Raw genomic sequence first — 55,087 nt, 5'->3', positions numbered from 1 at the left:
GATGAAGCGATCCCTGCGAACTTTCCTGGCCAGCCCGCCCGTTCTCATCGCCGCGGGCGCGGCGGTGGCCTTGCTCATTGCGGGCTGCGCGGTCTCGCCGCCCACGATCCCGCCGGTCAAGCAGGTCGATCTGCAGCGCTTCATGGGCGACTGGTACGTGATCGGCAACATCCCGACGCGGCCGGAGCGCAATGCCTTCAATGCGGTGGAGTCGTACACGCTGCAGCCGGACGGGCGCATCGACACGCGTTTTCGCTACCGCGAAGGCGCGTTCGACGGCCCGCTGAAGACGATGAACCCGGTCGGCAGCGTGGTGCCGGGCACCGGCAACGCGGTGTGGGGCATGCAGTTCATCTGGCCGGTGAAGGCCGAGTACGTGATCGTCGATGTCGACAGGGACTACCAGCTCACGATCATCGGCAGGAGTGATCGCGACTACGCCTGGATCATGGCGCGCACGCCGACCATTCCCGAGCCGGTGTACGAGGCGGCGGTCTCGCGGCTGAAGACGCTGGGCTATTCGACGGACAACCTGCGCCGGGTGCCGCAGCGCTGGCCCGAAGACGCCGCGGCAGCTGCGAAGTAGCCGCGCACGGGCGTTCAGCCGGGGGCTTGCGCGTTCAGCGCCGCGAAGCCGCGCGCCAGGTCGGCCGTGAGGTCGGCCGGCGACTCCAGCCCGATGTGCAGCCGCACGACCGCGCCGCGCCCGCTCCAGTCGGTCACGCTGCGTGCCGCGCGCATGTTGGTCCATGCCACCAGGCTTTCATAGCCGCCCCATGAAGAGCCGCGCCCGAAGAGCGTGAGCGCGTCGACGAAGCGCTCGACCGCCGCGTTGCCGATGCCCGGCTGCAGTTCGATCGACAGCAGCCCGTTGGTGCCCTTGCAGTCGCGCTTCCAGAGGTGGTGCCCCGGGTGCTGCGGCAGCGCGGGGCAGAACACCGTCGCCACCTCGGGCCTGGCCTCGAGCCAGTGCGCCACTTCGAGCGCATGGCGCTCGTGCACCTGCAGCCGCGCCAACAGGGTGCGCATGCCGCGCAGCACCAGCCATGCGTCGTCGGGGCTCACGGTCATGCCGAAGGCGTCGCAGCGCTCGTTGAGCGGGCGCCATGCGGCCTCGGTGGTCGCGACCGTGCCCATCATCACGTCGGAGTGGCCGCCGAGGTACTTGGTCGCGGCCATCGTCGAGATGTCCGCGCCCAGCGCGAGCGGGCGGTACTGCAGGCCCGACCCCCAGGTGTTGTCCGCCGCCAGCAGCGCGCCGCGCGCATGGGCCAGCGCCGCGAGCCGGGGCAGGTCGCACATCTCGTAGACCAGCGAGCCGGGGCATTCGGCGTACACCAGCCGGGTATCGGCTTCGAACAGTTCCTCGATGCCGCTGCCGTCCGCCGCGAAGAAGCTGCTGCGGATGCCGTAGGGCGCGAGGAACGAAGTCACGAGGTTGCGCGTGGGCTCGTACACGCTGTCCGACATGAGCACGTGGTCGCCCGGCTTCAGGTACGACAGCAGCACCATGCCGATGGCGGCAAGGCCCGTGGGAAAGAGCCGCGTGCGGTAGGCGCCTTCGAGTTCGCTCACCGCGTCTTCGAGGGCGAAGGTGGTGGGGGTGCCGCGCGCGCCGTAGCTGAAGACGCGTTCCTCGTCGCGCCGCGCGCGGGCGTCGCGCATCGCGCCCACGCTGTCGAACAGCACGGTGCTGGCGCGCACCAGCGGCGTGTTGACGGGGGCGCCCCCGGCATACGAAGGCGTCTTGCCGGTGCGCGTGAGCCGGGTGTCGAGGGACTGGCCGGCGGGGTCGTCGTGGTGCGAAGCGGACATGGTTCGATGAAGGGCGAAAGTGGGCGGCAGGCCGCTATGTTGCGTCAATCCGCCTTGGCACCGGAAAGCTTGACGATGCGCGACCAGCGTTCGATGTCCTGGCGCAGCTGCGCCGCGAAGGCTTCGGGCGTGCTGGCCACCACCTCGCTGCCGCCGTCGGTGACGAGCTTGGCCACTTCGGGCAGGTGCAGGGTGCGCACGATGGCTTCGTTCAGGTAGGCCACGCGTTCGGGCGGTGTGCCGGCCGGGGCGAAGAAGCCGTACCAGTCCTCGAAGCGCGCGCCGGCGTAGCCCAGTTCTTCCAGCGTCGGCGCCTTGGCGAACACGCCGATGCGGCGCGGGCTGGTGACGGCCAGCACGCGCAGCTTGCCGTTCTGCACCATCCCCGCCACCGACGAGGTGGAGGTGACCAGGATGTCGACCTGTCCGCCGAGCAGGTCGGTCAGGGCCGGGCCGGCGCCCTTGTAGGGCACGTGGGTCATGGCGATGCCGTTGTCCTTCGACAGCACCACGCCGACGAGGTGCGACAGGGTGCCGTTGCCGGGCGTGGCGTAGGTCACCTTGCCGGGGCTGGCCTTGGCCTTGGCGGCGAGGTCGGCAAAGCTCTTGAGCGGCGAGTTGGCGTCCACCACGAGCGCGAGCGGCGCGGCGTTGATCTGCGTGATCGGGATGAAATTCTTGATCGGGTCGAAACCGGGCGATGCGTAGAGCGAGGGGTTCACCGCCATGATCGACACCTGCGAGGTGAGCACGGTGTAGCCGTCGAGCCTGGCCTCGGCGACGGCCTTGGCGCCGATGTTGCCGCCCGCGCCGCCGCGGTTGTCGACCACCGCGGCCTGGCCCATGACTTCCGGCAGGCGCGTGGTCACCAGGCGCGCCGTCGCGTCGTTGCCGCCGCCGGGCGGGAACGGCGAGACGAAGCGGATCGTCTGCGACGGAAACCCGTTGCGCGGCGCCAGCGTTTCGGCTGCAGCGGCAGCGGGCTGCAGGGCGGATGCCGCGAGCCAGGCGGCAAGCGCCGTGATACCGGCGAGACGGACAAGATGCGGGATGCGGCTGGCGAACGACATGACAGGACTCCTGGAATAGGAACGGACAAGGACGAACAGAAAGGGCGGCGGGGAAAGGCGGGCGTCAGCCCTGGGCGTGCGGCGCGGCGGCGGGTGGCAGCCGGAAGGCGGCGCGCTCCTGCGCATCGAGCTGCGCGACGAGGCCGGTCTCCCATGCGAGGTAGCGGCGCGCGGCTTCCTTGTTGCCGTCGTGGCGGTCGTGCACGAAGAACAGGTAGTCGATGCAGTCCGCGTCTGCGGGCAGCGCGGGCGTGGCCTCGACCGGCAGGCCGGCGGCGCGCCATGCGGCCATGCCGCCTGCGAGCAGCAGCGGCGCGGGAGCGCGGCCCGCGAGTTCGGATGCGGCGGCCCAGGCCGCGAGCGATGCGTCGTCGGCCACCAGCACGATCTGGCGCGGCTCGTGCTGGAGGTCGCGGGCCAGGCGCGGGCGGATCGACCAGCGCGCCTGCGGGATGTGGCCGGCGCGAAACTGCATGCTGCCGCGCAGGTCGACCAGCGCGACGTCGTCTTGCTCGAGCCGCGCGGCGAGCGTCCGCGCGTCGATGGCGGCCAGCACAGGCGCGGCCGGCGCGTCGGCGGGTGCCAGCGACAGTCCGCTTGCCAGCCCGCCTTCGAGCACGCTCGCGTCATGCCCCATCTGGCGCAGCCAGCTCGCGACGGTCGGCGCGCGCACGCCGTCGTCGTCGAACAGCACGAGGCGCGCGTTGCGCACGCCGAAATATTGGTCGCCGGCCTGCATCAGCTGGCCGCCGGGCGTGTGCTGCGCGCCGGGCAGGCTGCCGGCCGCGAATTCCTCGGGCGTGCGCACGTCGCACAGGAACAGGCTGCGCTGCGCATCGCCGGCCCACTCGCGCACGGTCTGCGCATTCACGCTGGGCACGCCGAAGCGGGCGGCCAGCGCCTGGGCCGCGGGGCGCAGGTCGGTGTTGCCGCTGTCGTCGGCATAGCGGCGCGTGCCGCCGTGCTCCAGCACATGGTCGCCGAGGTACCAGCCCTGCGTGCCGTTCTCCAGCGCGTAGACCGGGTTCGGCAGGCCCAGGTTGATGAGCGTCTGCGCGCCGATGATGCTGCGGGTGCGGCCCGCGCAGTTGATGACGATGGGCGTGGTGGTGTCGGGCACCAGCTGGCGCACGCGGTAGGCCAGCTCGCCGTTGGGGCAGCAGGTGGCGCCGGGGATGTTCATCTTGTGGAACTCGCTGACGGGGCGGCCGTCGAGCACCACCACCTTGTCCTTGCGCGCCAGCATCTCGGCGAGCTGGCCGGCGCTGACGCGGGGCGTGTGATATGCCTCTTCGGCCAGTTCGCCGAAGGTCTTGGAGGGCAGGTTGACGCCCGCGAAGAGCACATGGCCAGCGGCCTTCCAGGCACGGGCGCCACCCTGCAGCACATGCACGGCGCCGTAGCCCAGCGCGGCCAGTCGCGCGGCGGCGCGCTCGGCCACGTCGGTGTCGCCTTCGTCGTAGACCACCACGCGGACGCCGCGGCGCGGCACCAGGCGCGGCGCGTCGAGTTCCAGCCGGCTGAAGGGCAGGGGAATGCCGTAGAACAGGTGCGCCTCGCCGTACTGGCCGTGCTCGCGCACGTCGAGCAGCGCGATCTCGCGGCCGTCGTGCAGCCAGGTCTTGAGGGTCTTCGGGTCGATGAAGGAGGTCATGGGGGCAAGTCGTTGGGACGAACGAGGTCCTGCGAGGCCGCTGTGCGCGGCCCGCATGAAGAAAAAAGAAGGTTGGAGGGGGCGCCTCAGCGCCGCGTCTGCACGCCGATGCCCATGGTCTGGTACGTGCCCGCCGCCAGGTCGTAGGCGGTGCGGCTGTTCAGCGTTTCCAGTGCGCGGCCGTACATGTGCAGGTGGCGGATCACCTGCTCGCCCTGGATCTCCACCGAATGGATGTCCTCGGGCATCAGTGCGATGCCCTGACCCGGCGCCACCACCACGAGCGCGGTTTCCTCGAGCTTGCCCACGCCGGGCACGCTGCCGTCGTCGGTGCGCGCGTACACGCGGTTGTGCTCGGTGCCTTCCACGGCCGCGATGCAGGCCCAGGTCGTGTGGTTGTGCGGCACGATCTTCTTGCCGGGGCGCATGACGTTCAGGTAGAGCGCATAGCTCTGGTCCGGGTCCTCGGCAATGAGGTAGCGCGCCTGGTGCTCGCCGGCCTCGGGCGCCGGAAAGTCGGCGGCGCCCCAGTACTCGGCGTGCGCGGCCAGGTCCTGCAGGGAGGCGAGCACCGTGTCGAGCGTTTCCCGGGTCGCTTCAGCGCCGCCGATGGCTTTCTTCATGGTGGCGATGGACGCGGCGACGGCCTGCTTGCGTTGCTCGGACGGGGTGCTCATTCGGTTTCTCCAGTGGGGTTGCCTGTTTGGTGTGCATTCACTGTAGTGACGGCGGCGTGACGCAACAATCCAGGCGGCGCAAGAAACACATTAATAAAATTGATGCATGCCCACGCTTGACCTTGAACTCCTGCGCTCCTTCGCCGCCGTGGTCAGCCACCACAGCTTCGCGGCGGCGGCCGTCCACCTGGAGCGCACGCAGTCGGCCGTGACGCAGCAGATGCAGCGGCTGGAAGAGCAGATCGGCCATCCGCTGTTCGTGAAGCAGGGGCGCCAGAAGCGGCTGACGGGGCACGGCGAGCGGCTGCTCACCTACGCGCACCACATGCTGGCGCTGAACGACGAAGCGCTGCGCAGCCTGCGCCAGGGCCAGCTGGAAGGCAACCTGCGCATCGGCGCGCCGCACGACGTGGCCGAGACCATGCTGCCGCTGCTGCTGACCGAGGTGGCGCGCACCTCGCCGCTGCTGCAGCTGGACATCCACATCGGCCGCAGCCCCTACCTGATGACCTCGCTCAAGAGCGGCGAGGTCGACATGATCATCTCCAACCGCGCGGACGAGCAGTCGCAGTTCGAAGGCGTGGTGCTGCGCAACTCGCCCACCGTGTGGCTGTGCGCCGCGAGCTATGTGCACGACCCGGCCAAGCCGGTGCCGCTCATCATGGCCGACGGACCGAGCATCTTCCGGCGCATCGGCCACGAGGCGCTCGACGCGGCGGGCGTGGCCTGGACGCCGCGCTACACCTCGTCGAGCCTGATCGGCATCAAGGCCGCGCTGCGCGCGGGGCTGGGGGTGACGGCACGCGGCGTGGAGCAGCTCGACGCGGGCCTGCGCGTGCTGGGCGCGGGCGACGGCATGCCGCGCCTGCCCGACCTCGCCTACCACCTCTACGTGCGCAGCCACGTCGTGAACCCGGTCACGCGGCAGGTGTTCGAGACGCTGAAGAAACACCTGCGGCTGCCGCCCGCCGACGAATCCAGCAAGGGTTTCGCCGCGTAACCGATGTGCTTGCGTGCAACAACATCGGTCGGAGACAAGGGCATTCATGAACTTCTCATCTCGCGCGTCTTCGCGCCTCCCGAGGCCCTGGCTTCTCGGCGCGCTGTTCGGCAGCGCGGCGGCCTGCGCGCAGCAGAGCCATCTGCCGGAGATCCAGATCGTCGGCCCGCGCGATGCGGCCATCGGCACGGCCGACAGCGCGAGCGAGGGCGCGGTGGAGCGCGAGTCGTTCCAGTCCAGGCCCAAGCTGCGGCCCGGCGACATCGTCGAGGCGGTGCCCGGCGTGGTCGCCACGCAGCATTCGGGTGACGGCAAGGCCAACCAGTACTTCCTGCGCGGCTTCAACCTCGACCACGGCACCGACTTCGCCGTGACGGTCGACGGCATGCCGGTCAACATGCCCACGCACGGCCATGGCCAGGGGTATGCCGACCTGAACTTCCTGATTCCCGAGCTGGTGTCGGGCGTGCGCTACCGCAAGGGACCCTACTTCGCGCAGAGCGGCGACTTCTCGCTCGCGGGCAGCGCGTCGCTCGACTATTTCAGCGCGCTCGAATCGCCCTTTGCCGAAGTGACCGTGGGCTCGCACGACTTTCGCCGCCTGCTGGCCGCGGGCTCGCGTACCGTGCAGGACCAGACCTGGCTCGGCGCCATCGAACTCGAAGGCAACAACGGCCCCTGGAACGTGCCCGAGAACCTCAGGAAGACCAACGCCGTGCTGCGCTATTCGCAGGGCTCGCAGACGCGCGGCTTCAGCGTTACCGCCATGGCCTACAAGAGCCGGTGGACCTCGACCGACCAGGTGCCCGAGCGGCTGATCGACAGCGGCGAGCTGCCGCGCTTCGGCAGCCTGAACCCGACCGACGGCGGCAAGACCCAGCGCATCAGCCTGTCGGGCAGGTGGTTCGACAAGGGCCCGGGCGGCGACACCGAGTTCAGCGCCTACGCCATCGACTACCGCTTCGACCTGTTCTCCGATTTCACCTACTTCCTCAACAACCCGGTCAACGGCGACCAGTTCGAGCAGACCGACCGCCGCCGCATCTTCGGCGCGCAGGGCTCGCACGCGATGGCCAACAAGATCACCGGGCTCGACGGACTGCTGAGCTTCGGCGCGCAGTGGCGCGGCGACCGCATCGGCGAGGTCGGGCTCTACGACACCGAGGCGCGCCAGCGCCTGGGCACCTTGCGCGACGACAAGGTCTCGCAGGACCTGTTCTCCGTGTATGGGCAGCAGCTCGTCAACTTCAGCGACCGGTGGCGCGGCTACGTGGGCCTGCGCGGCGACGCGCTGCACTACAACGTGCAGGGCCGAGAGCCGGTCTATGGCCCGCTCAACAGCGGCAAGGGCCACGATTCGCAGCTGAGCCCCAAGTTCGGCCTGGCCTTCTCGCCCACGCCGGCGCACGAGTTCTATCTGAACGCGGGTGTGGGCTTCCACAGCAACGACGTGCGCGGTGCCGTCATCGCCGCCGACCCGCGCAGCGGCCTGCCGGCCGACCGCGTGCCCGCGCTGGTGAAGGGCCGCGGCGCGGAGATCGGCTGGCGCTTCCAGCCCGACGAAGACCTCACCGCCACGGTGGCGCTGTGGAAGCTCGGCCTGGCTTCGGAGCTGGTCTATGTCGGCGACGCGGGCACCACCGAGCCGGGGCGCGCGAGCACGCGGCGCGGGCTCGAGGCCACGCTGCGCTGGAAGTTCGACCGCGCCTGGCGCCTGGAGGTGGACGCCGCCGTGTCGCGCGCCCGCTTCAAGGGCGCGGCGCCCGAAGGCGAGGGCAACTACATCGACAACGCCGTCGAGCGCGTGCTGGCGGCCGGCATCACCTACGCCGAAGGCCCCTGGACCGCATCGCTGCGGCTGCGCCACATGGGGCCGCGCGCGCTCGACACGCTGAACAGCGTGCGCTCGCGCGCGGCCACGCTGCTGAACTTCGGCGCGCGCTATGCGGTCGACAAGCGCCTGACGCTGGGGCTCGACGTGTTCAACCTGGCGGGCCGCAAGGGCAACGACATCGAGTACTACTACGCCTCGTGCACCGCGGGCGAGGTGGCGGGCGGCACCTGCGGCGGCGGCGTCAACGACCGGCACATCCACCCGATGGAGCCGCGCAGCGTGCGGGTCAGCGCGCGCTACACGTTCTGAGCGGCCGCGACACAGTGGCCGCGCCCGTTCTGCTTGGCCCGGTACATCGCCTTGTCGGCGGTGGACAGCAGGTCCTGCGGGGTTTCACCGCCGCTGCCCAGGGCGATGCCGACCGACGCGCCGATCACGATCGGTGACCGCGCCAACTGCAGCGGCCGGGCGATCGCCTCGACGCATCGCCGCGCCAGCGCCAGGGCGTTCTGGTCCGCGGGCCCTTCGATGTCGGCGGCCAGCAGCACGAATTCGTCGCCGCCGATGCGCGCCACCGTGTCGGTCTGGCGCACCAGCGCCTGCAGCCGGCGCGCGATTTCCCGGAGGGCCTGGTCGCCCGCCTCGTGGCCGAGGGTGTCGTTGAGCATCTTGAAGCCGTCGAGATCGAGATAGAGCACGGCCACCCGGTGCGAATGCCGCCTGGCGCGCGCCAGCGCCTGCAGGAGCCGGTCGTCCAGCAGCTTGCGGTTGGGCAGGCCGGTCAGCGTGTCGTGATGGGCCAGGCGGGCCAGCGCCTCCTGGTTGTCCTGCAGCTTGGCCAGCAGCCGGTTGAATGCCTGGGTCAGGTGGCCGATCTCGTCGTTGCGCACCACCCGCAGCGGTGCGAGCGCGAGTTCGCCGCGCGTCATCCGGTCGGCCTGGTCGGCGGCGCGCAGCAGCGGGCGCAGCAGCCAGGCCATGATCAGGCCGATCACGACCAGCACCGCCGCCACCGCGGGCGCGCGCTGCTGCAGGATGAAGGTCTGCATGCGCCCCACCGGCGCCAATGCCTGCGCCACCGGCAGCCGCGCCACCACGAACCAGCCGCTGGTCGGCACCGACGCGATGGCGGAGATTTCCTCGATGCCCCTGGCGTTGCGGGTCGTTCCGCTGCCGCGGTAGCCGGCCATGGCCCGGTCGTGCAGGGGATTCACGCCCTCGGGCGGGGTGGGCGTGAGCGACATGCCGACGTCCGTGGAGGCCACGAAGATCCGGTCGCGCGGCGACACCACCAGGATGCCCCCGTCCTGGCCCACGCGCCCGCGCTGCAGGTGGTCGAGCAGGCCGTCGGCCGAGAGGTCCGCGGTGCCCAGCAGCACGGCGCTCACCCGGCCGGCGGCGTCACGCAGCGGCACGGCCATGGGCAGCACCGAGTGCCCGGAGGCGGCTGCCCGGGCCCGGCCCAGCGCCGGCTGCCCGTGGCGCGCGGCCTCGAATTCCGGATCGTCCGTTGTGAGTTGGCCCGCGCCATCGAGACGCCTGCCGGTGGCGTCGGCAACCTTCAGGCCGATCGGGAAGAGGGCGCTGAGGGTGCTGCGTTCTTCCAGCCAGGCCCGCAGCCGCTCGGGCCGGGCCAGGAGCTCGGGCGGCAGCGTGGCCGCCAGGCGCTCGAGGAACGAGAGGCGCTCGCCCAGGTAGTTGTCGACATCGCGTGCCACGTAATCGGCTAGGGCCGTCTGCTGCACCGCCACCGACCGGGTGAGGTCTTCCCGCAGGAAGCGGGTGAGCTGGGTGTAACTGGCGGCGGTCCCCAGCATGGCCATCAGCAGACCCATCACGAGCAGGCGAACAACCAGACTGTTGGCAGATTTTCTGAGGTTCACTCGGGCGGTGGCGTCGTGGAGCGGATGTTGCGGACTGTAAACGAATTACTTCATCTTTTACCCGAACCTTCTGCGCCGCCGCGACCGATCGGCCCGGGCTCCTGCCCGGCGAGGCGTGTCACTCCATGCGCACACCGTTGCGCAAGACGCCGATCGCGTCGACCTCCACCTCGACACTGTCTCCCGCCTTCATCCACACGGGTGGCGTGCGCTTGGCGCCCACGCCGCCGGGCGTGCCGGTGACGATCACGTCGCCCGCGGCCAGCGGCATGAAGGCGGAGATGTGCGCAATCTGCCGGGGAATGCCGTGGATCAGCTTGTCGGTGGTGGTGCGTTGCATCTCCTGGCCGTTGAGCCGCGTGACCAGCGTCATGACCTGGCCGTCGGCGATCTCGTCGCGCGTGACCATCCACGGACCGAAACCACCGGTGCGCCAGAAGTTCTTGCCGGCCGTCCACTGCGGGGTCGCGGTCTGCCAGTCGCGGATGCTGCCGTCGTTGTAGCAGGCGTAGCCGGCGATGTGGTTCCACGCATCGGCCTCGGCGATGCGCCGTCCGCCCCGGCCGATGACGATGGCGATCTCGCCCTCGTAGTCGAGCTTGCTCGACTCGGGCGGCAGCACGATATCTTCGCCGTGCGCCACCTGCGACTCGGCCACGCGCAGGAAGAGCGTGGGCTTCTCGGTGATCTCGCGGCCGGTCTCGCGCACGTGCTCGCCGTAGTTGAGTCCCACGCAAACGATCTTGCCGGGGTTGGGGATCACGGGCAGCAACTGCACTTCGCCCAGCGGGAGCGTGGCGTCGGCCTTGGCGATGGCGGCGGCGGCCTCGTCCAGCAGGCCGGCGGCAATCAGCGCCTTCAGGTCCGTCGCGCGGCTGCCGAAGATGCCGCGCAGGTCGGCAACGCGGTCCGCGCGCTCGCCTGTCACCGCACCGTAGCTGTCGATGCCGTTGTGTTGGTAGCTGATGAGTTTCATGGTCTGTCCGTGAGGCCCGCGAGGGCACGTGGTGGTTGTGGAAACGGGTTTACGCCAGGCGACCTCCAATGCGCGAAGCGCCCTCGGTGATCAGGTGAACCATCTTGTCGAGATCGACGATCGACAGGCGCGAGGTGTCGAAGACCAGCGAGATGGCGCCCCACGCGCCTCCATCGGCCTTCAGGATCGGCGCGGCGACGGCCGCGAGCTGCGGCTCGAGTTCGCCGATCGAGATGTAGTGGCCCGCCTTGCGGATCGCCGCGTAGTAGCGGCGGAACTCGCTCCACTCGGCGGGCAGCCCGCAGCGCACCAGCTCGCCGTGGCGGGCGTCGAAGACCTTGCGCAACTGCGCCGGCGCGAACGTGGCCAGCAGCACCTTGGGCGCGCCGCCCTGGAACAGCGGACGCGGCCTGCCGCGCCCGTAGGCCAGCGCGGGCGGCGCACCGCCCATCTCGCGGTGCGTGTCGAGCACCTGCATGCCGAACAGGCCCGAAGCGACGCAGTCGAAGCCGGTGGCCGCCACCAGCTCGCGCATCACCGGAATGCCTTCGCGCAGCACCGGGTCCGCCTTGCGGATGTAGTGGTCGAGCAGGATGATGCGCGGCCCCAGCGCGTAGTGCGAATCCTCCACGCGCTGCAGCAGGCCGGCCTCCAGCAGCAGCCGCACGTAGCGGTAGCCCGTGGGCAGCGACACGTCGAGCGCGGCCGAGATGTCGTCCGCCGTGCGTGTCAGGTGCGTGTCGTCGAACAGGTCGAGAACGCCCAGCATGCGGCCCAGGCTGGACAGGGATTTTTCCGGCACGCGATTTCCTCCAGGATGTCATGGCGCGACGGGGAGGTGTTGCGAGATGCGATCCAGATCGAGCCCCGTGCGCGCGACGCCGACGATATATCGGTCGGGCCGCAGTATCACCGCTTGCGCTTCCTGCGCGTCGAGCCAGTCGCGCAGCGGCGCGTCGGGCTGGTCGATGACCATCGCGTCGGCGCGTCGCCAGCGCTCGACGGTGGCGGGAGCGGCGGCCGCGAGCGCGGCGGGTTGGCCGATGACCGCGCTGCGGCGACCCAGCAGGTCGTCGAGCAGCCGTCCGTCGCAAAGGCGCGGCTGCGGAAACGGCCGGCCCGCGGGCGAGCCGGGCTGCGCGTCGAAGGCGCCTTCGCCCAGCACCTGCGGCGGCAGCTCGAAGATCTCCGGGCGGCCTGCGCGGAACTTCGCGTCGCGCTCGGCGGCCAGCGCCGGGTCGGTGGTCTGGATGATGTTGCCCAGCCGCACCGCCAGCTCGATGAGCGCGCGCACATGCGGTGCGCGTTCCGATTCGTACGTGTCGAGCAGCGCATCGGGGGCCTGCCGCGCCAGCACCGCTTCGAGTTTCCATGCGAGGTTGGCCGCGTCGCGGATGCCCGCGCACATGCCCTGGCCGAGGAAGGGCGGCGTCTGGTGACAGGCATCGCCCGCCAGCAGCAGCCGGCCCCGGCGCCAGCCCTGCGCAATGACGGAATGGAAGGTGTAGATGGCCGCGCGTTCCAGCCGCGCCTGGTCGGGCCGCACCCAAGGCGCAACCAGCCGCCACAACGATGCGGGCTGCACCAGCGCTTCGCGGTCGTCGCCGGGCAGCACCATGATCTCCCAGCGCCGACGGTCGCCGACCACGTTGCAATAGGTCATGGGTCGTGCCGGGTCGCAGTGCTGCACCGTGTGCGTGGGCAGGTCGACCGGCTGGGTGAGCACCACGTCGAACACCAGCCACGGCTGGCGCAGCCCGAGGTCGAGCATCGCGCTGCCCATGTGCCGTCGCACCGGCGAGCGCGCGCCGTCGCAGCCGATGACGTAGCGCGCGCGCACGGTGGACGCCCGGCCGCTGCCGGTTTCGCGCACGGCCAGGGTGGCGCCGTCCGCGTCCTGCGCGACGCCGGTCACCTCGCTGCACAGCCGCACCTGCACATTGCGAAAGCGCGCCAGGCCTTCGCGCAACACGGCCTCGAGCTCGGGTTGGTGAAAGTAGTAGTTGTTGGCGCAGCCGTGCGGCCCGAGCGCGGCGCTGCCGCCGCGTATCAGCATGGTCTCGCCCGCGCCGTTGACGAAGTGCATGCCCTGCTCGCCGGGGCGCGCGATGGCCAGGGCCTGCTCGCGCAGTCCTGCGCCCTGCAGGATGCGCAGCACCTCGCCGTCGAAGTGGATCGCGCGCGGCAGCGGGAACACGCCGGCTTCCCGCTCGAGCACCACCACCGACAGCCCCGCCGCGCCCAGCAGGTTGGCCAGCGTGGCGCCGGTGGGGCCGAGTCCGACGATCGCGACGTCGTGCATGTGCCGCGGCTCAGCCACGCTGGTCTTCTTCCATGCGGCGCGCCACCTCGGCCTGCCACTCGGCGCGGCTCATGAACTTCGGAAACCGCCTGGCGATGGCTTCCGCACGCCCAAGGATGACCTCGTCGGGCTGGGACAGGTCGACCGGTTCGCGCAGCGGCTGCTCGCAGTACCAGGGCGTGTCCATGAAGAGCTCGAGCCGGTTGCCCTCGGGATCGCGGCAATACACCGACACCGCGTTGCCATGCGTCACCGGGTGCATGTCGCTCGCGCCCTCGGCCAGCAGCCGGTCGTGGAACTGGCGCAGCGTGGCGATGTCGGGCACCCGGAAGGAGATCTGGTTGACCACGTTGAAGCCCGCATCGGCCGGCCGGCCGGTGGCGAGCACAAACTGGTGGTGCTCACGCGGGTCCCGGCTCAGGAACACCAGCTGCACCGCACCCAGGTCGCCCGCGTCGGTCTGCGTGAAGCGCAGGGCCTGGCGGTAGAAGCGCGCCATGCGCGGGAGGTTGCTCACGTACAGGCCGATGTGGCTGAACTGCAGGTTCGATGGGCTGCTTTCGGTCAATTCAATGTCTCCTGGCGATAAAGCGGTCCGGTATCCGGCTCTGCGTTGAAGAAATGATATTCAGATTATCGTATTTTGACAATACAACGCATTTATCTATCATTCGACCTCGTGCAAACGGCACGCAAGATCAACAGGAGACAAACCGATGAGAGTTCTGAAGATGACGGTCCGCCGCTGGATGGCCCTCGGCGTGATGGCCTCGGCCGGCGCAGTGGCCGGCGGCGCGGCGGCGCAGGCGGATTACCCGAGCAAGGCGGTGCGCATCATTGCCCCCTTTCCCGCGGGCAGCGGGCCCGACGCGAATGCGCGCGAGATCGCCGCCGAGCTCACGAAGATCCTGGGCCAGACCTTCTTCGTGGAAAACCGGCCTGGTGCCTCGAACATCATCGGCACCGAGGTGGCCGCCAAGGCGCCGGCCGATGGCTACTCGCTGTACATCGGCACGACCAGTTCGCTGTCGGTGGTGCCGCACCTGTACGCGAAGCTGCCGTTCAACGCCGAGAAGGATTTCGCGCCCGTCAGCCTGCTGGGCGTGCTGAACACCGGGCTCATCGCCACGCCCGGCGTCGAGGCGAAGGATGCGCGCGCGCTCATTGCGGCACTCAAGGCCAGGCCCGATTCAGTGGCGGTCGCGACGGCGGGCATCGGCAGCTATTCGCACCTGTCGGCCGTGTGGTTCAACAACGTCGCGGGCGTGAAGACCAACCTCGTGCCTTACAACAGCACCAGCCCCTACACCGATCTGATCGCCGGACAGGTGCAGGCCATGTTCGACGGCCTGCCCGCTGCGGCCGGAAGCATCCGCGCCGGCCGGCTGAAGCTGCTGGCCATCACAGGCAGCAAGCGGCATCCGAGCTTCCCCGAAGTGCCGACCTTCGCCGAGGCAGGCCTGCCGGACTACGCGCCCATCGCCTGGCAGGGCATCCTCGCGCCGGCCGGCACGCCCAAGCCCATCCTGGAGAAGCTCAGCGCCGCCATGCAGAAGGCCTGTCAGTCCGAAGAACTGGCGAAGAAGTGGCGCGACTACGGCGGTGAGCTGCGCTGCAACTCACCGGCGGAGTTCGCCGCCTTCATCCATGACGACCGCCAGATGTGGGGCCAGGTGATCAGGCAGGCCAACGTCAAGCTCGACTGACGCGCGGCCGGCCATCGAACGAGGAGGCACCTCCGGGTGCCCTCTTCGCGGCTATACGTTCTGCGCCGCCAGCGCATCGCTCGCCGGCCCCAGTCGGTGCGACCAGACGGTGATGCCGGCCATGGCCAGCACCAGGAAGCCGCCGAACCCCGCCAGCGTGGGCAGCAGCGGCGCATCGAAGTAGAGCAGCGCGCCGTACACCCCCAGCATGGCCAGGGAGGCCAGGCTTTCGTTGAAGTTCTGCACCGCGATCGACTGGCCCGGGTTCATGCGCAGCAGGCCGCGGCTTTGCAGCAGCGCATTCATCGGCACCAGCAGCAGGCCCGCGAGCGCGCCGATCGCCACCAGCAGCACGGCCGCGACGATGGGTTGCGTGACCAGGGTCATCAGCAGCACCGCGGCACCGAGCACCACGCCCAGCGGCAGCGCGCGCCGGGCGCGCGGCAGCGGAAACCAGCGCGATGCGCCCAGCGCACCCAGTGCCATGCCGATGGCCACCGCGATCTGCAGCAGCGCCCCTTGCGACAGCTTCAGCCCCAGCCGTTCGGCGGCGAAGCGCAGCACCATGAACTGCAGCGTGGCGGAGGCGGCCCAGAACAGGCTGGTGACTGCCAGCGAGATGCGTGCGTCGGGGTCGCGCCACAGCAGCCCCAGCGAATGCCTGAAGTCCCGCAGCAGCAGGCCCGGATGCGCCAGCGCCGCGCGATCGCGTGCCGGGGTGTGCGGAATCGCCAGCGTGCATGCCGCGGCCAGCAGGTACACCGCGCCAATGGCCACCAGCGCCTGGCTGCTGCCGACCAGCGAGCTGCCGAGCGCCACGCCGAACAGGATCGACAGCACCGTGGTCGCCTCGATCCAGCCGTTGGCGCCCACCAGCGCGTCCTGCGGCAGCAGCTCCGGCAGGATGCCGTACTTGGCCGGCGAATAGGCGGCCGCGCCCAGGCCGACCAGCGCATAGGCCACCAGCGGCTGCACATGCCAAAGCAGCAGGCCGCAGCCGCCGAGCTTGACGAGGTTGGTGGCCATCAGCACCCGGTCCTTGGGCGCGGCATCGGCCACCGCGCCCGCGAAGGCGGCCAGCAGCACGTAAGAGACGTAGAAGAACACCCGCAGCGCCGGCGTCATCCAGCCCGGCGCGTGCTGCTGCATGAGCAGGTCGATGGCGACGATCAGCAGTGCGTTGTCGGCCAGCGAGCTCAGGAACTGCGCCCCCACCACGGAGGCCAGCGCGCGCCGCGGGCGTGCGGCCAGACTCACGTGGACACGCCGCAAGGCACGCCGCAAGTCACGCCAAAGAAGTGCTGGCGGTAGCGCGGCGCGACGTCGTCCAGCCGCAGCATGAGCGGGAGGTCGGCGGTGTTGAAGGCCGCGTCGAGCGCGGGCGGCCCGAGCAGGCGGGCACCGCAGCGCAGGTAGCCCTTGATGAGCGGCGGCGCGGCGGCGCCGCTGCAGGCATCGGCCTCCAGGTCGGTGTCCAGCGGCAGCGCGATGCGCGGCTCGACACGCCAGCGCTGTTCGACCAGGTGCGTGCGGCACAGCCGGTGCCACAGCCGCGCGGCGGCCAGGCCATGGTCTTCCATGCCGATGCTGGCGCAGCCGATCATGGTGTCGAGCCGGTGCTCGACCATGTACTGCCCGAGTGCCGTCCACAGCGCCATGATGACGCTGCCCGAGCGCCACCCGGCATCCACGCACGAGCGGCCCAGCTCCAGCGCGCGGCCGCGCAACGGCATGAGCGGGGTCAGGTCGAACTCGGTGTCGGTGTAGAAGCCGCCCGCGCGCCGCGCCGCATCGGGCGTCAGCACGCGGTAGGTGCCGATGAGCGGGCCGGGGCCGTGCTCCGGGTCGATGGCGCGCACCAGCAGGTGGTCGCAGAAGGGATCGAAGCGGTCGGCGTCCAGCCCGGGGGGCGTGCCTTCGGGCGGTGCCAGGTGCGCGCCCATTTCCTGCGCGAACACGCGAAAGCGAAGCCGCTGGGCGTCGCGCAGGTCTTCCTCGCAGTCGGCCCAGCGCGTTTCCAGCACGGGTGCGTGCGCGGCGGGCCGGTGGATCTGAAAAGCGTGCGGGGCGATGGTTTCCGTCTGCATGCTGATCTCTCAGTTGGAAGGCGGGTACCGCTCGACCAGGCGGTTCTGCCGCCGGTTGAGCCGTGCCAGCGCCAGCAGCCCGATCGGCCGCACGCCCCTCCTGCGCTGCGCGGCGCCGATGGCGAACAGCAGCCGCTGCTTCGCGAAGACCATGCGAAAGCCCTGCAGCACGCCGATGTCGGGGTCCCAGGCCTCGATGGCCTCGGAGCCCGCGCCGTTGATCTCCATGATGGTGAAGCCGCGACCGGCGGCCAGCTCGCGCAGGCTGTCGAAGCGCACGTCGAAGCGGCCGAAGTGAAATGCGGGCATGTCGCGCGCGATGGCATCGACGGCGCGCGCGAGCTCCGGCGTGGCCAGCGCCGCGCCGTTGCGGTAGAGCCCGCCGACGCGGGTCGAGCCGATGGTGGCCAGCCGCACGTGCTGCCCGGCGGCGGGCACGCTCGCAAGCGGCACGCGGCATTCGTGGCGCGGCGAACGCGCGATGCGGCGCGCGCGCGTGTCGGCCGCGATGAGTTCGCCCACGGTGCTGCGGCCGTCGCCGGTCACGCGCGGGAAGTAGCGCAGCGCCAGGCCGATGATGCGGCCCTCGTCCGTCACCGGATCGCGCGCGTAGAAGATGCCGGCTTCGCCCTCCTGCGGCAGGTAGCGCTGCAGCACCACCGTCTCGTCGCGCGGGAACACCGCGAGGTAGGCCCGCAGCGCGGCCATGTCGTGCAGCAGGCGCACGCCATAGCCGCACAAGCCGAGGTTGGGCTTGACGACCACCGGGAAACCGAAGCCGGCGCGTTCCATGGCCTGGCGCAGCGCGGGCTCGGTGGCGGTGTCGTCGTTGCGCACGGCGCAGTGGTCGGCAGTGAAGGAGCGCGCGAGCGGGCCCATGCCGTCGAAGTACTCGAGCTTGCCTTCGCCCACCAGGCCGCCCGACGTGAGATGGGGGTTGGCCGCCGACGGCACGGTGACGCCGCCGTGGCGCACCGACAGCCACAGCCACTGCACGACCAGCGGCACGCAGATGAGCCACTTGGGCATGCGTTCGAGCAAACTGCATTCGCGCACCTGCGACAGGCGGCGCGCGTCGGGGCCGATGTCGAGTTCGGCGGCCACTACCCGTCTCCCAGCGGACGGCGGGCGACGAGGCCGACCGCGGCGATGCGGTCGATGTGCGCGTACACCGGCCGCTCCAGCTCCTCTCCGAACACGTCGGGGTCGATCTCCGCATACGACCACTCGAAGCCCGAGGCCGCGAGCAGCGGTTGCAGCTCGCGCAGGAAGGGATCTTCGCCGTCCACCATGGCCACGCCGGTGTACAGCAGCAGCCGGCCGCCCGGCGCAAGACGCTTCAGCGACTCTGCCGCGATGCGCACGCCCAGGGCCCGCCCGAGCCGCGCGCCGCCGTGCCGGTAGGCGCGCTGCGCGGCGTCGTCGAGGTAGGGCGGGTTGGAGATGATGAGGTCGAACGTGCCCTGCACCGCCGAGAGTGCATCGCCCTGCGCCAGCGCCACGGGAACGCCGGCCGCCTCTGCGTTGACGGCGGTGTATTGCAGCGCAAGCGGGTTGATGTCGTTCATGACCACCGTCGCCGCCGCGCCGGCTTCGGCCAGCGCACGCGCCGCGACGATGCCGCCCGCACCGCTGCCGCAGCCGATGTCCAGCACGCGCAGCGGGACTGCGCCCCGGGGCTTGAGCGCTTGCAGGGCATGGCCGATGAAGCGCGCGAAGCGGCTGGTGTCGGGGCCGAAGAACACGGCGTTCTCTTCGACCGTGGGGTATGCCGAGTGGAAGAACAGGTCGTCGCCGAGGCTGGCGATGCGCACGGTGCTGCGCAGCAGCGAAGCGTCGCGCCGCACGATGCCGGCCTGCTCCATGCCGGCCAGCAGCGCGGGCGGCAACGCACCCGCTTCGAACGGGAGGTTCCAGCCGAAGACGTCGCGCAACGTCGAACCCGGCTCACGACCGCGTCGCGCGAGCACGCGCTGGTGGGTGAGGGGGGTGACGGTGGTGAAGCGATAGCCCGTGGCCGCCACCTGGCGCAATACGCCGGCGGCATTCAGCATGCGGCGGCCTCCTCGATCTGCAGTTCCGCCGCATAGCGCGCGAAGCAACGCGCCCCGCAGGCCAGCCGCATCAGCGCGCCCTCGGCGATGAACTGCCCGCAGGCCGGGTCTTCCGCGACCAGCGGCCGGATCACTTCGCGCAGCCAGGCGCGTGCATGCGACACGTCGAGCGCCGCATGCAGGTCGAAATAGGCGCGCGCGCGGCCGCTCAGGCCCAGCCGGCGCATGCCGGCCGCCACCTTCTTCACGCGGCCCGGCGCGGTGAGCTCGATCACGCCGAGCGCGCCCACGGCGTGGTACGCATAGCGCCGCGAGGTCGCAAGACCCACCATGGTGTTGGCCAGCGCGAGCGACTCCCACGCCGTGGTGTCGATGGCCGGATGCAGGTCGAGTTCGCGCACCATCTGCTCGAGCATCTGGCCGTGCATGGCGCCTTGCTTGCCGTGCCCCATCTCGTCCCAGAAGTTGCGTGCGCACTCGAGCTTGGGCTGCGGCGGCAGCTTGACCTGGGTGAAGGCCAGCAGGTCTTCGAAGCCCGCCTCGCCCGCGGCCTCCTGCGTGAGGAACCAGCGCATCTGCGCCAGCGTGGCTTCTTCCGCCAGCCAGTCGAACAGCGGGTGGTGCTGGCCGGGGCCGGTGCGCTCCAGCGTCTCGAACCAGCTCGCGAAGTGGTCCGCATTGCCGGCCGCGGCGGACGCCGCCACCTGCACCTGGCTGCGCAGGGCTTCGAGGAAGTCGCCTTCCAGCAGCCGGTGTTCGTGCTCGCGCGCGAGGTCTTCGCGCCACTGCGGGGAAGGAGTGCCCGGCTTCAGCCGGGCGGCGTTGAAACGGGCGAGGCGCCGGTGCAGCAGCCGTTGCGCGGCCGGGTCCGTGATGTCGTCTGCGGACATGGGCGATCCTTCTCGGGCGGTGGAGGAAAGGGGCCAGCGTGCGCTCTTGCGGGGAGGCTGTCCGTCAGACGGGGTCTACACATGCGTTCCCGCAATGGGGCATGCGGATGGGTGCGCTATGAAAAAGGAAGCACCTTGACGTCGAACACGCGCTCGCCGAGCCAGATGGCCGCCACCAGCACCGCCAGCGCCGAGCCGCCGCGCAGCACCAGCGGCGGATAGCGCTGCCAGTTGCGCAGCGCCAGCAATGCGACGAGCACCACGGCCACGACCATCAGCTGCCCGGCCTCCACGCCCAGGTTGAACTGCAGCAGTGCGATCACGAAGTCGCGCAGCGGCAGGTCGAGCTCGGCCAGCGCGCCCGCGAAGCCGAAGCCGTGGATCAGCCCGAACAGGAAGCTGAAGAGCTTGCGGCGCCCGCGCAGCACCGGGTAGATGTTGTCGATGGCCGCCAGCATGATGGTGATGGCGATGCCGGGCTCGATGATGCGCGGCGAGATGGTCACGATCTTCAGCCCCGCGAGCGCCAGCGTGATCGAGTGCGCGATGGTGAACATGGTGACGATGCCCAGCATCGGCCACACCGCTTCGCGCCACGCGAGCACCGGCTCCCAGCCGTCCGCACGCCGGCGCAGCACGGCGGGCAGCAGCAGGCAGATCAGGAACAGGATGTGGTCGTAGCCGATGAGGATGTGGTGGATGCCGTCGCGAAAGAAGCCGCCGTCGGCCTGCGCCGCCGCATCGGTGCCCGCCGCGCCGGCCTCACCGGCATTGCCGGGCCACGGCAGCGAAACCGGCCCGGCCGACGGGTCGAGCGAGCGCACCGTGGGCTGTGCGCTGGCGGCGTCTTCCGCTTCCATGCGCAGCAGGCCGCGGTGCGTGGGATCGACCTCGCGGAACAGGCGGTAGTCGATGTCGAGCGCGGCGCCCGCCTTGCATGGCGCCTGCAGCCGCAGCACGAGGTAGGCGCCGTCGATGCGGTCTTCGACGGCCGGCGGCTGCGCTTCGGCCAGCACGCATTGGCCTTGCTGCAGGCGCAGGCGCGCCAGCGCATAGGCGCGGATGTCCGCAAGGCGCGTGCGCACCTCGCCCCAGCTGAGCTTGCGGTCGGCGTTGGTGTCCAGGTCGAGCATCGCGTCGAGGTCGCGCAGCGCGATGTCCCAGCGCAGGTCGATCGTGTCGCCCTTGCGCTGCAACTGCAGGTAGGCATCGCTCGCCTTGTGCGCGTGGGCCGGCGCCGCGCCGAGGAGCAGACCGACCAGCATCAGCATGGCGAGCACGGCCAGCCCGGCGCGTTCAAGGCGTTGCATCGACACGCGCATCCTTCAGTCCGATCTGTTGCATCAGCGCCTTCACTTCGTCGCGCGCGGTGGTGTCGTTGGCGGCCGAGGCGGCTCGCGCGAACACCAGGAAGTCGATGGGCTCGCGCTGCAGCCTGAGGTTCAGGCGCGCGAGTTCGAGCGCGCGCTTCGGGTCGTTCTGCACGTCGAGCGCGAACATGGCTTCCTCGCGTGCATGCAGCGCGGTGGTGCCGGGGCGAAGCGCGGCGGCCTCGAAGCGCTGGCGCAGTTCGTCGGCTTCGGCCTGGGCGCGCTTGTCGCGCGCCGCGGCGCCGGCAATGGCCAGCCGAAGCAGCACCGCGTCGCTGCGCGCCTCGTTGGCCAGCAGCCTCGGGATTTCGGCATGGCGCCCGGCGCGCTGCAGATAGTCGCTGTAGGCCAGCAGCAGGTAGCCCGAGCGTTGCGCCGCCACGGCCTTGCGATAGGCGGCGTCGGCTTCGGCCTGGCGGCCCGCCAGTTCTTCCACCTCGGCGACGCTGGTCAGCAGCCACTGCCGCGTGCCGGCCTTGTCTGCGTCGCGCAGCGCGGGGTCTGCCAGCAGGGCCTGCAATGCTTGGCGGGCGTCGGCGTGGTTGCCGCGCAGCCCGGCGTTTTCCGCGAGGCAGGCCACGCCGTAGAAGGCGGGGCCCGATCGTCCGAGCGAGCGGCAGGCGGCGTCCGATTCGTTGTAGCGCCCGCGCACGCGAAGAATGGTGGCCAGCGTGATCCACGCCTGCGCATCGTTGGGGCGTCTGGCGAGCGCCATCCGCAGGGTGGCTTCGGCACCGTCGAAGTCATGCAGGAACTGAGCGACCGTGGCGCGCATGACCAGCACCGCGGGTGGGATCCGGGCCGGCGGCGTGGCTTCCCAGGCCTGCAGCGCGCCCATGGCGTAGCCGGCGTAGCGCGCGTCGCCCTGTTCGCGGGCGAGGTCGAGGTAGGTGGAGGCCGCCGCGATGGCCGTGGCCTCGTCGTTCGGCCGCTGCGCCAGTTCACGGCGCAGCCGGCGTTGTTCGCCCGACCAGCCGGCGACGACGGGCAGTGTCTCCACCACTTCGTCGTCGCTGGCGGGCACGCGCGGCACCGCGTGCGTTGCAAAGGCGGCCAGCGCGAGCACGGCGCCTGCCACCCATGCTGTCGCGGATGCGGTGCGGCGCATGTCGGCTACTGCGTGGCGACCGGCTCTTTGGTCTCCGACGTCGGCGGCGGGTCGAAGACCGCCACGTTCGCCGGTTCGCTCGTGTCGAGCATGGTGGCGACCATTGCCTGCACATAGGCGATGAACTGGTCGTAGGGATCGGCCTGTGCGGGCGGCGGATTCTGCGGCGGGTTGTTTCCGCCGATCGGGAACGGGTAGAACCCGCCCCCGCCGCCACCACCTCCGCCGCCGCAGCCGGCAAGGGCTGCGGCCAGCAGCAGGGCGGCGCCGATGCGATGGATGTTCCGGTTCATGCCGTGCTCCCGTTCATGGTGCCGCTGCGGCGTTGACGGCGCCGGGCAGCGGGGTGTTCAGGTAGGGGAACGCAGCCGGGAACTGCGACGGGCTCTGCAGCGCGCCGTCGGTGATGGCCGCGCCGCCGGCCGGCGCATCGGCGGGCTTGCACCCGACCTTGAGCGCGTCGTTGGCACCCGTCAGCACGCACAGGGCGCCCATGGCCACGCGCAGCTCGATGTCCACCACGTCGTCGCCCGGGCGTCGCCCGTTCGGGAAGCCCGCGTTGTCGCCGCCGGCCACGCCGAGGTTGCTCTGGCTCGCCATCGCCGTGGGCGCGATGCTGGTGTTCAGGCGCAGCATTTCCGAGGCCTTGACGTTGGCGGGCTTGTTCAGGCCGTCGATGCCCGTCAGGAAGGCCGCGACCAGGTCGGTGCGCGGGAAGTTCGTGGGTGCCGGTGCGCTGGGGTACAGCGACTGGATCAGCGCGGGCAGCGTCGGGTTGGTCACGTAGGTGGCGAACTGGCCGTCGTCCATCGGCTTGGAGCTGTTGAACGCGTCCTTGTCCTTCAGGCCGATGACCACTTCGTTGACCAGCGGCATGCCCAGGCGGGAAACCTGCGCCCATGCGCCGCCGTTGAGCGTCGTGGTGCCGTGGCCGCTCTTGGGCGGGCTGGCGATCAGGCGGCCCTGGCGCGCGCTGGCCGTGGTCCAGCCGCCGATGATCGGGCCGGTGCCGCCCGCGGTGAGGCAGGAGATCGGCACCTCGAGCGCCAGCGTGCTGACGTTGCGCGTGGCCAGCGTGCCCGCGCCGTAGGCGCTGGTCGAGCCGAGCGGGTTGAGATTGATCAGGTCGAACACCTGGCCCAGCGCGACCGCGAACGGGTCCTGGCGCTGGCCCGCGAACACGCGGCCCCCCGCGGCGCAGCCGGGGATGTTGATGTTGTAGATCTGCTGGGCCGCATAGGCGGCATAGCCGTTCGGGCCGCCGAAGGTCTTCTCGCCGATGTTGTCGGTCGGCCGGTCGAACACGGTGTTGCCGTTGGCGGCATTGGTGACGGCGGCGGCCTGGCCCTTGCGGCGGTCGCCGCGCACGACGGTGAGCGTGAACGTCTCGCGCAGGTTGCTCGTGGCCTGGTTGGGCGCCGAGATCTGGCCGGCCTGCACCAGCGGAATCGAGACCTGCTTGCCCGAGATCGGCAGCTGGATGTCGCGCAGCGTGTTGGTGAAGCGGAACTGGAAGGTCAGCGCTTCCATCGCGCTGCCGGTGTTGTCGATGTGGATCTCGTACAGCCCGTTCGGATCCATCGAGTAGTAGTTGGGGCCGCCGTACGCGCCCTGGTCGGGCTGGTAGTTGGCGATCAGCGTCACGTAGTCCTGGCGGTTGGGCTCGTAGCTGCGGAACATGTAGAAGTCTGTGCCGTCGAGCTTGGGCATCCCCGCGATCGAGGGCGCCTCGCGGTGGCTGGAGGCGAATGCGCTCACGGCGGCGAGCGCACTGAGCGCGAGAACACAGGCCTGGACAGGCGTTTTGGACAATCTCATCGACGTCACCTCGGTAGTGAAAGTGTTGGAATGGGCACGGACGACTTGCGCGGCCGCGGGCCGGCGCTGTCTGAGTACGGCCAACAAGTTCAGCTGGATGCGTCGAAGCGGCTAGGTGCTTGCTCGCTTGCCAAGCCCGCCGTTGTGGTGCAGACGCACGCGGGCGCGGTCTGGAAGGAGCGCGGTCAGGCGCGCCGTCGGCGCTCAGGTCGCCCAGATGCGCGGCGTGGCGCTCGGCAACTGCCACAGTTCGCCGCGCCATGCCTGCCACACCTGGCGCAGCAGCTGCATCGCGGGTTCGACCACTGGCGCCAGCACCCGCAGCACGACCACCTCGGCATGCGGGCTGGTGGCGCCGGCGCTGCCGTGCAGCGGGCCGGCTTCCAGCAGGCCGCGCGCATGCGCCAGCAGCGCGTCGCGGCGCGCGCGCGCCAGCGGTGAACCTGCCACGAAGAACAGCGAGGCCATGCAGCGGTGGCCGCCCAGGCCCAGCGGGCTTTGCAGCAGCCGATGGTCGGCCGCGTCGATGCGGCCACGCTCCAGCCACACGCCCGGCACTTCGATGTGCTGCAGGTAGGTGCCGCGCTCGAAGGGCTGGCCGGCGTTGGGCAGGCCGAGCGCGGTGACGTCCCAGCCGATCAGCTCGGCGCCGGGCGCCACTTCGATGCTCAGGCGGTTCTCGGCCCGGCAACCGCTGTAGCAGATGGCTTCGAGCGGCAGCCATTCGAGCCGCGCACCGGCCGCGAGGCGAATGCGGGTGCGCTGCAGCGCCAGTTCGCCTTCGGAGCGGTAGAACCGCGAGGCACCGGGCGTGGTGATCAGGCCATGGCTGCCGTCGGCAGCCTCGATGTCGATGTCGAGCGTGTCGCCGCCCACCAGCCCGCCCGGCGGGTGCACCAGCACGTTGTGGCAGACGGCGTCGCCCTCGGGGTAGAGGCTCTGCAGGATGCGCAGCGGGCCGTCATGGCGAAAGCGGGCGACGGTGCGGGCGGCTTCTTGTGTGTAGGCGAGATGGAGACGGGCGTGCCAGGGCATGCGGCGAGTCTAGTGCGCCCGCTTTCAGGTCTTCCAGGCGCCGTCGTGCGCGGCGCTGGCTTCGTCGACGAGAGCGGGGCCGATGCACTCGATCGGATGCGGCGAGGCGCGGAACACGTCGCGGCACGACAGCTCGGCGTCGCGCTGGTCCTGCCGCTCGCCGCGGAACACGCGCAGGCGCTCGGCGTCGATGCCGAACACCACCCGGCCGATGTTCGACCAGAAGATCGCGCCCGCGCACATCACGCAGGGCTCGCCCGAGGCGTAAAGCGTGGCACCTGCCAGCTCTTCGCGCGAGATGTTGCGCCCTGCCAGCGCGCGCAATGCGTTGACCTCCGCATGGGCGGTGCAGTCGCCGGTCTCGGTGTTGCTGTTGCCGGCCTCGGCCAGTACCTCGCCGGCGGCCGAGACGATGACCGAGCCGAAGGGGCGGTTGCCCCGCCGACGCGCCGCGTGCGACCACACGATGGCCTTGCGCAGGTAGCGGCCGTCGCGCTCGTCGAGCGTCGTTTCGGCGGGGTAGGCGGTGTTGTTGTTGCTGCTGAGGATGTTCATGCCTTGGGGAGGGAGCGTTCGCTGCGCGATGGGAGCATTGAAGTGTTGAAGATGGCGTCGGACGCGGGCTTGACCTTGAGGCCGAAGACATCGGCCACTTCGTCGACCTGCTGCTCGAGCGTGAGTTTCTTTATATCGCCAAGCCCGTGGCCGCGCGTGTCCGCCGCGCCCACGTACTGCGCCGTGATGCCCCAGCGCTCGAGTTCGATCTTCTCGTCGAGGATGGGTTCGCGCTGGCGCATGGCCGCGATGCTCGGCGCCGGGTTGGCAAAGGTCTCGACGATGGCGCGGTTGCTCGCGCGCAGGAAGGCGGCCACCACCTTCGGGTTCTGCGCCACGAGGTTGCTGCTGGCGAGGATCGCGTTGCCGTACAGGTTGACGCCGGCGTCCGCATACTTGAGCACCGACAGCTCCTCCGGCTTCATGCGTGCGAACAGCGACACGGCCGAGTCGTGGAAATAGGTGGCGGCATCGACGTCGCCGCGCACCATCACGTTGTCGCGCGCGCTGAAGTCGGTGGTCTGCCACTGGAAGGCATCGGCACGCATGCCCTGCTTGCGCGCCACCATCGGCCAAGCGCGCCGTGTCGATTCGACGGCCGCGGCGGCCACCTTCTTGCCCGCGAGGCTCCTGAAGTCTGCGCCGACGCCACGGTCCTTGCGGCCGATGATCACGAATGGTGCGCGGTTGTAGTACTGGTACACGGCCTGCACCATCGGTGTGCCCGGGTTCTGCGCGTTGAACTCGACCAGCGAGCTGATGTCGCCCAGGCCCAGCTGGTACACGCCGCTGGCAATGCGCGTGATCGAGGCGACCGAGCCCGCGCCGGTGTCGATGCTCACATCGAGTCCCTCGTCCCTGTAGTAGCCCTTGGCCAGTGCAAGGAAGAAGGGCGCTGTCTGCCCGTTGATGCGGAAGTCGAGCGTGAACTTGAGCGGGGTGAGCTTGCCGGTGCTGCCCTGGGCGAACACGGACGGCGCGGCGATGGGGGCAAGGGCGGCGGTGCCGGCCGCAAGAAAGAATCGACGTTGCATGTGGGGCCTCGGAGTCTTCGGGTCTTGAATCCCTCCGCCGCAAGGCAGAAGGCGTTTCAAGAGCAATTTCCGGGCGGGCGCACGTGGATGGTGCGTGCGCTGCTGAACGCTTCTACTCTTGCACCGGTCGATGCACGAGGCATGCCAAGGCTTTTGCTCGGGCATTGCGAAGGAAAGCGTGCATCGCGGAAAAAGCGGAGCCACAATCCAGGCGCGCAATTTGCGAGGCAGCTTGCGCAGAGTAGAAGCGTTCAGCCACGTGGCGGGCATCGTCCGTCCCGGCGGGAAATTGCTCTTTCAGTTCGTCCCCACACGACCACAGAAGGAGTCCGCGCATGCTCGTTACCCAACAACCCGTCTTCCGCAAGTTCTGGCATGCCGTCATGCCGCTCACCGAACTCGCCAACGGCCCGAAGCCTTTCAAGCTGCTGGGCGAGGACATCGTTCTCTTCATCGATTCGCACGGCCAGCCTGCCGCGCTGCGCGACCGCTGCTGCCACCGCACCGCGAAGCTGTCAAAAGGCTGGTGCGTGGACAGCGAAGGCCAGGCCTGCGGCACCGGTGCCATCCAATGCGGCTACCACGGCTGGACCTACGACCGCAGCGGCCAGGTGGTGCGCATTCCGCAGTACGACGCCGACCGCAAGATCTCGCCCGAGTACCGCACCACGGCCTACCACTGCACCGCGCGCTACGGCTATGCCTGGGTGGCGCTGGAAGATCCGATCGCCGACATCCCCGTCATTCCCGAGTTCGACGACCCGGGCTACCGCACCATCTTCCAGTTCTACGAGGAGTGGCAGACCAGCCCGATGCGCGCGCTGGAGAACTCGTTCGACAACTCGCACTTCAGCTTCGTGCATCGCGCCACCTTCGGCGTGGCCGCGAGCCCCAAGCCGAGCAAGTACGAACTGGTGGAAAACGAAACGGGCTTCTATGCCGAGACGGTCATCGAGGCCACCAACCCGGTGAAGTTCCACGCGATCAGCGGCGTGACCGACCCGATCACCACGCGCCACATGCGCAACGCGTACTTCCTGCCGTTCTCGCGGCGGCTCGACATCGAGTATCCGAGCGGTGTGCGCCACATCATCATCAACTGCTTCACCCCCATCGACGACGGGCGCATGCAGCTGTGCCAATGGCTGTTCCGCAACGACACCGAGGCCGACTGCGCGGCGCAGATGCTGATCGACTTCGACGATGCGGTGACGCGCGAGGACAAGGACATCCTCGAGTCGACCGATCCGGACGCGCTGGTCGACACGCGCCGGCGCGGTGTGGAGTATTCGATGGAGTCGGACAAGCCGGGCATGCTGATCCGCAAGCACCTCATGCAGTTGCTGGCGAAGCATGGCGAAGCCGAGGTTCACCGCAGCATGGGCGCCGTCATTCCTGTTGCGAAGGCCGCGTAAGGGTCTGGGCCTGGGTCTAGAACGGCTGCATCTGGCGAGGCTGGGGAAACGCGGGCATCGGCAGGCACTCGAAGCCCGGCTTCGCGAAGAGGTAGCCCTGGAACAGGTGCACGCCTTCGTCTTCCAGCCAGCGCAGCTGGTCCGTCGACTCGATGCCTTCGGCGATCACGTCGATGCACAGCTCGCGGCACAGGCCGACGATCGCCCGCACGATCGACTGGCGCGGCCCGTTGACCTGAATCTGGCGCACCAGGGCGATATCCACCTTGATCTGGTCGGGCTGGAATTCGGCGAGCAGATTCAGCCCCGAGTAACCGGCCCCGAAGTCGTCGATGGCCACCTTCAACCCCTGGCGCCGGTACACGTCGATCGACTCCGAGAAGCCGCGATGGTCCTGGATGGCCTCGGTCTCCGTGATCTCGATGACGATGCGGTCGAGCCCGATACCGCATCGCCGGGCCGCGGCCACGGTGCTGTCCAGAACGCGCGGGGACGCGACGGCGCTCTGCGGCATGAAGTTCAGGTTCAGGTCGCAGGCGATCCCCAGGCGCGCCGCTTGAGCGATGGCTTCGGTTCGGCCTTCGGCGTCGAAGCCGTGGAGCTGCGCGGCAGGCACCGCCCCCAGCACCTGGAAGGCCGATTCGCCGCGGGCGCCGCGAACGAGGGCCTCATAGGACACGACCTTCAGTGCCGCCGTGTCGACGATCGGCTGATAGGCATAGCTGCGGCCGTACGCCGACGCCCAGGCCGCCGATGCGGGCGGGGTCAAGTCCGGCGCGTCGGCGGCCGCGCCGGTGACGGTCGCCCTTCCTTGCGATGCGCGCCCGACGATGTTCTGCCGCCAGCGTCCGTCGGCAAAGGCGGCTATCACCCGGCGCGCGCCTGTGCCGGATTCAATTGCGTGAACGTGGCGTCTGCGTCGAAGACGTCTTGCAGCCCGTCGATGGCGCGGAGTTCGCCCGGTGCCATGGCCATGAACGACATGGACCATTCGTCGAACTGGCGCGCGGGAAGGGGCTCGTTCAGGATGCGGACGATCTCGCCATGCCGCGCGTCGGCGACGATCTTCTGGAAGGTCTCGTCGACAACGGCCGGCGGACCTTCCAGCAACTGAAAGAAATGGCGGTTGTCGTAGAGCAGAAAGCCCGTGAGTCCGCGGCGTTCATTGGCGCTGCTTGCGCTCTGCATCAGCTGCGCCAGGGCGCCGGGGTCGAAGGCTTGTGTCGCTTTGCTCGCGTAGGCGATGTGAATGAGGGGTTGCATGAGTTGGATCCGTCCCCTCGAGGGTAGCGGCGGAAACCAACCGTGCAACCGCGACGTCGCGGCGATCCTGTAGGCCAATGTGCCGTGACGGCGTGGCCCAAGCCTTCGTCAGGTGCGTCAGGCGGGTGCGGCAGCGGTGCTGGGGCGCGTTGCGCGCGGCGCGCCCTGTTCGTAGCGGTCCATCGCGAGGCCGTCGGTACGGATCTCGGGGCGCTGGCCCATCACCATGTCGGAGATGAGCTTGCCCGAGCCGCAGGCCATGGTCCATCCCAGCGTGCCGTGGCCGGTGTTGAGGAACAGGTTGGCGTAGCGTGTGCCGCCGACGATGGGCGTGCTGTCGGGCGTCATCGGGCGCAGGCCGGTCCAGAACGTGGCGCGCGGCACGTCGCCGCCGGGGAACAGGTCGGTCACCACCTTTTCGAGCGTGGCGCGGCGCGCCGGGTTCAGGCGCAGGTCGAAGCCGCCGAGTTCGGCCATGCCGCCCACGCGGATGCGGTTGTCGAAGCGGGTGACGGCCACCTTGTAGGTCTCGTCGAGCACCGTCGATTGCGGGGCCAGCGATTCGTCCAGCAGCGGCACGGTCAGCGAATAGCCCTTGACCGGGTAGACCGGGATGTCCAGGCCCAGCGAGGCGATGGCGGCGCGCGAATAGCTCCCGAAGGCCATCACGTAGCGGTCGGCGGTGAGGATCTTGCCGGTGGTGGTGCGCACGCCGGTGATGCGGCTGCCGTCGGTTTCCAGGCCGGCGATGGTCTGGCCGAAGCGGAAGTCCACGCCCAGGCCGCGCGCGATTTCCGCGAGGCCGCGGGTGAAGAGGTGGCAGTCGCCGGTTTCGTCGTTGGGCAGGCGCAGGCCGCCGGTGAGGCGGTCGCGTGCGCCGGCCAGCGCGGGCTCCACGCTCGCCAGCGAATCGCGGTCGAGCAGTTCGTATGGCACGCCGCACTCTTCGAGCACCGCGATGTCGCGCTGCACCGCGTCGAGCTGGGCCTGCGTGCGGAACAGCTGCAGGGTGCCGCCGGTGCGCTGCTCGTACTGCAGGCCGGTGTCGGCACGCAGCTGCTGCAGGCAGCCGCGGCTGTATTCGGCCACGCGCATCATGCGCTCCTTGTTCACGGCGTACGCCTCGGGCGAGCAGTTGCGCAGCATGGCGGCCATCCAGCGCAGCTGGAACATCGTGCCGTCGGGGCGGATCGACAGCGGCGCATGCTTCTTGAACATCCACTTGATGGCCTTCAGCGGAATGCCCGGCGCTGCCCACGGCGTGGAGTAGCCGGGCGACACCTGGCCGGCGTTGCCGAAGCTGGTTTCCTCGGCCGGACCGTCCTGCCGGTCGAGCAGGGTGACCTCCGCGCCGGAGCGCGCGAGGTAGTAGGCCGTGGTGGTACCGATCACGCCGCCGCCGAGAACAATGACTTTCATGGTGTATCCGCCGATTCGAATGGAATGAAAGGAATTTAAGATGCACAATCCAGTGGATTCCATTGTTTTTTGAGATTCGGCAGTGAAATCCGCTGCTGGAAATCGCCCAAGGCCGCCTGCGAAGTGAAATGCCCGAACTCGACCGAATCGACCGCCGGATCCTCGATGCCTTGCAGCGCCAGGGCCGCATTTCCATGACCGAACTGGCCGAGCACATCGGCCTGTCGGCGTCGCCCTGCGCGGAGCGGGTGAAGCGCATGGAGCGCGACGGCGTCATCACCGGCTATCACGCGCGGGTGTCCCCCGAGGCACTGGGCAAGACGCTGCTGGTGTTCGTCGAGATCAAGCTGTCGGCCAAGTCAGGCGACGTGTTCGACAAGGTCAAGCAGGAACTGCTGCACATGCCCGAGGTGCTCGAATGCCACCTGGTGTCGGGCAGCTTCGACTACCTGGTGAAGGCGCGGCTCAGCGGCATGAGCGAATACCGCCACCTGCTGGGCGACATCCTCAAGAAGCTGCCGGTGGCGGCCGAGTCGCACAGCTACGTGGTGATGGAGGAAATCAAGGAAACCCTGACGCTGGCCGTGGACCGGTGAACAGACCGCTGGACACAACGATGAGCACGGACCGCGACATTCCCGGCATCACCATCCGCCCCTGGCGGCTGGACGACTTCGACGCCGTCAAGGCCATCCTCGACGACACCTTCGCGAGCACCTGGCTGCCGCAACTCAGCCCGGAGGCGTTGCGCACCTACCGCGAGAGTGGCGAGCCCGTGGGCTACATCGACGAGATGGGTCCGGCCTTCTTCGTTGCCGAGATCGAAGGCGAGGTGGTCGGCATGGTCCATTGGGAGCATGACTTCGTGCATGCGCTGCACGTGCCGGCCGCGCAGCAGCGCCGCGGTATCGCACGCGCGTTGATGGCCTTCGCGGAAGACGGCATGCGCGCCAGCGGTGTGACGCTCGCGCGGCTGGAGACCGACACCTTCAACACGCAGAGCCAGGGCTTCTACCTCGCGCTCGGCTACCGCGAAGCCGACCGCTACCCCGATCTCGAATGGCACAGCGGCTTCACGACCATCCTGTACGTGAAGCCGCTTGCATCCTGAACAGCAACCTCCCACCAAGGACATCCGCATGACCATCTCGATCCGCCGCGACGGCACCACCGGCACGCGCCACATCCTGAAGATCCGCAACCACGAGATCCCGGTCGATGCCTCGCCGGCCGGCGGAGGCAGCGACGCCGGCCCCGAGCCGCACGACCTGTACGACGCGTCGCTCGCGGCCTGCAAGGCGCTCACCGTGCTGATCTACGCGCGCCGCAAGGGCATTCCGGTGGAAGACATCGAGGTGGTGGTCGACCGCGACGACAGCGAGGAGCGCAAGGGCGTCTACCGCCTGAAGTCCGGCCTGCGCGTGAGCGGCGCCCTGAGCGAGGCGCAGCGCGACGAGCTGCTGCGCGTGGCGGGCAAGTGCCCGGTGCACAAGCTCATGACCGACGTGAAGACCGAGATCGAGACCGGCTGGGCCGACTGAGCCAGCGCGGCATCCGTTCGCGCTCAGTTCAGCACGCGGTACGCCCGCAATGCGCGCAGCAGCGCCCAGAGGCCGGCCTCGGCCGGCACGCTTTTCTCGTTGAACGACACGGCGATGTACACGTCGTCGGCCGGCACATAGGCCACGACGCTGGTGAAGCCCTCGATGCCGCCGCTGTGGCCCAGCATCAGGCCGGGGCCGTCGGGCACGTCGTAGAGCTGCACGCCCATGCCGTAGAACGAATTGCTCCCCGCGTAGGGCCCGAGCATGGCGGGCATCGCGGTGAACATGCGGTGCACCGAGGCCTCGGGCAGCACTTGGCCGGCCAGCAGCGCGTGCCAGAAGCGCACCAGGTCGCCGCCCGTGGAGGCCAGCGCGCCGGCCGCATAGGGCGTGGCGTACTGGTCGGGGGCATCGACCGGCCGGCCGGCCGCGTGCCCGGTGGCCACGGGCAGCTCGACGCCCGGCCTGCGCATGACGGTGTGCGTGAGCGACAGCGGCCGGATGAGCCGCTTCGCGAGCACGTCCGCCAGCGGCGCGCCTTCGACCTTCTCGATGATCACGCCGAGCATCGCGTAGCCGGTGTTGGTGTAGCTCCAGTTGGTCCCGGGGCAGAACTGCGGCTTCTGCGCAGTGCCGAGCGCGATGATCTCCGCCGGCGTCCGATAGGCCGTGCCGAACGTGGGCAGCGCGTTGAAGCTCACGATGCCGCTGGTGTGGCGCAGCAGCTGCTCGATGGTGATGAGCCCTGCGTTGGGTGCATCGGGAAACCACCTGTCGATGGTGTCGCCGAGCGCGAGCTTGCGCTCTTCCACCAGCTGCAGCACGACTGCGGCCGTGAGCGTCTTGGCGGTGCTCGCCACCTGGAAGGGCTGCTCGGGTGCCACGGGTTGCGGCGGCTCCTTGCGCGCCAGCCCGCGCGTGGCCGACCAGATGCCTTCGCCCGGAATCGCGACCGCCACGCTGGCGGCGGGCACGTGCTGCAGCATCTTGTCGAGCGCATTGCCGAGCGAGGCCTGCAGCCCGGCGGGAAGCTCCCCGTCGATGGAGCGCCTGAAGTCTTTCTGCCAGACCGCATCGGGCGCTGAACGCATGGGCGGCCCGGCGTAGACGGGCGACGGCGCACACGCCGGCTGCGCTTGCGCCAGGCCCCATGACACCGAGGTGGCGAGCAGCACCGCCGACGAAATTTTCAGCAACGACATTCGGGATTCCGGTTCACGAGGCTACGGCTGCCTGGCCGCCTGCGCCTTGGCGCGCGCGGTCTGCACGCGCTTGGCGTTGCGGTCGCCCCAATCCGCCAGCGGGCTGAGTGCCTCGTTGAGCGATGCGCCCAGCTTGGTCGCGGAGTATTCCACGCGCGGCGGCACTTCATGGAACACGTCGCGGTGGACGATGCCGTCGGCTTCGAGCTCGCGCAGCTGTTGGATCAGCATCTTCTCGCTGATGCCGGGCAGCTGCCGCTTGAGTTCGCCGAATCGGAAGGACTGCGCGTCGAGTTCGCGCAGGATCACGGCCTTCCATTTGCCGCCGATGACGTCGAAAGCGGCGGCGATGCCGGCGTTGCTGGGTTTCTTTGATTTCATTGTGGGTCTGGAGGATTGCACCGTCGGGCTCACGCCCATGTCATGAACTGGATCGCGCGCAGCACTTCGGCTTCGCGCTCCATGAAGAAATCGGTGTGGTTGCTGTTGTCGAGGGTCAGGCGATTGGGCGTGTCGAGCGCTTCCACCAGGCGGTTGGAGTCCGCGATGCGTGCGCGCCGGAAGATGCGCAGCATGTCGGCTGCGTCCTTTTCGGTCCTGGCGTCCAACGGCTGTTCGAGCCACGGGAACAGGTCGCGGTTGTCGGCTGGCAGGGCCGTGACCACCAGCGACGGCACGCGCACGGCCTTGTAGTCGGGCGAGAAGTTGTGCGCGGCGGTGTCCATGGCGGTCTCCACGTCGTCGGGCGTGTTCATGCGCACGCTGCCGTCGGTGCCCACCTCGACGGCGTCGCGCAGATTGGCCTCCAGGGCTGGCCACCAGTTTTTGGTCTTGCGCCGGTTGAAGGCGATGGCCGCCTGCAACGAGCGGTGGTCCGCGGCCGTCGCCCGGGGCTCGTCGAGCCTGCGGTTCATCGGCAGTTCTTCGCCGCCGCGTTCACCGTCCTTCGTGTAGTCGAAGGTAGTGTCGAGGTAGATGAGCCCGCGCAGGCGCTCGGGGTGGCGGCCGGCGAAGTGGGTGAGCTCGTTGCCGGCGATCGAATGGCCGCCAAGCACCACGCGCAGCAGGCCCAGGTCGTCGAGCACGGCTTTCAGGTCGCTGCCGAGGGTCTCCACCTCGTAGTGCTGGGTGGCGCTCTTCACCGGCAGAGGCTTGTCGGACAGGCCATAGCCGCGCCGGCTGATCGCCACCACGCGCGAGCGGGCGGCAAGCGCGGGCGCGAGGCTGTCGAAGCAGCGCGCATTGCCGCCCAGCCCGGCCAGCAGCACGATGGTTGGACCGGTGGTGCCGGCGCGCTGCCAGTCGCGCACCTGCAGCGAAACCTGCGGCGAGGCCGAGACCTTCACGCGGCGGTCGATGACGCGGAGCGGACCGGTGCCGCTCGCCGAGCCCGTACCTGTTGCCGCGGCGCTCCCCGCGCGCGCCGCCGCCTCCGCCGCAGGCCGCGAGCCCGGCGGCGCCGGTGAGGGCCAGGGCGCGCAGAAGGCCGCGGCGCTGGGGTTGGAAGCGGTTCGGTGGGACAGGTGATGAATTCACGTCGATGTTCCGTTTGCAAGGGGTCGCTCGAGTGTGGTTTTCGTACCTGAAGGCCCGCTTGGGCGTTCATGAAGATTTCCTGAAGTACCCCGCAGCCGCTTGTCTGATACTTCGGCCTCGTTCCCGCCACCGGGCGGGGTTCGTTCGCATGGAGGCCCATGAATCTTTTGCTTGTTGAGGACGACCTTGATCTGGGCAACGGCGTGCGCATCGCGCTGGCCAATCAAGGCATGGATGTGGTGTGGGTCCGCAGACTCGACGACGCCCTGCGCACCCTCGACGGCGGCACATTCGACATGGTGTTGCTCGACCTCGGCCTGCCGGACGGCGATGGGCTCGACCTGCTGTTCCGCCTGCGCCGCGACCGCCAGATATTGCCGGTGCTGGTGCTGAGCGCGCGCGACGCGCTCAACGACCGGCTGCGCAGCCTGGACGACGGTGCCGACGACTACCTGGTCAAGCCCTTCGCGCTGGCCGAGCTGCTGTCGCGGGTGCGTGCGCTCGCGCGCCGCAGCTACGGCTTCAACGACGAGACCATCCGCATGCGCGGGCTGGCGCTGCACGAACCCACGCGGGGCGTGCTCGTCGACGGCGAGCCGGTCGAGCTGTCGCGCTGCGAGTTCGACCTGCTGGCGCTGCTGCTCAAGCGCACCGGCCGCGTGGTCACGCGCCGCGTGATGGAAGAGCAGGTGCTGCCCGGCGGACAGGCCAACGGCAGCAACTCGCTCGAGGTGCATATCTCCAACCTGCGCCGCAAGATCGGCCAGGGCTACATCCGCACGGTGCGCGGCATCGGCTACGTGATCGACGTGCAATCGCTGGTGCGGAGCACGACGAAATGATGCAGGCGCTGGCGCAGCGCTGGAAGAACTGGAAACAACCTTCCCTCATGCGGCGCCTGCTGCTGGCGCAGATGGGCGTGGTGGCCTTGCTATGGACCATGGCCGTCGCGCTGCTGCTGTACGACTCGTACGAAGACCCGGAACTGCTGAAGTACGACAAGATCTTCCAGACCGTGCTGGCGATCTCGCAGAACACGGCCGACCATCCCGACAAGCAGCAGGAAACGCTGGCAGCCTTCGACGCGGCGCTGCTCGAGACGGTGGGCGACGGCGACGCCGCGTCCGATTCCGCCCCGGTCATGCAGGTGTGGCAGGGCGACAGGCTGATCTACCGGTCGACCGCGGCGGTGCCCGTGATCCTCAACTCGGTGCCGAACCGCATCGAGACAGTGAAGGCCGGCAACCGCGAATGGCGCGCGCGCACGCTGGTGTCGCCCACCACGGACACCCGCGTCATGCTGGCCGAACCCAGCGTGTGGCGCCTGACCGTGACCGTGATGTACCGGGGCTACTACCTGCTGCCGCTGGTCATCAGCCTGCCGTTCCTGGTGTTCCCGGCGTGGCTGTCGGTGCGGCTTGCGCTGAGGCCCTGGCGCCAGGTGAGCAAGGAAACCGCCGAGCGGGGTCCCGCCGACCTCACGCCGCTGTCGTACACGCCGCCGCACAAGGAGCTGCAGCCGCTGGTGCAGAGCATCAACAGCCTGCTGCAGCGGGTGCGCGACAGCACCTCGCGCGAGCGCAGCCTGATCGCCGATGCGGCGCACGAACTGCGAACGCCGCTGGCCGCCATGCGCGTGAACGTCGAGGCGCTGAAGGAGCAGAGCACCGACGAGGGCCAGCGCGAGCTCATGGGCAACCTGCTGCGCAGCAACGACCGCGCGGCCCGGCTGGTGGGGCAGCTGCTGCAGCTCATGCGCAGCGACGCGGTCCCGGACAACGCGCTGCCGGTGATGCTGTCGCTCGACGCGCTGGTGCAGGACCGCCTCGCCATGATCGAGGGCCTGGCCAGCGCCAGGGGTATCGAGCTGGAGCTGGTGTGCGAAGACAACGTGCCGGTGCTGGGCGAACGCGAGAGCCTGGTCTCGATGATCGACAACCTCGTCAACAACGCCATCAAGTACAGCCCCGCGGGCGGCACGGTGATGGTCCACGTGGCGCACGAGGGCCCGCATGCGCTGCTGACGGTGTCCGATCAGGGGCCGGGCATTCCGGCGGCGCTGCGCGAGCGGGTGTTCGACCGCTTCTTCCGCAACCCCGACCAGACCCAGAGCGGCAGCGGGCTGGGCCTGGCCATCGTGAAGTCGGTGGTCGACCGGCACGGCGGCGAGGTGACGCTCGGCGAAACCGCCGAAGGCGGCCTGCTGGCGACGGTGCGGCTGCCGCTGGCGATGGCCGAGGCGCCGCAGCCCATGCTCTGCAGCTGACACCGCCCCCGGGGCGGCCCAAAGGGCAATCGGCCCGAGTCAGGTCCGTTTCGGGGCGACGATTTACACTACCCGGCGCCGTTTACAGGACACTTTCCAATGAAGTGGGTCATTCTTGCCATCTTCGCGCTCAGCGCGCTCTACGTTCATTTCCGCGGCCAGGTACGGCATCGTTTCTTCAGACAGCTCTCTGATCACTCGACCTTCCTCGCCCCGCTGAACGTCTTCATGTACCTTTTCTCGAAGGTACCCGGTACGCCGTACCTGTCGCCCGCGCAGTTCCCCGAGATGCGCATCCTCGAGGAGAACTGGGAAGTCATCCGCGAGGAAGCCCTGGCCATGCGCAACGGCGGCAGCATCAAGGCCTCGAGCCAGTTCAACGACGTGGGCTTCAACTCGTTCTTCAAGAGCGGCTGGAAGCGCTTCTACCTCAAGTGGTACGACGAGGCGCATCCCTCGGCCGCCGTGTTGTGCCCGCGCACGACCGAGCTGCTCAAGGGCATCGGCACCATCAAGGCCGCGATGTTCGCGGAGCTGCCCCCGGGCAGCCGCCTGGTGCGCCACCGCGATCCGTTCGCGGGTTCGCTGCGCTACCACCTGGGCCTGTGGACGCCGGGCGTCGAGGGCTGCTACATCGACGTGGACGGCCAGCGCTACCACTGGCGCGACGGCGAGGCGGTGGTGTTCGACGAGACCTTCATCCACTACGCCGAGAACACGACCGACCACGACCGCGTGATCCTGTTCTGCGACATCGAGCGCCCGTTGAAGTACCGCTGGGCCAGTGCGGTGAACCGCTGGTTCGCCAAGAACCTGCTTGCCGCGGCCAGTTCGCCCAACGACGCGGGCGACAAGACCGGCGGCATCAACCGCGCATTCAAGTACATCTACCAGATCCGCGTGGTCGGCAAGCGCCTGAAGGCATGGGACAAGCGGGTGTACTACCTCGTGAAGTGGGCCATCTTCGGCGGCCTGGCCCTCTGGATCTTCTGGTAAGCCTTCAGGCCCCGGCCGGCACCAGCTCGCCGCGCGGGCTGCCTGCCCGGCACACGACGGCGGCAAGCAACGTGCCGCCCAGCACGTCGAGCAGCACATGCTGCCGCGTCGCCAGCGTCGAGTAGACGATGCCAAGCGCCCACAGCATGTTCAGCGCCTGCACCCACGCCGGTGCCTGCACGCTGCGCAGCTGACGCCGCAGCAGCACCGCGGTGAACACCGCGAACGCGACATGCAGCGACGGGAACGCATTGCCGCCCACGTCTGTGGCCTTCAGGAACTGCAGCGCCGGATACTGCGACCAGTCGACCGGGAACACCGGCACTGTCGTGGGGAAGAACCAGAACACCATGAGGCCGATGGCCGCCATGATGGCGGCGTCACGCGCGCAGGCTTGGAGCTGCGCCTTGTCCTTCGCGAAGGCTGGCGCCAGCGAGATGTAGAACCACAGCGAGCCGTAGAGCACCATCGCATCGCCGCTCACGCCCACCCAGTGGTCGAGCCGCGTGAGCGGCATCACCGTCGGCGCCGAAGGCGGGTTGTGCATCACCCAGAAGTACACGACGAAGAAGCCCGAGATGCCGACGGTGGTGCCGATCATCTTCACCAGCCAGAGCGTGGCGATCCGATGGCCCAACGCCAGGTACCAGGGCCGCGAAGGCAGAGGGGAGGAAGTCGCCGGGCGGGAGGTCATGGAGCGCCCCAGCTTATGCCGCTGCATTGCGTGAACATTGCGTCGCGTCAAAAGCCCTCTCCTAGAATGGCCCGCCTCTTTTCCCGCATCCAGCCCCTGCCGCATCCCTCATGAGAATCCTGCTCGTCGAAGACGAAGTCGACCTGGCGCAAGCCCTGGCCTCGGCCCTGCGGCAGAACCAGGCGGTGGTCGACGTGGCGGGCTCGCTGCGCGAGGCCGAGGAAGCGGTGCTGAGCGCGCCGCACGACGTGATCGTGCTCGACCGGGGCCTGCCCGACGGCGACGGACTGTCGCTGGTGCGCTTCCTGCGGCACAACGAGATCCCCACCGCCGTGCTGGTGCTCACGGCCATGACCGATGTGGCCGAGCGGGTGCTGAGCCTCGACGGCGGCGCCGACGACTACCTGGCCAAGCCCTTTTCGATGGACGAGCTGATGGCCCGCGTGCGCGCGCTGGCCAGGCGCCCAGCGGTGCGCGCCAACTTCACCATGACGCTGGGGCAGCTCAGCTTCGACCACCACATGCGGCAGGCCCACGTCGGTGACCTGAACCTCACGCTGCCCCGCCGCGAACTGCTGGTGCTCGAGACGCTGCTCGAGCACCGCGGCCGCACCGTGCTGCGCGAGACCATGCAGGACCGCGTCTACGGCGACAAGGACGAGATCCAGTCGAACGCGCTCGACACCCACGTGTCGCGGCTGCGCTCCAAGCTCGACAAGGCCGGCGCGCAGGTCGAGATCCATGCGATACGCGGCGTGGGCTACCTGATCTGCGCGGCCACGCCGCCGAACAACGGATGAGCCTGAGCCTGCTCTCGCTGCGCTGGCGGCTGATCTGGAGCCTGATCCTGCTGCAGGTGGTGGTGGGTTCGCTGGTGCTGGGCGGCTTCATCGGCCTGGCGTGGGTGGCCGGCCGCATCGTCGACGAGACCGGGCAGGAGACCATCGCGGTGATCCAGCGCGCGCTCACGCGCGACGCCGAAGGCCAGCTCGCCGTTGCGCCGACCCCCGAAATCCGGCGCCTGGACGAGGCCGACTCTTCGTTCTGGTTCATCGCGCGCGACGCCGCGGGCTCCGAAGTGCGCCACGGCGATGTACCCGCGAAGTACGCCGGCCTGGCGACCACGCTCGACGGCATGGAGCGCCTGACCATCGACCCGTCGAAGGACAACACCCAGCCCAAGGCCCGCTTCGAGCGCGTGGAAACCGACGCGACGGGCCCCGTCAACGTGGTGGCCCAGACCGGCGCGCCGCTCACCGTCAAGACCACGCTCAAGGGCACGGGCCTGGTGTTTCTCTTTCTGGTGGCGCCGATGGCGCTGGTGACCTGCCTTGGCGTGATCCTGGCCACGCCCTTCGTGGTCAAGCGCGGGCTCAAGGGCGTGGTGGCCACCGCCGAGCATGCGGAGAGCATCGACGTGCACGAGCGCACCACGCGGCTGCCGCTGGCCAACGTGGCAAGCGAGATCCGCCCGCTGGTCAACGCCGTGAACCGGGCCTTCGACCGGCTCAACGAAGGCTACGACCGGCAGGAGCGCTTCCTGGCCGATGCCGCGCACGAGCTGCGCACGCCCATCACCACCCTGCAGATCCACCTGGAGCGGCTGCCCCACGATCCGCTCAAGGTGAAGCTCAGGCAGGCCTCCGCGCGGCTGGCCACGCTGGCCGAGCAACTGCTCGATTTGCAGCGGCTGGACCGCATCGCCTCGCACGACGCGCAGGTCGATCTGAAGCCGCTGTGCGAGCGCGTGGCGGCCGACATCGCGCCGCTGGCGATCATGAACCGCTGCACGCTGTCGGTCGATGCGCCCCGGGCGCTGCTGGTGCGCGGCGACGCGCCCTCGCTCGAACGCGCGCTCACCAACCTGATCCAGAACGCCATCGAGCACGGCGGGCAGGGCTGCGACATCCAGGTGCGGCTGTGGGAGCCCTCAGGCTTCGAGGTGCTCGACTCCGGGCCGGGCATTCCGGAGGCCGACCGCGAGCGCGTGGTGGCGCCGTTCCACCGGCTGGTGCCGCGCGGGCGCGGCGCGGGGCTCGGCCTGCACCTGGTGGCCGAGGTCGCGCGGCTGCACGGCGGCCAGCTCACGATCGGCTCGAGCGAATCGGGAGGTGCAAGGATGCGGCTCGAACTGAACCTGGCGGCCTGAGGACCTTGATGCCATGAACCCCATCGACCGGCTGCCGGAACCCACCAACCTCGCCGAAGCGCAAGCGCTGATCGTGTGCGTGCAGGCGCTGCTCGACGCGCAAGGCGTCGTCCTGCGCCCACCGCCGCCCGAGCCCACCACCTGCTGCGGGCGGGGCTGCAACGGCTGCGTGTGGGAGGGCTGGCTCGCGGCGGTGAACTACTGGCGGGACGAGGCTTCGCTGTTGCTGGGGTGAGTGGGGGGCCGGGGCCGGCAACCGACCTGCCAGCTTCGCGGGCTGCAGCCTACTGGTTCTGCGAGCCGCGGTGCGCCCACCCCGTGGTGTGCTTCTCGATCACGCTGAAGAGTTCGTACATCAGCATCGCCATCGCACCCACCACCATCAGGCCCGCGAAAGCCAGGCCCATCTGCATGGCGGAGCCGGCGGAGATCAGCAGGTAGCCGATGCCTTCGTTGGCCGCCGTCATCTCGCTCACCGTGGTGCCGACGAAGGCCAGCGTGATCGCGACCTTCAGCGAGCCGAAGAAGTAGGGCATGGAGCGCGGCAGGCCGATCTTCATGAGTACGTCCCAGCGCTTGGCGCCGAGCACGCGCAGCACGTCTTCGAGTTCGGGCTCCAGCGTCGCGAGGCCGGTCGCGATGTTGACCATGATCGGGAAGAAGCTGATCAGGAAGGCCGTGAGGATCGCCGGGCCCACGCCGATGCCGAACCACACCACCAGGATCGGCACGAAGGCCGCCTTGGGCAGTGCGTTGAATGCCGTCATGAGCGGGTAGATCGCCGCATACGCGATGCGCGAGCTGCCGATGACGAAGCCCATCAGCACGCCCACCACGATCGCCAGGCCGAAACCCGCCATCGTGACCCAGAAGGTGCGCCACGCGTGGCCCGCGATGATTTCCTTGAACTCCCAGAACTGGTTCCAGATGCGCAGGGGGCTCGGGAAGATGAAGTCGGAGACCTCGAAGCCCGCGCAGATGACCTGCCACAGCAGGAGCACCGCCACGAGCAGCAGCCACGGCGACCAGCGTTCGATTTGCTTGGTGTTCTTCATGGTGATGCGCGGCTCAGTGGGACACGGCGGCGGCAGTCTGCGCCGCGCTGATGCCGGTGTTGCGGATGGCGCCGATGTGCCCGCGCAGTTCCAGCACGATGTCGGTGAACTCCTTGGTGTAGGTGAGCTCCAGCTCGCGCGGGCGCGGCAGCTCGATCTCTCGCTTGACCACGAAGCGTCCCGGGCTCTTGCTCATCACGTACACCGTGTCGGCCAGGAACACCGATTCGCGCAGGTCGTGCGTGACCAGGATCACGTTGAACTGCTGCTCGGTCCACAGGTCGCGCAGGATGCACCACAGCTCTTCGCGCGTGAAGGCGTCGAGCGCGCCGAAGGGCTCGTCGAGCAGCAGCATCTTGGGCTCGTGGATGAGCGCGCGGCAGATGCTCGCGCGCTGCTGCATGCCGCCCGAGAGCTGCCACGGGAACTTGTCTTCATAGCCGCCGAGGCCCACCTTCTGCAGCAGCCGGCGGGCACGCTCCTCGTATTCCTTGCGTTTCGACTTGAAGTTGGAGCGGTAGGGCTCGACGATCTCCAGCGGCAGCAGCACGTTGTCGACGGTGGTGCGCCACGGCAGCAGCGACGGCGCCTGGAAGGCCATGCCAGAGATCTTGAGCGGCCCGGTCACGGGCTGGCCGTCGATGCGGATCTTGCCCATCGACGGCATCTTCAGCCCGGTAGTGAGCTTCATGAAGGTCGACTTGCCGCAGCCCGAGGGGCCGACGATGGCGATGAACTCGCCGCGCCTGACCTTCAGGTCGATGGCCTCGACCGCGAAGTGGTTGGCGCGAAGCAGCTCCTCGTTGTAGGCGAGCCAGACGTCCTGGAAGTCGACGAAGGGGGCGGCCGTGTCTGTTGCGAGCGATGCGTCCGCCATCACTTCTTCGTCAGGACGTTGAGTTCGGCCGCCGGCGGCAGCATGGCCGAGGTCCACACGGCGTCGGGGTTTACGCGCGTCTTGGTGGCGAAGGCGTCGGACACCTGCGAGGCCATGAGCGACATGCGGCCCGAGTTCACCGCGCCGAAGCCCTCGGCGCGCGCATCGGCGCTGTTGATGACGGTGTCGATCGCCAGCTGCAGCCGGCGGGTTTCGAGCTTGCTGTCGATGATGCCGTCGCGCGCCTTCACCGACTCGATGGCCACGGCCGGGTTGGCGATGACTTCCTTCGCGCCCTTGGCAAAGGCCGAGAGGAATTTCTTCACCGCCGCCGGGTTCTCCTTGATGAGCTTGGGCGAGGCGATGATGACGTTGCCGTACAGCTTCACGCCGTAGTCGGGGTAGGGCAGGATCACCACGTCGGCCGCCTTGGCGCCGCGCGCCTCGAGGTTGAGCAGCGAGGTGAAGGTGAAGCCGGTGATGGCGTCGATGTCGCCGCGCATCAGCATGGTCTCGCGCAGCGTCGGGTCCATCGCGGTCCAGTTGACGGCGCCGATGTTGTTGGCCTTGGCGAAGATGGGGAACGCGCGGCGGCCCGCGTCGAACACCGGCGCGCCCAGCTTCTTGCCGGTGAGGTCGCCCGGCTTGGTGATGCCGCTCTTCTTGAGCGCCATGACCGAGGCCGGCGTGTTGTTGTAGACCATCATCACCGCGACCGGCTTGTTGGGGCTGTCGGGGTTGTTGGCGTGGAACTCCATCAGCGCCGCGAGGTCGGCGAAACCCATGTCGTAGGCGCCCGAGGCCACGCGCGTGACGGTGCCGCCCGAGCCGTTGCCTGCGTCGATGGTCACGTCGAGGCCGGCGGCCTTGAAGTAGCCCTTGGCGGCGGGATGCAGGAACAACGCGGCCGGCCCTTCGAAGCGCCAGTCGAGCTGGAACTTGATCGGCGTCGAGGTCTGCGCGAAGGCCGGGACGAGGCCGAAGCTGAGCGCCGAGGCGGCGAGGAAGGACTGAAGCAGGTGGCGCTTGTTCATGCGGGATCGTTCCGTGAAAGGTGAATGCAAGGTGTTGCCGGCATTCAAGCAAAAACGGTGCCCGCACGTGATTGGTGCGAACCCTCCCCGTGGATCAGAGTAGTGCGTAGCCCCTGAAATCTGCACCTTCGACGGGAAATCCCTTCGATTTCAGGGGGCGCTTGCACCGAATGCGAGCCAACATGGGTCGTCCACGCCCGATCGGGGCCAAGAAAAACGCCCCGCTGCGAGTGCCGCAGCGGGGCGTTTTCAAGGGTGGGCAAACCGTCTTACTTCAGCGCGGTCGTTGCGTTCGCCACGGCCAGCGCCGTCATGTTGACGATGCGCCGCACGGTCGACGTGGGCGTCAGCACATGCGCCGAACCCGCCGCGCCCAGCAGGATCGGGCCGACCGTGATGCCGTTGGCGCCCGTCATCTTCAGCACGTTGTAGAGGATGTGCGCCGAGTCCAGGTTCGGGCACACCAGCAGGTTGGCTTCGCCGGTGAGCGTGGTCTCGGGCAGGGCGGTGCGGCGGATTTCTTCCGACAGTGCCGAGTCGCCGTGCATCTCGCCGTCGCACTCGATGTCGGGGGCCATCTGCGCGAACAGGTCGCGCGCCAGCCGCATCTTGCGTGCCGAGCCGCGGCTGGAGGTGCCGTAGTTCGAGTGCGAGAGGAAGGCCACCTTCGGCGGCAGGCCGAAGCGGCGCACTTCCTCGGCGGCCATCATGGCAATGCTGGCCAGCAGCTCGGCGCTCGGGTCTTCGTTCACGTTGGTGTCGGTGATGAAGACGGTGCGCTTTTCCAGCGTGAGCGCGTTCAGCGTCGCGAAGCCGGGCGCGCCGCGCTTCAGGCCGATCAGGTTGCGGATGTGCTCCAGATGCACGTCGAAGCGCCCGACGAGGCCGCAGATCATGGCGTCGGCGTCACCCAGGTGCAGCATCAGCGCGGCGATGATGGTGTTGGAGCGGCGCACCATGGTCTTGGCGGCCTCGGGCGTGACGCCGCGGCGGCCCATGAGCTTGTGGAAGCTCTCCCAGTAGATGCGAAAGCGCGGATCGTCCTCGGGGTCGACGACTTCCACGTCCGTGCCGACTCGGATGTGCAGGCCGGCCTTCTTGATGCGCGCCTCGATCACGGCGGGCCGGCCGACCAGGATCGGCTGTGCCAGGCCTTCGTCGACGGCCAGCTGGGCGGCGCGCAGCACGCGCTCGTCCTCGCCCTCGGCGTACGCCACGCGCTTGGCGGCGGCGATCTTGGCGGCGCTGAAGACCGGGCGCATGAACATGCCGGTCTGGTAGACGAAGCGCGTCAGGTGCTGGCGGTAGGCCTCCATGTCCTCGATCGGTCGCGAGGCCACGCCCGAAGCCGCGGCCGCCTTGGCCACCGCCGGCGCGATGCGCAGGATCAGGCGCGAGTCGAAGGGCTTGGGAATGATGTAGTCGGGGCCGAAGGCCAGCTCCTGGCCGGCGTAGGCGGTGGCCACCTCTTCGCTGATGTCGGCCTTGGTGAGGTCGGCGATCTCGCGCACGCAGGCCAGCTTCATTTCTTCCGTGATCTTGCTGGCGCCGCAATCGAGCGCGCCGCGGAAGATGTAGGGGAAGCACAGCACGTTGTTGACCTGGTTCGGATAGTCCGAACGGCCGGTGGCGATGATGCAGTCCGGCCGCACGGCCTTGGCCAGTTCGGGGCGAATTTCAGGCTCGGGGTTGGCCAGCGCCAGGATGATGGGTTGCGTGCCCATGGTCTTGACCATCTCTGCCGTCATCACGCCCGGGGCCGAGCAGCCCAGGAACACATCGGCGTCCTTCACCACGTCGGCAAGGGTGCGGGCGCCGGTGTCTTTCTGGGCGTAGCGTGCCTTGGATTCGTCGAAACCGCCCGCGCGGCCCATGTAGATCAGGCCCTTGGAGTCGCAGGCGTAGATGTTGGCGGGCTTGGCCCCCAGGCCGACCATCACGTCGAGGCAGGCGATGGCGGCGGCGCCGGCGCCGGAGACCGCGATCTTCACTTCCTCGATCTTCTTGCCGACCAGTTCCAGGCCGTTGAGGAGGGCCGCGGCCGAAATGATGGCCGTGCCGTGCTGGTCGTCATGGAACACCGGGATGTTCATGCGCTCGCGCAGCTTCTTCTCGATGTAGAAGCACTCGGGCGCCTTGATGTCTTCCAGGTTGATGCCGCCCAGCGTGGGCTCCAGCGCCGCGATGATGTCGACCAGCTTGTCGGGGTCGTTCTCGGCCAGCTCGATGTCGAACACGTCGATGCCGGCGAATTTCTTGAACAGGCAGCCCTTGCCTTCCATCACCGGCTTGGACGCCAGCGGGCCGATGTTGCCCAGGCCCAGCACGGCCGTGCCGTTGGTGATGACACCCACCAGGTTGCCCCGGGCGGTGAATTCGGCCGCCAGCGACGGGTCGGCCGCGATGTCGAGACAGGGATAGGCCACGCCCGGCGAATACGCCAGCGACAGGTCGCGCTGGTTCAGCAGGGGCTTGGTCGGGGTGATCGAGATCTTGCCCTTGACGGGCGAGCGGTGATACTCGCGCGCTGCCTCGCGAAGTGCTTCTTCTGCAGGGGAAAGGGGTGCAGCCATGAAAGTCTCCTTGTTTCTGACGGGCAATGAGGCTACCGCAAAAGGGCGGCTTGTTCTTACAGGGGGAATGCCGAAAACGCCTGGATCCATATCTTCCGGCGGATAAGGCGGGGTGGTCGCTTCGCTAAACTGCGCTACTGTTAATTAGCGTTAACCAGCAGCACAACCACAACGAGGGACAAGAGCGTATGACACCCGGACCTTTCACAAGCACCGACCCGGACGTCGTCGTCATCGGCGGCGGCCCTTCGGGTTCGACCGTGGCGGCCCTGCTGGCCGACAAGGGCCACGACGTGGTGCTGATCGAGAAAGCCCAGCACCCGCGCTTCCACATCGGCGAGTCGCTGCTGCCGATGAACATGCCGCTGTTCGACCGCCTGGGGGTGCGCACCGAGGTCGAGGCCATCGGCCTGCGCAAGCACGGCGCCGAGTTCGTCTCGCCCTGGCACGACCACAGCAGCCATTTCGACTTCGGACAGGCGATGGACAAGAGTTTTCCCTACGCCGTGCACGTGCGCCGTTCGGAATTCGACGAGCTGCTGTTCCGCCATGCCGGTAAACGGGGCGCGCGCACCTTCGAGGGGCAGCGTGTCACGGGCGTGGACATGGACGCGGGCAAGGGCACGCCCGACAACCGGCCGCTGGTGAAGGTCAAGGCCGACGACGGCGCCGAGACCAGCTGGCGCCCGCGCTTCGTGATCGATGCGAGCGGGCGCGACACACTGCTGTCGAACCAGTTCGACGCCAAGCAGCGCAACCGAAAGCATGCGAGCGCCGCGCTCTACGGGCACTTTGCCAACGCCGAGCGCCGGCCCGGCCGCTTCGAGGGCAACATCTCGCTGTTCTGGTTCGACCATGGCTGGTTCTGGTACATCCCGCTGAAGGACGGCACGGTGAGCGTGGGCGCGGTGGCGTCGCCGGCCTACTTCAAGCGCCGCAAGGGTTCGCTCGAGGAGTTCCTGATGGAGACCATCGCGCTGGCGCCCAAGCTGGCGGCGCGGCTGAAGAACGCCACGCTGATGGAAGGCGCCACCTCCACCGGCAACTACGCCTACGACTCGAAGTTCTGCCGCGGCGACCGCTTCATGATGGTCGGCGACGCCTATGCCTTCGTCGATCCGATGTTCTCGTCGGGCGTGTACCTGGCGATGAACAGCGGCTTCGAGGCCGCCACCGCGGCCGACCATTGGCTCAAGGGCGAGGCGAGGGAAGCCGAGCGCGCCTTCCGCCACTACGAGAAGGTCATGAAGCGCGGGCCGAAGATGTTCTCGTGGTTCATCTACCGCATCACCTCGCCGGCCATCCGCCGGCTGTTCATGGCGCCGCGCAACATCTGGCGCATGCAGGAGGCGTTGCTGTCCATCCTGGCGGGCGACCTGTTCCGCGACACGCCCATCGGGCCGCGCTTCTGGGGCTTCAAGGTGACGTACTACGCGTCGTGCCTCGGCATCCTGCCGCAGGCCGTGAAGACCTGGGCGTGGCGCCGGCGCAATCTGAAAGAGTCTCTCGACGCGGTGAAGACCTGATCTCTTTTCGGGCACTGCGGGGGTATTCGGGGCTCGCTCACGCCGACGGGGTAACTTGCTCCGCGAATGACCCCTTGGGATCCCGGCAGCCCCTCAGTCCGGCGAAACGGCGTGTTGAGCAAGCGCCTCGAGTGCCTTGACCAGCGCCGAGTGGTCCAGCTGGCCATAGCCCAGCGCCGCGCATGCGTTCATGAGTTGCGCCGCATTGGCCGTCTGTGGCAAGGACACGCCCAAGGAGCGCGCGCTCTGCATCGCCAGGTTCAGGTCCTTCTGGTGCAGCGAGATGCGGAACCCCGGCGCGAAGGTGCGCTTGATCATCCGCTCGCCGTGCACTTCGAGAATGCGCGAGCTGGCAAAGCCGCCCATCAGCGCCTGCCGCACCTTGGCGGGATCCGCGCCGGCCTTCGAGGCGAACACCAGCGCTTCGCTCACGGCTGCGATGTTCAGCGCCACGATGATCTGGTTGGCCACCTTGCAGACCTGGCCGTCACCCGCGCCGCCCACCAGCGTCACGTTCTTGCCCATGCTGTCGAGCAGCGGCTTCACGCGGCCGAAGGTGCCTTCGTCGCCGCCGCACATGATGGTGAGGCTCGCGGCCTTGGCGCCCACTTCGCCGCCGGAGACCGGCGCGTCGATGTAGCCGGCCCCCATCGCCGTGATGCGGCGCGCGAAGTCTTTCGTCGCGATCGGGTCGATGGAGCTGCAGTCCACCACGATCTTGCCGTGCGAGTCCTTCAGGCCGGCGGCCACGCCCTCCTTGCCGGGTTCGCCGAAAAGCACCTTCTCCACGTCGGGCGTGTCCGGAACCATGATGAAGATGATGTCGGCCTGCCGCGCCACCTCGGCGCCCGAGGCGCAGATGGTGGCCTTCGACACGAAGGGCTCCGGCGTGTTGCCGTGCGTGTTCACGAACAGCTGGTGGCCGGCGTCGAGCAGGTGGCCCGCCATGGGCGCGCCCATGATGCCGAGGCCGATGAATCCGATTTTTTGTTGGGTTGCCATGTCTGTGTTTCCTTGTCTGTCCGGTGCTTATTGCTGTTGCGTGAGTGACTCGCGCCAGCCGAGGCCGTTGACGGTGTCGGTGCGCGGCTTGTATTCGCAGCCGATCCAGCCGTCGTAGCCGAGCGAATCGATGTGCCGGAACAGCCACGGGTAGTTGATCTCGCCCGTACCCGGCTCGCCGCGCCCGGGGTTGTCGGCCAGCTGGATGTGGCCGATCTGCGCCAGGTGCTTCGAGAGCGTGTTGCCGAGCTCGCCCTCCATGCGCTGCGCGTGATAGATGTCGTACTGCACCCGCAGGTTGGACGAGCCGACCGCCTCGATCAGCGCCAGCGCCTGGTCGGTGCGCGTGAGGAAGAAGCCCGGAATGTCGAAGCTGTTGATCGGCTCGATCAGCAGGCGCAGGCCCGCGGCCTCCAGCTCGCGCGCGGCCAGGCGCAGATTGTCGATCACCGTGCGGTTGACGACGTTGATGTCCGCGCCTGCCGGTACCTTGCCGATCAGGCAGTTGACCTGCGGGCAGCCGAGTGCGCTCGCGTAGTCGATGGCCATCGCGATGCCTTCGGCAAACTCGCCGGTGCGCTCCGGATGGCAGGCGATGCCGCGCTCGCCCTTGTCCCAGTCGCCGGCCGGCAGGTTGTGCAGCACCTGCCGCAGGCCGTTGGCGCGCAAGGCGGCGGCCAGCTCCTTCTTCTCGAAGGCATAGGGGAACAGGTACTCCACGCCCTTGAAGCCCGCCTTGGCGGCGGCCTCGAAGCGTTGCATGAAGGGCAGCTCGGTGAAGAGCATCGTGAGGTTGGCTGCGAATTTGGGCATGTGCAAGGTCTCCTCAATCCAGCATTGCCACGGCAAGGGCCGTGGGTGCGTCGGCCGTGCTCTCGGCCAGCGGTTCGAATTCGTTGATGGCGTCGATCTCGGTGCCCATCGCGATGTTGGTCACGCGCTCCAGCATCACCTCTATCACCACGGGCACCTGGAACTCGGCCATGAGCGCTTCGGCGCGCTCGATGGCGGGTGCCATCTCTTCCTGTTTGCGCACGCGGATCGCCTTGCATCCCAGGCCCTCGACCACCTTCATGTGGTCCACGCCGTAGCCGCGCTCGATGCCGCTGTCGGCCGATGCGTTGATGTTGTCGAACGCGAGCTGCACGCAGTAGTCCATCTCGAAGCCGCGCTGCGCCTGGCGGATCAGCCCGAGGTAGGAGTTGTTGACCACGATGTGCAGGTAGGGCAGCTTGAACTGCGCGCCCACGGCCAGCTCTTCGATCATGAACTGGAAGTCGTAATCGCCCGAGAGCGCGACGATCTTGCGTGCCGGGTCGGCGGCACGCACGCCCAGCGCGGCGGGAATGGTCCAGCCCAGCGGGCCGGCCTGGCCGCAGTTGATCCAGTGGCGCGGGTTGTACACGTGCAGGAACTGCGCGGCCGCGATCTGCGACAGGCCGATGGTGCTCACGTAGCAGGTGTCGCGGTCCAGGTGGTTGTTCATGCACTGGTACACGCGCTGCGGCTTCATCGGCACGTCGTCGAAATTGGTCTTGCGCAGCATCGTCCTCTTGCGCTCGCGGCATTCGCCGGCCCAGGTGACGCGGCTCGGCAGCTTGCCCGCGGCCTTCATCTCCTCGGCCACCTGCACGAACAGCTCGAGCGCCGCCTTGGCGTCCGACACGATGCCGAAGTCGGGCGTGAACACACGACCGATCTGCGTGGGCTCGATGTCCACGTGCACGAAGGTGCGGCCCCTGGTGTAGACGTCGACCGAGCCGGTGTGCCGGTTGGCCCAGCGGTTGCCGATGCCCAGCACGAAGTCGCTGGCGAGCATGGTCGCGTTGCCGTAGCGGTGGCTGGTCTGCAGGCCGCACATGCCGGCCATCAGCGGATGGTCGTCGGCGATGGCGCCCCATGCCATCAGCGTGGGAATCACCGGCACGCCGGTGGCCTCGGCAAAGCGCACCAGCAGGTCGGCCGCATCGGCATTGATGACACCGCCGCCGGCCACGATCAGCGGGCGCTCGGCCGCGTTCAGCATGCCGATGGCCTTCTCGATCTGCGCGCGCGTGGCGGCGGGCTTGTACGGTGTGAGCGGCTGGTAGGCGTCGATGTCGAATTCGATCTGCGCCATCTGCACGTCGAACGGCAAGTCGATCAGCACCGGCCCGGGGCGGCCCGAGCGCATCAGATGGAAGGCCTGCTGGAAGACCTGCGGCACCTGGCCGGGCTCGCGCACCGTGACCGACCACTTGGTGACGGGCTTGGAGATCGACTCGATGTCCACCGCCTGGAAGTCCTCCTTGTAGAGCCGCGCGCGCGGCGCCTGGCCGGTGATGCAAAGAATGGGAATGGAGTCGGCCCACGCCGAGTACAGGCCCGTGATCATGTCGGTGCCCGCCGGGCCCGAAGTGCCGATGCACACGCCGATGTTGCCGGCCACCGCGCGGGTGTAGCCCTCGGCCATGTGCGAGGCACCCTCCACGTGGCGCGCCAGGATGTGCGCGATGCTGCCGCGCTGGCGCAGCGCCGAGTACAGCGGGTTGATTGCCGCGCCCGGCACGCCGAAGGCCTGCGTCACGCCTTCCTTTTCCATCACCAGAACCGCGGCCTGGACCGCTGTCATCTTTGCCATTTGCATGTCTCCTTGAGGTGGTCCCACTTTAGGAAGCGGGACGCATTCGAAGAAGACGGCTGGGGGCCATAAAACCTATTCCGCCATGGAATAAGTGGCTACCATCCGGCCATGGACAGATTGCTGGCAATGGAAATGTTCGTGCGCGTGGTCGAGACCGGCAGCTTCTCGAAGGCGGCTCGCGAGTTCAATACGACGCAGCCCACCGTGACCAAGCAGGTCGCGGCCACCGAGGCGCGGCTGAAGGTGCGGCTGCTCAACCGCAACACGCGCGGCGTGAGCCTCACCGAGCCCGGTGCGCTGTATTACGAGAAGTGCAAGACCATCGTGCGCGAGGCGGAGGAGGCCGAGAGCATCGTGCAGCTGCGGCAGAACCAGGCGCAGGGGCTTCTGCGGGTGGGCACTTCGGTGGCCTTCGGGCGGCGGGTGGTGGTGCCGCTGGCGCTCGAATACATGCGCCGCCATCCGCAGGTGCAGCTCGACCTGAGCTTCGAGGACCGCTACGTGGACCTGATCGCGCAGGGCATCGACGTGGCCATCCGCATGGGCAAGCTGGCCGATTCGTCGCTGGGTGCGCGCTACCTCGGCGCCAACCCCTGGGTCATGGTCGCGTCACCGGCCTACCTGAAGAAGCATGGCACGCCGAAGCGTGCACAGGACCTGAGTGGGCATGTGGCGCTGATCTACAGCAGCGTGGTGGGGGACGAGTTCTGGCGCATGCACACGCCCAGGGGCGAGCCGGTCACGGTGCCGGTGTCGGGGCGCTTTCGCTCGAACAACCTGTCGGCCGTGCTGGCCGCCGCGAGAGACGGGCTCGGCATCGCGCTGATGCCGCGCTATGTGGCGAGCGAATCGCTGGCCACCGGCAAGGTGCGCGAGGTGCTCGGCGACCATGCCTTGCCCGAGCAGGAGATACATGCCGTGTTTCCTTCGCCGAAGCTGGTGCCGGGCAAGGTGTCGGGCTTCGTGGCTTTCCTCCAGGGGCGTTTTGACGAAGGCTGGTGGGCGGGGTGAGAGGTTGTCCGGGGCGTGTGCACAGGCCACCGGGTACTCCCCTGCGCGAATGTCCCCCGCCGGCGTGAGCGAGCCCTGAACAGTTGTGCCCTCTTCAAGCCTGCACGAAGACCCCGTGAAGGCCTAGCGGAAGCGCATAAGGCAGCGTCGCCTGCGCCACCGGACCCGCCGCCAGGTGATCGGCCGCGAAGCACGACAGCACCGTCTTGCGCCGACCGAAGTCGAGCACCGTGCCCAGCACCCAGCCCGGCTTCGAGCCATCCGGTACGAAGACATGTTCTTCCACCATGGCTTGTGCCCCGTAGCTGAAACGCTGGCTGCGGCCGGTCTCGACGTTAGTGCGTGCGACTGCGCCGAAGCCCGGCAGGTCGGGCCGGATCTGCGTGGCGTGCACCACCTGGCGGTGGCGCAGGCCGACGCGGCGCGGGTCGATGCGCGGGAACTCGGCCTCCTGCGCCAACGCCGCCTGCGTGGCCTTGCCGGTGCCCAGGTTCAGGGTGGCCACGTTCAGGTGCGGATCGGGGCCCCGCACGCGGCGCGCGCGCATCACCTCTCGGTTGGTGGTGAACACCGAGTCGGCGTTGTCCGAGCGCACGTAATCGACGTGGATCAGCGTGCCGCGCGGCGTGTCTTCCTCCCAGGCATTGCCCACGTGGAAGAGGAAGCCGGCCGGCAGCTCGAGCATCTGCCGCCGTTCCCAATCCTGCTTGTCGACGACCAGCGCGCGCATGCCCAGTTCGGGGCGCCAGACGTGGGCATCGAGAAAGGTCGCGCCGGCATCCTTGCGCTTGCCGTCGTACACCAGCGGCGGCAACAGGAACACGAGATGCCGCTCGGTCACCGCGAAGTCGTGGACCATCGGCATGTCGGCCACCGGCACCACGGCAGCGCGGCGCAGCGAGCCTTCGGGCGCAATCTCGTACAGCGCCAGCAGGCCCTGGCCGGAGCTGACGCCGAAGTTCCACACCGTGCCGTCCGGGTCCACCTTGGGATGCGCCGAAAACGGCATGCCCGCGAGGTCGGCGCGCCAGGTCTTCACGCCCAGCGTGTCCAGCGTGCGCGCGTCGATGCGCGTGGCCGAGCCGCCCTCCCATAGCGCCAGCACTTCGCCCCGCAGCGGCAGCACGCTGGTGTTCGCGACGTTGATGCTGTCGGGCGACGTCGGCGGCTCCCCGCCCGGCGGCATGGTGCCGAAGGCCTCGTACAGGCGACGGCCGGCCCGCGCCTCGGCGACGCGCTTGGGCGTGGCAACGTAGCGGCCCTGGTGGCGCACGTCGGTCCCCTCGATCACGAAACGATGCACCATGCCGTCGCCGTCGAACCAGTGGTGATAGCGCTCGCCGCCCATGTCGTGGCCGGCCGGGCCGATGCGAAACAGCGTGCCCGCAACTGCATCGGGAAAGCGCCCGCGCACCGTGGCGCGGGTGAGCGGCAGGTCGTCCGGGGGCGTGGCAAAGCCGATCTTCCAGGGCGCCCCGGCGGCCTCGAACTGGGCCTGCCAGCTGTCGGTGCCAGCGGCGCGCGCCAATGGCGCGAGGAGGGGCAGTGCGCCGGCCGATGCCAGCAGGCGCAGGAGTTCGCGTCGTTCCATGGCGGGCACCTCAGCGCAGATGAATGACGGTCTGCAGGTCGGCGTCGACGCGGATCGCTGCCGCCTCGAAGTCGGGTGCCGCGCGGTTGCCCTTGGCGTCGTTCGAGAAGCCGTAGCGTTCCGTCGGCATGCCCATGAGGTTGGTGTCGAGCTTGCCGTTGCCGTTCTCGTCGGCAAATGCGCGCAGCGCGTAGCGCCCCGGGGCAAGGCCCGGAAACACGAGCCGGGCCTTGCCCTCGCGCATCGGCGTGGTCTGCGAAGCCACCGGCTTGCTGTCGGCGTAGCCGGCGGCGTCGCTGTACAGCGCGACGTAGAGCGTGGCGTCGGCCGCCGGGCCGTCGGCGACGCTCAGGCTGAGGTCGGCGGCCAGTGCGCCGGCGGGCGCGAGGATGGCGGCGGCGCAAAGTGCGCGCACGATCGGGCGGGACAGGAGGCCGGAAATT

The 55,087-nt window shown here is 68.9% G+C and carries 53 protein-coding genes; 16 read left to right on the top strand and 37 right to left on the bottom strand.

The annotated features are described in order from the left end of the window. The first annotated feature begins 1 nt into the window (after position 1). Entirely contained in the window at positions 2 to 586 is a 585-nt protein-coding gene (locus AC1RVW_RS19955; protein WP_106938068.1) for a lipocalin family protein, read from the top strand. 14 nt (positions 587 to 600) lie between these two features. Here the strand turns inward: AC1RVW_RS19955 and metC are convergent, their stop codons facing one another. The 4 genes from metC to AC1RVW_RS19935 form a co-directional block, all read right to left on the bottom strand. Continuing rightward, a complete protein-coding gene (gene metC / locus AC1RVW_RS19950) occupies positions 601 to 1,815 on the bottom strand; it encodes a cystathionine beta-lyase (protein WP_493202009.1) in 1,215 nt (404 codons plus the stop codon). Between the two features lie 44 nt (positions 1,816 to 1,859). Continuing rightward, positions 1,860 to 2,885 carry a Bug family tripartite tricarboxylate transporter substrate binding protein gene (locus tag AC1RVW_RS19945; protein ID WP_493202007.1) on the bottom strand — a complete coding sequence of 342 codons (1,026 nt, stop codon included), beginning with the start codon at positions 2,883 to 2,885 and terminating at the stop codon, positions 1,860 to 1,862. Positions 2,886 to 2,949: 64 nt separating this feature from the next. Next, the gene (locus AC1RVW_RS19940) at positions 2,950 to 4,539 is read right to left on the bottom strand and encodes a rhodanese-like domain-containing protein (RefSeq protein ID WP_493202005.1); all 1,590 of its coding nucleotides are present in this window, start codon (positions 4,537 to 4,539) and stop codon (positions 2,950 to 2,952) included. Between the two features lie 86 nt (positions 4,540 to 4,625). Next, on the bottom strand, positions 4,626 to 5,216 hold the full coding sequence (locus AC1RVW_RS19935; protein ID WP_493202003.1) for a cysteine dioxygenase family protein: 591 nt from the start codon (positions 5,214 to 5,216) through the stop codon (positions 4,626 to 4,628). A gap of 106 nt (positions 5,217 to 5,322) precedes the next feature. On the opposite strand from AC1RVW_RS19935, the gene AC1RVW_RS19930 reads away from it, so the two are divergent. Both AC1RVW_RS19930 and AC1RVW_RS19925 read left to right on the top strand, forming a co-directional pair. Continuing rightward, the gene (locus tag AC1RVW_RS19930; RefSeq protein ID WP_106938072.1) at positions 5,323 to 6,216 is read left to right on the top strand and encodes a LysR substrate-binding domain-containing protein; all 894 of its coding nucleotides are present in this window, start codon (positions 5,323 to 5,325) and stop codon (positions 6,214 to 6,216) included. A 46-nt stretch (positions 6,217 to 6,262) separates the two neighbouring features. After that, positions 6,263 to 8,359, top strand: coding sequence for a TonB-dependent receptor (locus AC1RVW_RS19925; protein ID WP_493202001.1), 2,097 nt, complete (start codon positions 6,263 to 6,265; stop codon positions 8,357 to 8,359). On the opposite strand, the gene AC1RVW_RS19920 is transcribed toward AC1RVW_RS19925, so the two are convergent. The 5 genes from AC1RVW_RS19920 to AC1RVW_RS19900 form a co-directional block, all read right to left on the bottom strand. After that, positions 8,347 to 9,867: a diguanylate cyclase domain-containing protein gene (locus tag AC1RVW_RS19920; RefSeq protein WP_493201999.1), complete on the bottom strand. Its 1,521-nt coding sequence runs from the start codon at positions 9,865 to 9,867 to the stop codon at positions 8,347 to 8,349. The two genes, AC1RVW_RS19925 and AC1RVW_RS19920, sit on opposite strands and share 13 nt — an antisense overlap. A 184-nt stretch (positions 9,868 to 10,051) precedes the next feature. Beyond that, positions 10,052 to 10,909 (bottom strand): fumarylacetoacetate hydrolase family protein, encoded by an 858-nt coding sequence (locus AC1RVW_RS19915; protein WP_493201997.1) that lies wholly within the window; start codon positions 10,907 to 10,909, stop codon positions 10,052 to 10,054. 49 nt (positions 10,910 to 10,958) lie between these two features. Then, entirely contained in the window at positions 10,959 to 11,711 is a 753-nt protein-coding gene (locus AC1RVW_RS19910; RefSeq protein WP_493201995.1) for an IclR family transcriptional regulator, read from the bottom strand. Positions 11,712 to 11,729: 18 nt separating this feature from the next. After that, the gene (mhpA, locus tag AC1RVW_RS19905; protein WP_493201993.1) at positions 11,730 to 13,211 is read right to left on the bottom strand and encodes a bifunctional 3-(3-hydroxy-phenyl)propionate/3-hydroxycinnamic acid hydroxylase MhpA; all 1,482 of its coding nucleotides are present in this window, start codon (positions 13,209 to 13,211) and stop codon (positions 11,730 to 11,732) included. A 10-nt stretch (positions 13,212 to 13,221) separates the two neighbouring features. Next, the gene (locus AC1RVW_RS19900; RefSeq protein WP_493201991.1) at positions 13,222 to 13,779 is read right to left on the bottom strand and encodes a VOC family protein; all 558 of its coding nucleotides are present in this window, start codon (positions 13,777 to 13,779) and stop codon (positions 13,222 to 13,224) included. Between the two features lie 148 nt (positions 13,780 to 13,927). Between AC1RVW_RS19900 and AC1RVW_RS19895 the strand changes: the two genes are divergently transcribed. After that, positions 13,928 to 14,917: a Bug family tripartite tricarboxylate transporter substrate binding protein gene (locus tag AC1RVW_RS19895; RefSeq protein ID WP_285413694.1), complete on the top strand. Its 990-nt coding sequence runs from the start codon at positions 13,928 to 13,930 to the stop codon at positions 14,915 to 14,917. A 51-nt stretch (positions 14,918 to 14,968) separates the two neighbouring features. Here AC1RVW_RS19895 and lplT read toward each other — a convergent pair whose 3' ends face one another. The 12 genes from lplT to AC1RVW_RS19835 all read right to left on the bottom strand — a co-directional run bounded on the left by lplT (position 14,969) and on the right by AC1RVW_RS19835 (position 26,868). Then, complete coding sequence (gene lplT / locus AC1RVW_RS19890) at positions 14,969 to 16,174, bottom strand: lysophospholipid transporter LplT (RefSeq protein WP_493201989.1); 1,206 nt, start codon at positions 16,172 to 16,174, stop codon at positions 14,969 to 14,971. Further along, on the bottom strand, positions 16,171 to 17,004 hold the full coding sequence (locus tag AC1RVW_RS19885) for a GNAT family N-acetyltransferase (RefSeq protein ID WP_493201987.1): 834 nt from the start codon (positions 17,002 to 17,004) through the stop codon (positions 16,171 to 16,173). The genes lplT and AC1RVW_RS19885 overlap by 4 nt, the downstream gene beginning before the upstream one ends. Positions 17,005 to 17,013: 9 nt before the next feature. Then, positions 17,014 to 18,108: a hypothetical protein gene (locus AC1RVW_RS19880; RefSeq protein ID WP_493201985.1), complete on the bottom strand. Its 1,095-nt coding sequence runs from the start codon at positions 18,106 to 18,108 to the stop codon at positions 17,014 to 17,016. Continuing rightward, positions 18,108 to 19,058 carry a methyltransferase gene (locus AC1RVW_RS19875; RefSeq protein ID WP_493201983.1) on the bottom strand — a complete coding sequence of 317 codons (951 nt, stop codon included), beginning with the start codon at positions 19,056 to 19,058 and terminating at the stop codon, positions 18,108 to 18,110. Before AC1RVW_RS19875 ends, AC1RVW_RS19880 begins: the two co-directional genes overlap by 1 nt. After that, on the bottom strand, positions 19,052 to 19,948 hold the full coding sequence (locus AC1RVW_RS19870) for an iron-containing redox enzyme family protein (protein WP_493201981.1): 897 nt from the start codon (positions 19,946 to 19,948) through the stop codon (positions 19,052 to 19,054). The genes AC1RVW_RS19875 and AC1RVW_RS19870 overlap by 7 nt, the downstream gene beginning before the upstream one ends. Positions 19,949 to 20,064: 116 nt before the next feature. Then, positions 20,065 to 21,258 carry a HupE/UreJ family protein gene (locus tag AC1RVW_RS19865; RefSeq protein WP_409196795.1) on the bottom strand — a complete coding sequence of 398 codons (1,194 nt, stop codon included), beginning with the start codon at positions 21,256 to 21,258 and terminating at the stop codon, positions 20,065 to 20,067. Next, complete coding sequence (locus AC1RVW_RS19860) at positions 21,245 to 22,426, bottom strand: tetratricopeptide repeat protein (protein WP_493201980.1); 1,182 nt, start codon at positions 22,424 to 22,426, stop codon at positions 21,245 to 21,247. Before AC1RVW_RS19860 ends, AC1RVW_RS19865 begins: the two co-directional genes overlap by 14 nt. Positions 22,427 to 22,431: 5 nt before the next feature. Then, complete coding sequence (locus AC1RVW_RS19855) at positions 22,432 to 22,719, bottom strand: hypothetical protein (RefSeq protein WP_285413686.1); 288 nt, start codon at positions 22,717 to 22,719, stop codon at positions 22,432 to 22,434. 13 nt (positions 22,720 to 22,732) lie between these two features. Next, entirely contained in the window at positions 22,733 to 24,244 is a 1,512-nt protein-coding gene (locus AC1RVW_RS19850; RefSeq protein WP_285413685.1) for a DUF4331 domain-containing protein, read from the bottom strand. Between the two features lie 204 nt (positions 24,245 to 24,448). Beyond that, the gene (locus AC1RVW_RS19845) at positions 24,449 to 25,279 is read right to left on the bottom strand and encodes an urease accessory protein UreD (protein WP_106938086.1); all 831 of its coding nucleotides are present in this window, start codon (positions 25,277 to 25,279) and stop codon (positions 24,449 to 24,451) included. 24 nt (positions 25,280 to 25,303) lie between these two features. After that, positions 25,304 to 25,834 (bottom strand): nucleoside deaminase, encoded by a 531-nt coding sequence (locus tag AC1RVW_RS19840; RefSeq protein WP_081269304.1) that lies wholly within the window; start codon positions 25,832 to 25,834, stop codon positions 25,304 to 25,306. Beyond that, positions 25,831 to 26,868 (bottom strand): ABC transporter substrate-binding protein, encoded by a 1,038-nt coding sequence (locus AC1RVW_RS19835; RefSeq protein ID WP_493201977.1) that lies wholly within the window; start codon positions 26,866 to 26,868, stop codon positions 25,831 to 25,833. Before AC1RVW_RS19835 ends, AC1RVW_RS19840 begins: the two co-directional genes overlap by 4 nt. A gap of 335 nt (positions 26,869 to 27,203) precedes the next feature. Here AC1RVW_RS19835 and AC1RVW_RS19830 point away from each other — a divergent pair, with 335 nt between their 5' ends. Next, positions 27,204 to 28,283: an aromatic ring-hydroxylating dioxygenase subunit alpha gene (locus tag AC1RVW_RS19830; protein WP_493201975.1), complete on the top strand. Its 1,080-nt coding sequence runs from the start codon at positions 27,204 to 27,206 to the stop codon at positions 28,281 to 28,283. A gap of 16 nt (positions 28,284 to 28,299) precedes the next feature. Here AC1RVW_RS19830 and AC1RVW_RS19825 read toward each other — a convergent pair whose 3' ends face one another. From AC1RVW_RS19825 to AC1RVW_RS19815, 3 genes are all read right to left on the bottom strand, one after another. Next, positions 28,300 to 29,154, bottom strand: a complete 855-nt coding sequence (locus tag AC1RVW_RS19825; protein ID WP_493201974.1) for an EAL domain-containing protein — start codon at positions 29,152 to 29,154, stop codon at positions 28,300 to 28,302. After that, positions 29,151 to 29,546, bottom strand: a complete 396-nt coding sequence (locus AC1RVW_RS19820) for a BLUF domain-containing protein (RefSeq protein ID WP_493201972.1) — start codon at positions 29,544 to 29,546, stop codon at positions 29,151 to 29,153. The genes AC1RVW_RS19825 and AC1RVW_RS19820 overlap by 4 nt, the downstream gene beginning before the upstream one ends. A gap of 117 nt (positions 29,547 to 29,663) precedes the next feature. Continuing rightward, entirely contained in the window at positions 29,664 to 30,965 is a 1,302-nt protein-coding gene (locus AC1RVW_RS19815) for a D-amino acid dehydrogenase (RefSeq protein ID WP_106938090.1), read from the bottom strand. Between the two features lie 128 nt (positions 30,966 to 31,093). Here AC1RVW_RS19815 and AC1RVW_RS19810 point away from each other — a divergent pair, with 128 nt between their 5' ends. From AC1RVW_RS19810 to AC1RVW_RS19800, 3 genes are read left to right on the top strand one after another with little or no spacing between them, the layout of a single operon-like run. Beyond that, a complete protein-coding gene (locus AC1RVW_RS19810) occupies positions 31,094 to 31,561 on the top strand; it encodes an Lrp/AsnC ligand binding domain-containing protein (protein ID WP_081269309.1) in 468 nt (155 codons plus the stop codon). A 20-nt stretch (positions 31,562 to 31,581) separates the two neighbouring features. Then, positions 31,582 to 32,076, top strand: a complete 495-nt coding sequence (locus AC1RVW_RS19805) for a GNAT family N-acetyltransferase (RefSeq protein ID WP_081269310.1) — start codon at positions 31,582 to 31,584, stop codon at positions 32,074 to 32,076. Positions 32,077 to 32,104: 28 nt separating this feature from the next. Beyond that, positions 32,105 to 32,506, top strand: coding sequence for an OsmC family protein (locus AC1RVW_RS19800; protein ID WP_493201970.1), 402 nt, complete (start codon positions 32,105 to 32,107; stop codon positions 32,504 to 32,506). Between the two features lie 23 nt (positions 32,507 to 32,529). Here the strand turns inward: AC1RVW_RS19800 and AC1RVW_RS19795 are convergent, their stop codons facing one another. Genes AC1RVW_RS19795 through AC1RVW_RS19785 form a run of 3 tightly spaced genes read right to left on the bottom strand, consistent with a single transcriptional unit; the run spans position 32,530 to position 35,057 of the window. Then, the gene (locus AC1RVW_RS19795) at positions 32,530 to 33,711 is read right to left on the bottom strand and encodes a serine hydrolase domain-containing protein (RefSeq protein WP_493201968.1); all 1,182 of its coding nucleotides are present in this window, start codon (positions 33,709 to 33,711) and stop codon (positions 32,530 to 32,532) included. A gap of 21 nt (positions 33,712 to 33,732) precedes the next feature. Next, positions 33,733 to 34,092 carry a winged helix-turn-helix transcriptional regulator gene (locus AC1RVW_RS19790; RefSeq protein ID WP_493201967.1) on the bottom strand — a complete coding sequence of 120 codons (360 nt, stop codon included), beginning with the start codon at positions 34,090 to 34,092 and terminating at the stop codon, positions 33,733 to 33,735. A gap of 29 nt (positions 34,093 to 34,121) precedes the next feature. Beyond that, positions 34,122 to 35,057, bottom strand: coding sequence for an alpha/beta hydrolase (locus AC1RVW_RS19785; protein ID WP_493201965.1), 936 nt, complete (start codon positions 35,055 to 35,057; stop codon positions 34,122 to 34,124). Between the two features lie 348 nt (positions 35,058 to 35,405). Here AC1RVW_RS19785 and AC1RVW_RS19780 point away from each other — a divergent pair, with 348 nt between their 5' ends. From AC1RVW_RS19780 to lpxO, 3 genes are all read left to right on the top strand, one after another. Beyond that, positions 35,406 to 36,089, top strand: a complete 684-nt coding sequence (locus AC1RVW_RS19780) for a response regulator (protein ID WP_081269315.1) — start codon at positions 35,406 to 35,408, stop codon at positions 36,087 to 36,089. Beyond that, a complete protein-coding gene (locus AC1RVW_RS19775) occupies positions 36,086 to 37,513 on the top strand; it encodes a sensor histidine kinase (RefSeq protein WP_081269316.1) in 1,428 nt (475 codons plus the stop codon). Before AC1RVW_RS19780 ends, AC1RVW_RS19775 begins: the two co-directional genes overlap by 4 nt. 99 nt (positions 37,514 to 37,612) lie before the next feature. Continuing rightward, positions 37,613 to 38,509, top strand: a complete 897-nt coding sequence (lpxO, locus tag AC1RVW_RS19770) for a lipid A hydroxylase LpxO (RefSeq protein ID WP_081269317.1) — start codon at positions 37,613 to 37,615, stop codon at positions 38,507 to 38,509. Positions 38,510 to 38,513: 4 nt separating this feature from the next. Here lpxO and AC1RVW_RS19765 read toward each other — a convergent pair whose 3' ends face one another. After that, a complete protein-coding gene (locus tag AC1RVW_RS19765) occupies positions 38,514 to 39,203 on the bottom strand; it encodes a phosphatase PAP2 family protein (protein WP_493201962.1) in 690 nt (229 codons plus the stop codon). A 110-nt stretch (positions 39,204 to 39,313) separates the two neighbouring features. On the opposite strand from AC1RVW_RS19765, the gene AC1RVW_RS19760 reads away from it, so the two are divergent. Genes AC1RVW_RS19760 through AC1RVW_RS19750 form a run of 3 tightly spaced genes read left to right on the top strand, consistent with a single transcriptional unit; the run spans position 39,314 to position 41,587 of the window. Continuing rightward, a complete protein-coding gene (locus AC1RVW_RS19760) occupies positions 39,314 to 40,003 on the top strand; it encodes a response regulator transcription factor (protein ID WP_409196781.1) in 690 nt (229 codons plus the stop codon). Then, positions 40,000 to 41,352, top strand: a complete 1,353-nt coding sequence (locus tag AC1RVW_RS19755) for a sensor histidine kinase (protein ID WP_493201960.1) — start codon at positions 40,000 to 40,002, stop codon at positions 41,350 to 41,352. The genes AC1RVW_RS19760 and AC1RVW_RS19755 overlap by 4 nt, the downstream gene beginning before the upstream one ends. 13 nt (positions 41,353 to 41,365) lie before the next feature. Then, a complete protein-coding gene (locus AC1RVW_RS19750; protein WP_081269320.1) occupies positions 41,366 to 41,587 on the top strand; it encodes an oxidoreductase-like domain-containing protein in 222 nt (73 codons plus the stop codon). 49 nt (positions 41,588 to 41,636) lie between these two features. On the opposite strand, the gene AC1RVW_RS19745 is transcribed toward AC1RVW_RS19750, so the two are convergent. The 4 genes from AC1RVW_RS19745 to AC1RVW_RS19730 form a co-directional block, all read right to left on the bottom strand. Beyond that, positions 41,637 to 42,407, bottom strand: coding sequence for an ABC transporter permease (locus AC1RVW_RS19745; protein ID WP_081269321.1), 771 nt, complete (start codon positions 42,405 to 42,407; stop codon positions 41,637 to 41,639). A gap of 13 nt (positions 42,408 to 42,420) precedes the next feature. After that, positions 42,421 to 43,284: an ABC transporter ATP-binding protein gene (locus AC1RVW_RS19740; RefSeq protein WP_409196777.1), complete on the bottom strand. Its 864-nt coding sequence runs from the start codon at positions 43,282 to 43,284 to the stop codon at positions 42,421 to 42,423. Continuing rightward, positions 43,284 to 44,318, bottom strand: coding sequence for an ABC transporter substrate-binding protein (locus AC1RVW_RS19735; RefSeq protein WP_409196776.1), 1,035 nt, complete (start codon positions 44,316 to 44,318; stop codon positions 43,284 to 43,286). Before AC1RVW_RS19735 ends, AC1RVW_RS19740 begins: the two co-directional genes overlap by 1 nt. A gap of 269 nt (positions 44,319 to 44,587) precedes the next feature. Further along, positions 44,588 to 46,891 (bottom strand): NADP-dependent malic enzyme, encoded by a 2,304-nt coding sequence (locus AC1RVW_RS19730; RefSeq protein ID WP_106938095.1) that lies wholly within the window; start codon positions 46,889 to 46,891, stop codon positions 44,588 to 44,590. Between the two features lie 188 nt (positions 46,892 to 47,079). Here AC1RVW_RS19730 and AC1RVW_RS19725 point away from each other — a divergent pair, with 188 nt between their 5' ends. Then, positions 47,080 to 48,417: an NAD(P)/FAD-dependent oxidoreductase gene (locus AC1RVW_RS19725; protein ID WP_081269325.1), complete on the top strand. Its 1,338-nt coding sequence runs from the start codon at positions 47,080 to 47,082 to the stop codon at positions 48,415 to 48,417. A gap of 93 nt (positions 48,418 to 48,510) precedes the next feature. Here AC1RVW_RS19725 and AC1RVW_RS19720 read toward each other — a convergent pair whose 3' ends face one another. From AC1RVW_RS19720 to gcl, 3 genes are read right to left on the bottom strand one after another with little or no spacing between them, the layout of a single operon-like run. Further along, a complete protein-coding gene (locus tag AC1RVW_RS19720; protein ID WP_493201957.1) occupies positions 48,511 to 49,419 on the bottom strand; it encodes a 2-hydroxy-3-oxopropionate reductase in 909 nt (302 codons plus the stop codon). A gap of 27 nt (positions 49,420 to 49,446) precedes the next feature. Beyond that, positions 49,447 to 50,232: a hydroxypyruvate isomerase gene (hyi, locus tag AC1RVW_RS19715; protein WP_493201955.1), complete on the bottom strand. Its 786-nt coding sequence runs from the start codon at positions 50,230 to 50,232 to the stop codon at positions 49,447 to 49,449. A 13-nt stretch (positions 50,233 to 50,245) separates the two neighbouring features. Then, a complete protein-coding gene (gene gcl / locus AC1RVW_RS19710; RefSeq protein ID WP_493201953.1) occupies positions 50,246 to 52,039 on the bottom strand; it encodes a glyoxylate carboligase in 1,794 nt (597 codons plus the stop codon). Between the two features lie 111 nt (positions 52,040 to 52,150). Here gcl and AC1RVW_RS19705 point away from each other — a divergent pair, with 111 nt between their 5' ends. After that, complete coding sequence (locus AC1RVW_RS19705; RefSeq protein ID WP_081269329.1) at positions 52,151 to 53,053, top strand: LysR family transcriptional regulator; 903 nt, start codon at positions 52,151 to 52,153, stop codon at positions 53,051 to 53,053. A 94-nt stretch (positions 53,054 to 53,147) separates the two neighbouring features. Here AC1RVW_RS19705 and AC1RVW_RS19700 read toward each other — a convergent pair whose 3' ends face one another. Both AC1RVW_RS19700 and AC1RVW_RS19695 read right to left on the bottom strand, forming a co-directional pair. Next, positions 53,148 to 54,644 carry a carotenoid oxygenase family protein gene (locus AC1RVW_RS19700; protein WP_493201951.1) on the bottom strand — a complete coding sequence of 499 codons (1,497 nt, stop codon included), beginning with the start codon at positions 54,642 to 54,644 and terminating at the stop codon, positions 53,148 to 53,150. 10 nt (positions 54,645 to 54,654) lie between these two features. Beyond that, positions 54,655 to 55,086, bottom strand: coding sequence for a DUF2141 domain-containing protein (locus tag AC1RVW_RS19695; protein ID WP_493201949.1), 432 nt, complete (start codon positions 55,084 to 55,086; stop codon positions 54,655 to 54,657). Position 55,087: the final 1 nt, after the last annotated feature.

It is taken from the genome of Variovorax sp. MPBD4-3 (assembly GCF_058809745.1).
This window is presented reverse-complemented; position numbering and strand designations above follow the sequence as displayed.

Coding starts and splice junctions, on each gene's coding strand:
- AC1RVW_RS19955 (WP_106938068.1), top strand. CDS start 2: ATGAAGCGATCCCTGCGAACTTTCCTGGCCAGCCCGCCCGTTCTCATC.
- metC (WP_493202009.1), bottom strand. CDS start 1,815: ATGTCCGCTTCGCACCACGACGACCCCGCCGGCCAGTCCCTCGACACC.
- AC1RVW_RS19945 (WP_493202007.1), bottom strand. CDS start 2,885: ATGTCGTTCGCCAGCCGCATCCCGCATCTTGTCCGTCTCGCCGGTATC.
- AC1RVW_RS19940 (WP_493202005.1), bottom strand. CDS start 4,539: ATGACCTCCTTCATCGACCCGAAGACCCTCAAGACCTGGCTGCACGAC.
- AC1RVW_RS19935 (WP_493202003.1), bottom strand. CDS start 5,216: ATGAGCACCCCGTCCGAGCAACGCAAGCAGGCCGTCGCCGCGTCCATC.
- AC1RVW_RS19930 (WP_106938072.1), top strand. CDS start 5,323: ATGCCCACGCTTGACCTTGAACTCCTGCGCTCCTTCGCCGCCGTGGTC.
- AC1RVW_RS19925 (WP_493202001.1), top strand. CDS start 6,263: ATGAACTTCTCATCTCGCGCGTCTTCGCGCCTCCCGAGGCCCTGGCTT.
- AC1RVW_RS19920 (WP_493201999.1), bottom strand. CDS start 9,867: ATGCTGGGGACCGCCGCCAGTTACACCCAGCTCACCCGCTTCCTGCGG.
- AC1RVW_RS19915 (WP_493201997.1), bottom strand. CDS start 10,909: ATGAAACTCATCAGCTACCAACACAACGGCATCGACAGCTACGGTGCG.
- mhpA (WP_493201993.1), bottom strand. CDS start 13,211: ATGCACGACGTCGCGATCGTCGGACTCGGCCCCACCGGCGCCACGCTG.
- AC1RVW_RS19895 (WP_285413694.1), top strand. CDS start 13,928: ATGAGAGTTCTGAAGATGACGGTCCGCCGCTGGATGGCCCTCGGCGTG.
- AC1RVW_RS19885 (WP_493201987.1), bottom strand. CDS start 17,004: ATGCAGACGGAAACCATCGCCCCGCACGCTTTTCAGATCCACCGGCCC.
- AC1RVW_RS19875 (WP_493201983.1), bottom strand. CDS start 19,058: ATGCTGAATGCCGCCGGCGTATTGCGCCAGGTGGCGGCCACGGGCTAT.
- AC1RVW_RS19870 (WP_493201981.1), bottom strand. CDS start 19,948: ATGTCCGCAGACGACATCACGGACCCGGCCGCGCAACGGCTGCTGCAC.
- AC1RVW_RS19865 (WP_409196795.1), bottom strand. CDS start 21,258: ATGCAACGCCTTGAACGCGCCGGGCTGGCCGTGCTCGCCATGCTGATG.
- AC1RVW_RS19860 (WP_493201980.1), bottom strand. CDS start 22,426: ATGCGCCGCACCGCATCCGCGACAGCATGGGTGGCAGGCGCCGTGCTC.
- AC1RVW_RS19855 (WP_285413686.1), bottom strand. CDS start 22,719: ATGAACCGGAACATCCATCGCATCGGCGCCGCCCTGCTGCTGGCCGCA.
- AC1RVW_RS19850 (WP_285413685.1), bottom strand. CDS start 24,244: ATGAGATTGTCCAAAACGCCTGTCCAGGCCTGTGTTCTCGCGCTCAGT.
- AC1RVW_RS19845 (WP_106938086.1), bottom strand. CDS start 25,279: ATGCCCTGGCACGCCCGTCTCCATCTCGCCTACACACAAGAAGCCGCC.
- AC1RVW_RS19840 (WP_081269304.1), bottom strand. CDS start 25,834: ATGAACATCCTCAGCAGCAACAACAACACCGCCTACCCCGCCGAAACG.
- AC1RVW_RS19835 (WP_493201977.1), bottom strand. CDS start 26,868: ATGCAACGTCGATTCTTTCTTGCGGCCGGCACCGCCGCCCTTGCCCCC.
- AC1RVW_RS19830 (WP_493201975.1), top strand. CDS start 27,204: ATGCTCGTTACCCAACAACCCGTCTTCCGCAAGTTCTGGCATGCCGTC.
- AC1RVW_RS19820 (WP_493201972.1), bottom strand. CDS start 29,546: ATGCAACCCCTCATTCACATCGCCTACGCGAGCAAAGCGACACAAGCC.
- AC1RVW_RS19815 (WP_106938090.1), bottom strand. CDS start 30,965: ATGAAAGTCATTGTTCTCGGCGGCGGCGTGATCGGTACCACCACGGCC.
- AC1RVW_RS19810 (WP_081269309.1), top strand. CDS start 31,094: ATGCCCGAACTCGACCGAATCGACCGCCGGATCCTCGATGCCTTGCAG.
- AC1RVW_RS19805 (WP_081269310.1), top strand. CDS start 31,582: ATGAGCACGGACCGCGACATTCCCGGCATCACCATCCGCCCCTGGCGG.
- AC1RVW_RS19800 (WP_493201970.1), top strand. CDS start 32,105: ATGACCATCTCGATCCGCCGCGACGGCACCACCGGCACGCGCCACATC.
- AC1RVW_RS19795 (WP_493201968.1), bottom strand. CDS start 33,711: ATGTCGTTGCTGAAAATTTCGTCGGCGGTGCTGCTCGCCACCTCGGTG.
- AC1RVW_RS19790 (WP_493201967.1), bottom strand. CDS start 34,092: ATGAAATCAAAGAAACCCAGCAACGCCGGCATCGCCGCCGCTTTCGAC.
- AC1RVW_RS19780 (WP_081269315.1), top strand. CDS start 35,406: ATGAATCTTTTGCTTGTTGAGGACGACCTTGATCTGGGCAACGGCGTG.
- AC1RVW_RS19775 (WP_081269316.1), top strand. CDS start 36,086: ATGATGCAGGCGCTGGCGCAGCGCTGGAAGAACTGGAAACAACCTTCC.
- lpxO (WP_081269317.1), top strand. CDS start 37,613: ATGAAGTGGGTCATTCTTGCCATCTTCGCGCTCAGCGCGCTCTACGTT.
- AC1RVW_RS19765 (WP_493201962.1), bottom strand. CDS start 39,203: ATGACCTCCCGCCCGGCGACTTCCTCCCCTCTGCCTTCGCGGCCCTGG.
- AC1RVW_RS19760 (WP_409196781.1), top strand. CDS start 39,314: ATGAGAATCCTGCTCGTCGAAGACGAAGTCGACCTGGCGCAAGCCCTG.
- AC1RVW_RS19755 (WP_493201960.1), top strand. CDS start 40,000: ATGAGCCTGAGCCTGCTCTCGCTGCGCTGGCGGCTGATCTGGAGCCTG.
- AC1RVW_RS19750 (WP_081269320.1), top strand. CDS start 41,366: ATGAACCCCATCGACCGGCTGCCGGAACCCACCAACCTCGCCGAAGCG.
- AC1RVW_RS19745 (WP_081269321.1), bottom strand. CDS start 42,407: ATGAAGAACACCAAGCAAATCGAACGCTGGTCGCCGTGGCTGCTGCTC.
- AC1RVW_RS19740 (WP_409196777.1), bottom strand. CDS start 43,284: ATGGCGGACGCATCGCTCGCAACAGACACGGCCGCCCCCTTCGTCGAC.
- AC1RVW_RS19735 (WP_409196776.1), bottom strand. CDS start 44,318: ATGAACAAGCGCCACCTGCTTCAGTCCTTCCTCGCCGCCTCGGCGCTC.
- AC1RVW_RS19730 (WP_106938095.1), bottom strand. CDS start 46,891: ATGGCTGCACCCCTTTCCCCTGCAGAAGAAGCACTTCGCGAGGCAGCG.
- AC1RVW_RS19725 (WP_081269325.1), top strand. CDS start 47,080: ATGACACCCGGACCTTTCACAAGCACCGACCCGGACGTCGTCGTCATC.
- AC1RVW_RS19720 (WP_493201957.1), bottom strand. CDS start 49,419: ATGGCAACCCAACAAAAAATCGGATTCATCGGCCTCGGCATCATGGGC.
- hyi (WP_493201955.1), bottom strand. CDS start 50,232: ATGCCCAAATTCGCAGCCAACCTCACGATGCTCTTCACCGAGCTGCCC.
- gcl (WP_493201953.1), bottom strand. CDS start 52,039: ATGGCAAAGATGACAGCGGTCCAGGCCGCGGTTCTGGTGATGGAAAAG.
- AC1RVW_RS19705 (WP_081269329.1), top strand. CDS start 52,151: ATGGACAGATTGCTGGCAATGGAAATGTTCGTGCGCGTGGTCGAGACC.
- AC1RVW_RS19700 (WP_493201951.1), bottom strand. CDS start 54,644: ATGGAACGACGCGAACTCCTGCGCCTGCTGGCATCGGCCGGCGCACTG.